This window comes from Paenibacillus farraposensis (assembly GCF_020736845.1).
GTDB classification, from domain to species: Bacteria; Bacillota; Bacilli; order Paenibacillales; family Paenibacillaceae; genus Paenibacillus; species Paenibacillus farraposensis.
The window spans coordinates 116,194-173,823 of the sequence record NZ_JAFFQR010000079.1 but is presented as its reverse complement, the minus strand read 5'-3'; the positions used below and the strand labels follow the sequence as shown (position 1 = coordinate 173,823).

General features: G+C 49.3%; 55 protein-coding genes, 4 pseudogenes and 1 riboswitch (1 of these 60 only partly in view). Of the genes and pseudogenes, 17 read left to right on the top strand and 42 right to left on the bottom strand.

Going from position 1 to position 57,630, the window contains the following annotated elements; all coding sequences use genetic code 11:
• Positions 1 to 410: 410 nt before the first annotated feature.
• The 15 genes and pseudogenes from JO375_RS13470 to JO375_RS13400 all read right to left on the bottom strand — a co-directional run bounded on the left by JO375_RS13470 (position 411) and on the right by JO375_RS13400 (position 13,529).
• Entirely contained in the window at positions 411 to 1,289 is an 879-nt protein-coding gene (locus JO375_RS13470; RefSeq protein ID WP_229524953.1) for a nucleotidyltransferase-like protein, read from the bottom strand.
• A 111-nt stretch (positions 1,290 to 1,400) separates the two neighbouring features.
• Positions 1,401 to 3,119, bottom strand: coding sequence for a glycosyl hydrolase family 18 protein (locus JO375_RS13465; RefSeq protein WP_229524952.1), 1,719 nt, complete (start codon positions 3,117 to 3,119; stop codon positions 1,401 to 1,403).
• A 154-nt stretch (positions 3,120 to 3,273) separates the two neighbouring features.
• Complete coding sequence (gene perR / locus JO375_RS13460) at positions 3,274 to 3,705, bottom strand: peroxide-responsive transcriptional repressor PerR (RefSeq protein ID WP_229524951.1); 432 nt, start codon at positions 3,703 to 3,705, stop codon at positions 3,274 to 3,276.
• Positions 3,706 to 3,810: 105 nt separating this feature from the next.
• Positions 3,811 to 5,211, bottom strand: a complete 1,401-nt coding sequence (locus JO375_RS13455; protein WP_229524950.1) for a DUF4097 family beta strand repeat-containing protein — start codon at positions 5,209 to 5,211, stop codon at positions 3,811 to 3,813.
• A 7-nt stretch (positions 5,212 to 5,218) separates the two neighbouring features.
• On the bottom strand, positions 5,219 to 5,848 hold the full coding sequence (locus tag JO375_RS13450) for a hypothetical protein (protein ID WP_229524949.1): 630 nt from the start codon (positions 5,846 to 5,848) through the stop codon (positions 5,219 to 5,221).
• Positions 5,849 to 5,954: 106 nt separating this feature from the next.
• Positions 5,955 to 6,667 (bottom strand): annotated as a pseudogene (locus JO375_RS13445) (MgtC/SapB family protein).
• Between the two features lie 44 nt (positions 6,668 to 6,711).
• On the bottom strand, positions 6,712 to 7,173 hold the full coding sequence (locus JO375_RS13440) for a GNAT family N-acetyltransferase (RefSeq protein WP_229524948.1): 462 nt from the start codon (positions 7,171 to 7,173) through the stop codon (positions 6,712 to 6,714).
• Between the two features lie 131 nt (positions 7,174 to 7,304).
• Positions 7,305 to 8,750 carry an Asp-tRNA(Asn)/Glu-tRNA(Gln) amidotransferase subunit GatB gene (gatB, locus tag JO375_RS13435; RefSeq protein ID WP_229524947.1) on the bottom strand — a complete coding sequence of 482 codons (1,446 nt, stop codon included), beginning with the start codon at positions 8,748 to 8,750 and terminating at the stop codon, positions 7,305 to 7,307.
• A 26-nt stretch (positions 8,751 to 8,776) separates the two neighbouring features.
• The gene (gatA, locus tag JO375_RS13430; RefSeq protein ID WP_229524946.1) at positions 8,777 to 10,234 is read right to left on the bottom strand and encodes an Asp-tRNA(Asn)/Glu-tRNA(Gln) amidotransferase subunit GatA; all 1,458 of its coding nucleotides are present in this window, start codon (positions 10,232 to 10,234) and stop codon (positions 8,777 to 8,779) included.
• A gap of 27 nt (positions 10,235 to 10,261) precedes the next feature.
• Positions 10,262 to 10,549 carry an Asp-tRNA(Asn)/Glu-tRNA(Gln) amidotransferase subunit GatC gene (gene gatC, locus JO375_RS13425; protein WP_229524945.1) on the bottom strand — a complete coding sequence of 96 codons (288 nt, stop codon included), beginning with the start codon at positions 10,547 to 10,549 and terminating at the stop codon, positions 10,262 to 10,264.
• A gap of 245 nt (positions 10,550 to 10,794) precedes the next feature.
• Positions 10,795 to 11,181 carry an ATPase gene (locus tag JO375_RS13420; RefSeq protein WP_229524944.1) on the bottom strand — a complete coding sequence of 129 codons (387 nt, stop codon included), beginning with the start codon at positions 11,179 to 11,181 and terminating at the stop codon, positions 10,795 to 10,797.
• Between the two features lie 79 nt (positions 11,182 to 11,260).
• Complete coding sequence (locus JO375_RS13415; RefSeq protein ID WP_229524943.1) at positions 11,261 to 11,470, bottom strand: hypothetical protein; 210 nt, start codon at positions 11,468 to 11,470, stop codon at positions 11,261 to 11,263.
• A 240-nt stretch (positions 11,471 to 11,710) separates the two neighbouring features.
• A complete protein-coding gene (locus JO375_RS13410) occupies positions 11,711 to 12,340 on the bottom strand; it encodes an MBL fold metallo-hydrolase (RefSeq protein WP_229524962.1) in 630 nt (209 codons plus the stop codon).
• A gap of 3 nt (positions 12,341 to 12,343) precedes the next feature.
• Positions 12,344 to 12,913, bottom strand: coding sequence for a thioredoxin family protein (locus JO375_RS13405; RefSeq protein ID WP_229524942.1), 570 nt, complete (start codon positions 12,911 to 12,913; stop codon positions 12,344 to 12,346).
• Position 12,914: 1 nt separating this feature from the next.
• A complete protein-coding gene (locus JO375_RS13400) occupies positions 12,915 to 13,529 on the bottom strand; it encodes a DedA family protein (RefSeq protein ID WP_229524941.1) in 615 nt (204 codons plus the stop codon).
• 166 nt (positions 13,530 to 13,695) lie between these two features.
• Here JO375_RS13400 and JO375_RS13395 point away from each other — a divergent pair, with 166 nt between their 5' ends.
• On the top strand, positions 13,696 to 14,019 hold the full coding sequence (locus JO375_RS13395; protein WP_229524940.1) for a dehydrogenase: 324 nt from the start codon (positions 13,696 to 13,698) through the stop codon (positions 14,017 to 14,019).
• Between the two features lie 123 nt (positions 14,020 to 14,142).
• Here JO375_RS13395 and JO375_RS13390 read toward each other — a convergent pair whose 3' ends face one another.
• The gene (locus JO375_RS13390; RefSeq protein WP_229524939.1) at positions 14,143 to 15,357 is read right to left on the bottom strand and encodes a class I SAM-dependent methyltransferase; all 1,215 of its coding nucleotides are present in this window, start codon (positions 15,355 to 15,357) and stop codon (positions 14,143 to 14,145) included.
• Positions 15,344 to 16,000, bottom strand: coding sequence for a DUF6483 family protein (locus tag JO375_RS13385; RefSeq protein ID WP_229524938.1), 657 nt, complete (start codon positions 15,998 to 16,000; stop codon positions 15,344 to 15,346). The genes JO375_RS13390 and JO375_RS13385 overlap by 14 nt, the downstream gene beginning before the upstream one ends.
• Positions 16,001 to 16,269: 269 nt before the next feature.
• On the opposite strand from JO375_RS13385, the gene JO375_RS13380 reads away from it, so the two are divergent.
• Positions 16,270 to 16,836 (top strand): pyridoxamine 5'-phosphate oxidase family protein, encoded by a 567-nt coding sequence (locus JO375_RS13380; protein ID WP_229524937.1) that lies wholly within the window; start codon positions 16,270 to 16,272, stop codon positions 16,834 to 16,836.
• Between the two features lie 154 nt (positions 16,837 to 16,990).
• On the opposite strand, the pseudogene JO375_RS13375 reads toward JO375_RS13380, so the two are convergent.
• Positions 16,991 to 17,200, bottom strand: a pseudogene (locus tag JO375_RS13375) (alpha/beta fold hydrolase); the annotation flags it as partial.
• A 46-nt stretch (positions 17,201 to 17,246) separates the two neighbouring features.
• Positions 17,247 to 17,837, bottom strand: a complete 591-nt coding sequence (yyaC, locus tag JO375_RS13370) for a spore protease YyaC (protein ID WP_229524935.1) — start codon at positions 17,835 to 17,837, stop codon at positions 17,247 to 17,249.
• 120 nt (positions 17,838 to 17,957) lie between these two features.
• On the opposite strand from yyaC, the gene JO375_RS13365 reads away from it, so the two are divergent.
• A complete protein-coding gene (locus JO375_RS13365) occupies positions 17,958 to 18,185 on the top strand; it encodes a DUF1128 domain-containing protein (protein WP_229524934.1) in 228 nt (75 codons plus the stop codon).
• Positions 18,186 to 18,619: 434 nt separating this feature from the next.
• Positions 18,620 to 18,757: a hypothetical protein gene (locus JO375_RS13360; RefSeq protein WP_229524933.1), complete on the top strand. Its 138-nt coding sequence runs from the start codon at positions 18,620 to 18,622 to the stop codon at positions 18,755 to 18,757.
• Positions 18,758 to 18,857: 100 nt separating this feature from the next.
• Here the strand turns inward: JO375_RS13360 and JO375_RS13355 are convergent.
• The 5 genes and pseudogenes from JO375_RS13355 to JO375_RS13335 all read right to left on the bottom strand — a co-directional run.
• Positions 18,858 to 19,397: pseudogene (locus tag JO375_RS13355) on the bottom strand (sigma-70 family RNA polymerase sigma factor); the annotation flags it as partial.
• 38 nt (positions 19,398 to 19,435) lie between these two features.
• A pseudogene (locus JO375_RS13350) lies at positions 19,436 to 19,623 on the bottom strand (ATP-binding protein); the annotation flags it as partial.
• A gap of 66 nt (positions 19,624 to 19,689) precedes the next feature.
• Positions 19,690 to 20,211 (bottom strand): DUF948 domain-containing protein, encoded by a 522-nt coding sequence (locus JO375_RS13345; protein ID WP_229524932.1) that lies wholly within the window; start codon positions 20,209 to 20,211, stop codon positions 19,690 to 19,692.
• A gap of 300 nt (positions 20,212 to 20,511) precedes the next feature.
• A complete protein-coding gene (locus JO375_RS13340; protein ID WP_229524931.1) occupies positions 20,512 to 21,684 on the bottom strand; it encodes a C40 family peptidase in 1,173 nt (390 codons plus the stop codon).
• 190 nt (positions 21,685 to 21,874) lie between these two features.
• A complete protein-coding gene (locus JO375_RS13335; protein WP_229524930.1) occupies positions 21,875 to 22,744 on the bottom strand; it encodes a cation diffusion facilitator family transporter in 870 nt (289 codons plus the stop codon).
• Positions 22,745 to 23,163: 419 nt separating this feature from the next.
• Between JO375_RS13335 and JO375_RS13330 the strand changes: the two genes are divergently transcribed.
• A complete protein-coding gene (locus tag JO375_RS13330; protein WP_229524929.1) occupies positions 23,164 to 23,349 on the top strand; it encodes a hypothetical protein in 186 nt (61 codons plus the stop codon).
• A 189-nt stretch (positions 23,350 to 23,538) separates the two neighbouring features.
• Here JO375_RS13330 and JO375_RS13325 read toward each other — a convergent pair whose 3' ends face one another.
• Positions 23,539 to 25,167, bottom strand: coding sequence for an ABC-F family ATP-binding cassette domain-containing protein (locus tag JO375_RS13325; protein WP_229524928.1), 1,629 nt, complete (start codon positions 25,165 to 25,167; stop codon positions 23,539 to 23,541).
• Positions 25,168 to 25,464: 297 nt separating this feature from the next.
• Between JO375_RS13325 and JO375_RS24550 the strand changes: the two genes are divergently transcribed.
• Positions 25,465 to 25,596 (top strand): antibiotic biosynthesis monooxygenase family protein, encoded by a 132-nt coding sequence (locus JO375_RS24550; protein WP_267497694.1) that lies wholly within the window; start codon positions 25,465 to 25,467, stop codon positions 25,594 to 25,596.
• Between the two features lie 96 nt (positions 25,597 to 25,692).
• Here JO375_RS24550 and JO375_RS13320 read toward each other — a convergent pair whose 3' ends face one another.
• From JO375_RS13320 to JO375_RS13310, 4 genes are all read right to left on the bottom strand, one after another.
• Positions 25,693 to 26,706 carry an MBL fold metallo-hydrolase gene (locus tag JO375_RS13320; RefSeq protein WP_229524927.1) on the bottom strand — a complete coding sequence of 338 codons (1,014 nt, stop codon included), beginning with the start codon at positions 26,704 to 26,706 and terminating at the stop codon, positions 25,693 to 25,695.
• Between the two features lie 205 nt (positions 26,707 to 26,911).
• Positions 26,912 to 27,022, bottom strand: a complete 111-nt coding sequence (cydS, locus tag JO375_RS25040; protein ID WP_377529959.1) for a cytochrome bd oxidase small subunit CydS — start codon at positions 27,020 to 27,022, stop codon at positions 26,912 to 26,914.
• A 6-nt stretch (positions 27,023 to 27,028) separates the two neighbouring features.
• Positions 27,029 to 28,060 (bottom strand): cytochrome d ubiquinol oxidase subunit II, encoded by a 1,032-nt coding sequence (locus tag JO375_RS13315; protein ID WP_229524926.1) that lies wholly within the window; start codon positions 28,058 to 28,060, stop codon positions 27,029 to 27,031.
• The gene (locus JO375_RS13310; protein WP_229524925.1) at positions 28,057 to 29,403 is read right to left on the bottom strand and encodes a cytochrome ubiquinol oxidase subunit I; all 1,347 of its coding nucleotides are present in this window, start codon (positions 29,401 to 29,403) and stop codon (positions 28,057 to 28,059) included. Before JO375_RS13310 ends, JO375_RS13315 begins: the two co-directional genes overlap by 4 nt.
• A gap of 386 nt (positions 29,404 to 29,789) precedes the next feature.
• Here JO375_RS13310 and JO375_RS13305 point away from each other — a divergent pair, with 386 nt between their 5' ends.
• The 4 genes from JO375_RS13305 to JO375_RS13290 all read left to right on the top strand — a co-directional run bounded on the left by JO375_RS13305 (position 29,790) and on the right by JO375_RS13290 (position 34,863).
• Positions 29,790 to 30,344: a MarR family winged helix-turn-helix transcriptional regulator gene (locus tag JO375_RS13305; protein WP_229524924.1), complete on the top strand. Its 555-nt coding sequence runs from the start codon at positions 29,790 to 29,792 to the stop codon at positions 30,342 to 30,344.
• An 86-nt stretch (positions 30,345 to 30,430) separates the two neighbouring features.
• Entirely contained in the window at positions 30,431 to 31,663 is a 1,233-nt protein-coding gene (locus tag JO375_RS13300) for an MFS transporter (RefSeq protein WP_229524923.1), read from the top strand.
• A gap of 139 nt (positions 31,664 to 31,802) precedes the next feature.
• On the top strand, positions 31,803 to 32,936 hold the full coding sequence (locus JO375_RS13295) for a virulence factor (RefSeq protein WP_229524922.1): 1,134 nt from the start codon (positions 31,803 to 31,805) through the stop codon (positions 32,934 to 32,936).
• Positions 32,937 to 33,057: 121 nt separating this feature from the next.
• A riboswitch (Lysine riboswitch) is annotated at positions 33,058 to 33,260 on the top strand.
• Between the two features lie 133 nt (positions 33,261 to 33,393).
• Complete coding sequence (locus JO375_RS13290; RefSeq protein ID WP_322098734.1) at positions 33,394 to 34,863, top strand: amino acid permease; 1,470 nt, start codon at positions 33,394 to 33,396, stop codon at positions 34,861 to 34,863.
• A 108-nt stretch (positions 34,864 to 34,971) separates the two neighbouring features.
• Here JO375_RS13290 and JO375_RS13285 read toward each other — a convergent pair whose 3' ends face one another.
• Both JO375_RS13285 and JO375_RS13280 read right to left on the bottom strand, forming a co-directional pair.
• Positions 34,972 to 36,348: an MFS transporter gene (locus JO375_RS13285; protein WP_229524921.1), complete on the bottom strand. Its 1,377-nt coding sequence runs from the start codon at positions 36,346 to 36,348 to the stop codon at positions 34,972 to 34,974.
• 47 nt (positions 36,349 to 36,395) lie between these two features.
• On the bottom strand, positions 36,396 to 37,523 hold the full coding sequence (locus JO375_RS13280) for a transglutaminase domain-containing protein (RefSeq protein WP_229524920.1): 1,128 nt from the start codon (positions 37,521 to 37,523) through the stop codon (positions 36,396 to 36,398).
• Positions 37,524 to 37,837: 314 nt separating this feature from the next.
• Between JO375_RS13280 and JO375_RS13275 the strand changes: the two genes are divergently transcribed.
• From JO375_RS13275 to JO375_RS13265, 3 genes are read left to right on the top strand one after another with little or no spacing between them, the layout of a single operon-like run.
• Positions 37,838 to 38,050, top strand: a complete 213-nt coding sequence (locus JO375_RS13275) for a FeoA family protein (protein WP_229524919.1) — start codon at positions 37,838 to 37,840, stop codon at positions 38,048 to 38,050.
• A complete protein-coding gene (gene feoB, locus JO375_RS13270; protein ID WP_229524918.1) occupies positions 38,041 to 40,050 on the top strand; it encodes a ferrous iron transport protein B in 2,010 nt (669 codons plus the stop codon). Before JO375_RS13275 ends, feoB begins: the two co-directional genes overlap by 10 nt.
• Before the next feature lie 36 nt (positions 40,051 to 40,086).
• A complete protein-coding gene (locus tag JO375_RS13265; RefSeq protein ID WP_229524917.1) occupies positions 40,087 to 40,263 on the top strand; it encodes a FeoB-associated Cys-rich membrane protein in 177 nt (58 codons plus the stop codon).
• Between the two features lie 87 nt (positions 40,264 to 40,350).
• Here the strand turns inward: JO375_RS13265 and xylB are convergent, their stop codons facing one another.
• Positions 40,351 to 41,874, bottom strand: a complete 1,524-nt coding sequence (gene xylB / locus JO375_RS13260; RefSeq protein WP_229524916.1) for a xylulokinase — start codon at positions 41,872 to 41,874, stop codon at positions 40,351 to 40,353.
• A 62-nt stretch (positions 41,875 to 41,936) separates the two neighbouring features.
• The gene (gene xylA, locus JO375_RS13255; RefSeq protein ID WP_229524915.1) at positions 41,937 to 43,253 is read right to left on the bottom strand and encodes a xylose isomerase; all 1,317 of its coding nucleotides are present in this window, start codon (positions 43,251 to 43,253) and stop codon (positions 41,937 to 41,939) included.
• A gap of 147 nt (positions 43,254 to 43,400) precedes the next feature.
• On the opposite strand from xylA, the gene JO375_RS13250 reads away from it, so the two are divergent.
• The gene (locus tag JO375_RS13250; RefSeq protein ID WP_229524914.1) at positions 43,401 to 44,573 is read left to right on the top strand and encodes an ROK family transcriptional regulator; all 1,173 of its coding nucleotides are present in this window, start codon (positions 43,401 to 43,403) and stop codon (positions 44,571 to 44,573) included.
• A gap of 222 nt (positions 44,574 to 44,795) precedes the next feature.
• Here the strand turns inward: JO375_RS13250 and JO375_RS13245 are convergent, their stop codons facing one another.
• Together JO375_RS13245 and trxB are read right to left on the bottom strand one after the other, a co-directional pair.
• On the bottom strand, positions 44,796 to 45,026 hold the full coding sequence (locus JO375_RS13245; protein ID WP_229524913.1) for a glutaredoxin family protein: 231 nt from the start codon (positions 45,024 to 45,026) through the stop codon (positions 44,796 to 44,798).
• A gap of 59 nt (positions 45,027 to 45,085) precedes the next feature.
• Positions 45,086 to 46,027, bottom strand: coding sequence for a thioredoxin-disulfide reductase (trxB, locus tag JO375_RS13240; protein WP_229524912.1), 942 nt, complete (start codon positions 46,025 to 46,027; stop codon positions 45,086 to 45,088).
• Positions 46,028 to 46,307: 280 nt separating this feature from the next.
• On the opposite strand from trxB, the gene JO375_RS13235 reads away from it, so the two are divergent.
• The gene (locus JO375_RS13235; RefSeq protein WP_229524911.1) at positions 46,308 to 47,039 is read left to right on the top strand and encodes a ZIP family metal transporter; all 732 of its coding nucleotides are present in this window, start codon (positions 46,308 to 46,310) and stop codon (positions 47,037 to 47,039) included.
• Positions 47,040 to 47,119: 80 nt separating this feature from the next.
• On the opposite strand, the gene JO375_RS13230 is transcribed toward JO375_RS13235, so the two are convergent.
• A complete protein-coding gene (locus JO375_RS13230; RefSeq protein WP_229524910.1) occupies positions 47,120 to 47,596 on the bottom strand; it encodes a hypothetical protein in 477 nt (158 codons plus the stop codon).
• 12 nt (positions 47,597 to 47,608) lie between these two features.
• Complete coding sequence (locus JO375_RS13225; protein WP_229524909.1) at positions 47,609 to 48,163, bottom strand: NAD(P)H-dependent oxidoreductase; 555 nt, start codon at positions 48,161 to 48,163, stop codon at positions 47,609 to 47,611.
• Positions 48,164 to 48,287: 124 nt separating this feature from the next.
• Between JO375_RS13225 and JO375_RS13220 the strand changes: the two genes are divergently transcribed.
• Both JO375_RS13220 and JO375_RS13215 read left to right on the top strand, forming a co-directional pair.
• Complete coding sequence (locus JO375_RS13220; RefSeq protein WP_229524908.1) at positions 48,288 to 48,929, top strand: HlyD family efflux transporter periplasmic adaptor subunit; 642 nt, start codon at positions 48,288 to 48,290, stop codon at positions 48,927 to 48,929.
• 9 nt (positions 48,930 to 48,938) lie between these two features.
• Positions 48,939 to 50,462, top strand: a complete 1,524-nt coding sequence (locus JO375_RS13215; protein ID WP_229524907.1) for a DHA2 family efflux MFS transporter permease subunit — start codon at positions 48,939 to 48,941, stop codon at positions 50,460 to 50,462.
• 149 nt (positions 50,463 to 50,611) lie between these two features.
• On the opposite strand, the gene JO375_RS13210 is transcribed toward JO375_RS13215, so the two are convergent.
• The 5 genes from JO375_RS13210 to JO375_RS13190 form a co-directional block, all read right to left on the bottom strand.
• Positions 50,612 to 52,594 (bottom strand): heavy metal translocating P-type ATPase, encoded by a 1,983-nt coding sequence (locus JO375_RS13210; RefSeq protein ID WP_229524960.1) that lies wholly within the window; start codon positions 52,592 to 52,594, stop codon positions 50,612 to 50,614.
• Between the two features lie 316 nt (positions 52,595 to 52,910).
• Positions 52,911 to 54,191: a PEP-utilizing protein gene (locus JO375_RS13205; RefSeq protein ID WP_377529946.1), complete on the bottom strand. Its 1,281-nt coding sequence runs from the start codon at positions 54,189 to 54,191 to the stop codon at positions 52,911 to 52,913.
• 328 nt (positions 54,192 to 54,519) lie between these two features.
• On the bottom strand, positions 54,520 to 56,877 hold the full coding sequence (locus JO375_RS13200; protein WP_229524905.1) for a heavy metal translocating P-type ATPase: 2,358 nt from the start codon (positions 56,875 to 56,877) through the stop codon (positions 54,520 to 54,522).
• 186 nt (positions 56,878 to 57,063) lie between these two features.
• A complete protein-coding gene (locus tag JO375_RS13195) occupies positions 57,064 to 57,432 on the bottom strand; it encodes an ArsR/SmtB family transcription factor (RefSeq protein ID WP_229524904.1) in 369 nt (122 codons plus the stop codon).
• A 154-nt stretch (positions 57,433 to 57,586) separates the two neighbouring features.
• A protein-coding gene (locus tag JO375_RS13190; RefSeq protein WP_229524903.1) for an NADH:flavin oxidoreductase crosses the window boundary here: on the bottom strand, positions 57,587 to 57,630 show its 3' portion. 1,078 nt of this gene lie beyond the right edge of the window; the window shows 44 of its 1,122 coding nt (coding positions 1,079–1,122); the start codon falls outside the window, past its right edge — the gene reads right to left on this strand; its stop codon occupies positions 57,587 to 57,589.

The following is a 57,630-nucleotide window of genomic DNA, read 5'->3' as shown; positions in this document are numbered from 1 at the left end:
TATAAATCTCATATTGGATTTTGCGAACAAAATCCGTACTCACTCGTTGTTCAGTTTTCAAAGATCAAACATTCATTAACGTCTTGCTTTTGCTCTTACTTTGTTTCACCACCGCGTTTCAGCGGCGACTTAAATAATATAACACATAACCTCATTTTTCGTCAAGCATTTTTTCAAATTAATTTTTTAGGTTAATTTTTCGCTTGATGCAACATGTTTATCCTGTTGTAAACAATTATAAATTATTCATGCCGCTTAATGGGGCGAGTTATAACTTAACATATCATTTATATACTCGTCAACCAAAATTAAAATGTATATCATTTAAACTACGTGTAACTTTATCTATATATAAAAAGAAAGAAAAGTCAGCTTGATGACCTTTCTTTCTGACATTCTACTCTTGCCCATTAAATAAGGGAATAACGCAATTCACGATTATGTCCGCGGTCCTTAAAATCCCCAGCGGCTGATTCTTTAATAAGTGAACGGTACACCAGTTTGCGGAGCACGACGGTAAGATCCAGTTGAAGATTTTTTAGCTCAGGATGATTCATGAGTTCATCTATTGACCAAGGCTCCTGTCTGCTTCCTAATATACGAAAAAGCAGGGAAGAGCACTCTTCCATTTTTGACATGACTGAAAATTCGCAAGCAAGCAGTACCAGTTCAATCCGCTGCTCCATCGTTTCCGTACTTAGTGTAAGCTCGTTATACAGCTTATAGACCGTCCGATCCAATGGCTGTACCTGATACCATAAATGTACCTTCGGATAAATACCCCGCTCAATAAGTTCAATCGACGTCCAATGATCTAACGCCTTTAAGACTCTTTGATACGCGTCAATGGTTCGACCTTCCCGCATCGCCCTTTTTCCATGAACGTAATTGACCAGAAAGCGGGAAAACTCGTGAAACCTTTTCTGCTCCCGTAATGGATCATTAAATTCAACAATTTCCTGTTTTAGAAGACGGACTCTGTCATCCCGCTCCCAAACGATACGGCCTTCCAGCAAGTAATCTATAACGTTGGCTTGTTCACCAACGATAATCCAGCCCTTCAGACAATCAAGTGTTGCATATAATACCTGACATCTTAATCCATTCATAAGTAAATGCTGTATAAACCGGGCAGGTTTTTGGTCTTCTCCGATAATTAGAATGAGTTCATCAAAGTCGTACAACATCTCTCCGAGAAAATACTCTCCAGGCTTCCTGTACGAAATAGCTCCTATTGAATCTTGCTGCAACAATTCATTATACATCAGGCTTAATTTGGTTTGCTGCACTTCTCCCTCCATATCTGCAAAGCGGCTTAGGTTCAACCGCTAAATTTGGATATACGTGAACACTTCTACATAAAGAAGCAACTTCCTTCTTCAATTGTATAATTTTTATGCTTAATTATTTATTTTTTTTAAAGTTTCCCATGCGCTTGCAGCTGCGAAGTTCCGATTCCATACACCTATCCCTCCAAGTTTCAGGGATTTGGCAAGTTCCACTCTGGCCATCAGGGATACCCGATCCTCCAGCCAAATCTTTTTGGCCACACCGTCTTCAGTGTATTCCACATAGTTTTGGCCTTCGGAAGCTCTGAATCGGGGCTTTAACTTAAATTTCTCTATTATGGCCGCTGCTGACTCCATGCCAAGTGATTTGGAGGTAACCTTTGTTTTCCCTTTTTCAGGAGTCTCGGACCATACGCGGGTATATAAAGGAATCCCTAGCACTACTTTTTGTGGCGGGACCTCGTCCTCCTGCAGAATTTGCTTCATTGACGTTTCCACCCACGGCAGCGAGGCGACAGAACCTGCCTCTGGACTGGCAGCCCAATGTTCATCATATGCCATCACCATGAGGTAATCCGTAATATTCCCCAACGATTTTCGATCCAAAAAAGCAGACCACATCTCACTTTGAGATTTGGGCGTAACATCAACGGACAATATTAAATCATGCGCTCGAGCCATGGGCTTAAGCTCTCGCAAAAATTGAGTGACATTAGGCCCGTCCTTTGTATGAACATTCTCAAAATCAATGTTAATACCGTCCAGATCATATTCCTGGGCAAACGAAATCATCTGATCCACAATCGATTTGCGCCGTTCGAAGGTGGATAGTGCTTCTGTCGTTATTTCGGGATTAAAGCTGTTGCTCAGCAAGCCCCATACCTCCATCCCCTTGCGATGCGCCCAGCGGACATAAGCCGGATCTGCCTTGCTTTCAACGGTACCCTCGTAATCAACAACACTGAACCAAGTAGGACTTACCGCATTAACCCCGGGCATAGGATCAAATTTAGAAGGATCAGGCTTACGATTGTACACAGCCTCCCAAGCGAGGTTAACCGGTCTACCTTTCCAATGCTTCTCGGAGATGGACAAGTTGTCCTTAACTGAAGGCACCGCAAGCTCTCCCGACGCTAAAACATTATCCGCTTTAACGTATCCTGCATAGCCATTATCCAATTGAACAAAATACCAATCACCCTGTTTGGACCAAATGCGCACCTTTGTCTGCTGAGGCATATCTGTCAAAATAAAAGATAGGGTCGAGGCTTCTTCGCGTAATGCAATTTTAGCATCCTGTTGCCCATCCTTCTTTTCAATGGTTCCCAGCTTAACCTTCTCCCCGGCCCTCATTAGGATAACTGCACCTGTCACCGGATCTTCGTGAACGGACACACCATACACTTCACGGACGGCTTGTATAGGGATGTACACCTCTCCATTAATCACCTGAGGGGTAGCGGAGAGCGTATAGGCTTGGCCGTTCAGTTCTCCTTGCGCCTTCGCAACGCTCATATGGAGCAAGTATTGTTTTGTCGCCAAAATGATGGTTTGGCTGTCATCCTCATACCGAACTGTAGAATCAATTTGACTTTGCACCAATTTAAGCGGTATCAGCATGTTCTTGCCAGCATTCTGGGCTTCATAGCCGGTTAACTTGCCCTGGATAAAAACAGGACGCACACTGCCCTGCCAATCGGGTTTCTCATGCAAGGGATTACCATACCTTACGACAGTAATTGCGCAGATGATCGCTGCGAGCAATAGCAAGCCTGCCGTCCCTTTGAAGCGCGAACGCTTACGGCGGCGTCTGGAATGATTTCTGGCCAATATTGAACCTCCATTATAGAATCTTCGATTACTCTAAAAAGTGCTTTAAACAAAAAAACGCGGTAAATCCCCGCTAATGGGGAATTCCTCACGTTTCCAATCCCTTACAATATATGCATAGCTCATCAAAAAAAAACTTCTGCTCTTTGCTTCGTTACGAATGTTTGTGATTACAATCTTTGCATACTCCGTATAACTCCATTCGATGTCCACTTACCTCAAAGCCTGTCTCCAACGCGGCATGGCGTTCCACATCAGTCAAATACGGATAACTAAAATCTTCAATCTTCCCGCATTTTTCGCAAATGATATGATAGTGCTCTGAAACATTAGCATCGTAGCGACTGGCGTTATCTCCGTAGGTCAACTCATGTACCATACCCGCTTCTATAAACATCTTCAAGTTATTATAAACCGTAGCCACACTCATGCTTGGAAACTTGGACTCGAGTGCGCGATATATTTCATCTGCAGTCGGATGTCCCATAGATTCCATCAAATAGTTCAATATGGCATGGCGCTGGGGTGTTATGCGTACACCTGTCTTCTTCAGAAGTTCCAAAGCATGCTGGACGCCTGCTGCCATATATGTCCACCGCCTTATCCCTTACTTACGATCCTCCATGTATAAATCATCTATTTAACGCCATTTTAGACCTAATCATATTGTACGGTCTATCCAAGTTTCTTGTCAACGCGCCGCAGCATCGACAGATGTTTCTGTGGAGACGGCTGCAACGGGAGCTTTCGTTTCATCGAGAGAGCTTTTAATTAAATTAGGCACTGTCGGTTGCCCGGATTCATTCAAGTCAGGCAAAGACGGCATCTGCAACTTATTAATCATCAAATTACTGTTGCCCTCTACGTTGATCGTGTATTTTCCAGTCCCGTTTTGGCCTGAAATCCTTTTGCTTTCTATCTTAAAAGGAAAGTCGGTCTGGAGGTTGCCATAACTGCTAGAACCCTCTAACTGGAAATCTCCATTCGACGGAAGCCCCAATACAATATCACCAACAGCACTGTATATTTGCCAATCTCCGCCTACCTGCCTGCTATGCACCTTGATCGTACCATTAAGCGAATTGGCATTGAGCTTGGCTGTAAAGTCCAATGCATTGATGTTCCCATTTTGAGTATCGGCTGTGATATCCCCTTTTGTGCGTGCGAGCCCAATATCGCCTACCGCCGTGTACAGTGCTACGGCACCATCAATATCTCCCGTCTGCATGTCGCCGCGGTTTGTTCTCATATCCACGTCTCCGGTAATCCGATGCAATTTGACCTGACCGTTCAGGGTCGTCCCTTTGACGTTGCCGATAGCATCATTGACGATGAGATTCCCGTTGCCGGTCTCAAGCCGGATGCTGTTGATGGCATCTACTCCGTTCAGAGTAATATTCCCGTTAGACGTTCTGATCTGCAAATTGAACCGCCGGTCCTCCGGTACTGTAATCAGCATATTCATACGGGGTTGACGTTTGCTAGATGCTCCATATGACTGTACCTCCGGACGAATCTGAATGATCTTGCCGTCGGTAGAAGTCAGGGAAGAAGCCTGGGCAATCTTGTCCGCTTGGGCAGCAGGCGCTTGGTCCACCCACAAAGTCCCACGAACCTCTACGTTGGATACAGGCCGCCTGATCAGCGTTATATCCCCATTAACCGAATCCACCACCAAATCAGACGTCTGCATGGTTACGGGCACCAGCACACCACCCATATCATATCGATTCTCTTTGGCCTGGCTAAAATCCATAGAGGCTGACGTCAGGTTAAGACTGACCCTGTTCCACAGGTACATATAATGATTTTGCTGGGTCACAATAAAAACGGAAATGGCCACTACCAAAGCAGACATGATTCCTTTCAGATCAGGTCTGAAACGCCGACCATTGTCGGACTTTCCTTTTTTGCGGTACACACCAAAAAAAATAAGATACTCCAGTCCCCAAAGCACGAAAATTACGGGCCACCACACCAGAAGCTGAAGCATATATTCTGTATTTTGGAACACATCTACGATAAGCAGAACACCTACAGCTATCAACAAAAGAGAAGCAGTGTAGCGCCCGACTCTTATTTTGCGGTGCACGCCAGCTTCACCCTCTTTCCTTCAACTTTTTCCGCTTTATGGACAGGACCATTTCCCGCAGAAAAATACATAAACCCATCAGTATTAACAAAATGGCCAGCGTCAGGAATCCATAATCCTCAAAGAAAATGCCCAGCCAGCGAGGCTTCATGCGGAACAGAATCATAAGTCCGCTACCTGCAACCAGCAGTACAGCAAAAGCCAAGCCTCTCTCCCATTCATAAAAAGGACTGCTTTGGTGACCTCTAGCATCCATTCGTGAATAACGATCCGGCTTGCGGCGGTAATGAACCATGTAATCCGCTGATTGTAAAACGTCGTACACATTGTAAAAATACAAAACAGGGATGAACAATCCCAGCAAAATAAGCAACGGGATGTTGATCATCAAACCGTCAGAGGAAACATACAGCATCGCAAAAATATCCAGCAGGAGCAATACAATAAATGTAAGTCCCCTAATAAACAAGCCCAAAAATAGATGCCCCAGCCCAGGTAACAATACGGCTATGATAATGGCAATCCCTTTGCGAAATTTGGCGTATTGTATACGCCTACCCCGTGGGGACTGTTCCCGGTGCTTTGGCTCTTGCAGTCGCCCGGCCTCTTCAGACGGCAACGGTTGTTCCGAGTTCATGCCATCCTCCCCTTTGAATTCATACATACTCCGTTGAAAAAGACTTTGATGGTTAAATAGTACCCCAATCAGATTCAAGGGTAACTGAAAAAAATGGGGAACCCCCTCATTCTACGGAAACTGCCGCTACATCTTCCCACTGTCGCAACTCAGCCGCAATACGTACTGGATCAAAATCACTGCTGGACAATACTTCCAGAAAAATCTCTATAGTTTGCCGATTTGAGTGCACTTCATGAAGAGGAACATGCTCATGTTCTTTAATCGTTATTTTGCGTATTTCAATTTTTCCTTGCTCTAAATAAGCCGAAATTTGCTCCAGCAATCCATGAGAGGACAATCCGGTCAATGTAATCAGGTGACGTTCGCGTCCACGCATATACAGCAGTTCGACTTATTAAATACCCTTAAATTTAAAAGCACAAGCACTGTCGCTGCAATAGACGGAAAATAAAAGCCCGCTCCAACACCAAGGCCAATCGCTGCCACGACCCAAATGGAAGCGGCTGTTGTTAAGCCGGTGATGGCTTTGCCAGTAAACAAGATTGTCCCTGCGCCCAAAAAGCCTACGCCAGTAATCACCGCTGCAGCCAAACGGGCTGGACCTACGCGGACATTGGCTTCTTTAATAAAATCAACAAAACCATAAATGGAGAGCAGCATAATCAGTGTTGAACCCAGGCTGACCATAATGTGGGTTCTCAAACCGGCAGCGTGATTGGAGCGTTCACGTTCAAAGCCAATAAATCCACCGAGAAGCATGGATAGTAAAAGCCGTAAAATGATATGTGAATCATCGATAATCCACGGATTATTCACTCAAATCCCTCCTCCCGGTTATGTCGTACTCCCCTCTATCAACATCATTTCACGTTATGGAAATGGTAGGTGGTTAATTCCACGCCCGGGGCGACCTCAGCCGCCGACACAGGACGAAAGCCGTGCTTTTGATAGAGTGCTGTTGCGGGAGCATTCAAAGTTCCTGTGGAAACGATAAACAGCGATATATTACGGTATTCATTCAAAACATGCTTCATCAAGGAGTCGGCAATTCCCTTGCGAAAATGGCCGGGATGAACCATCATACGTGTGAGGGTAAGCGAATCAGGCGACTCCGCCTTCACAGCCAGCGCTCCTAACAGTTCGCCGTCCTCCATCCACCCGTAAAAGGACTCTCCACAGCTTTTTAGCGTATCAAATGTATCCATCAGGGGCGGAATTTCAGCAAATCCAATTCGTTCCGCTTCCAGCCTGTAGGCAACGTGCTGAAGACGCCATATTTGGCCCACGATATCGTCGTCTTTCAATGAACATATAGTGACCATCCTGTTTTCCTCCTAAAGAAAACTCGTAATATGCATCACGCTTCAAAACCTCGTTCCTGTCCAACCGTTCCCAGCCTCTATGCAAAAAGGGACCTGTCCAAAAAGACAAGCCCTCTGTCAAATCTATGCCATTAGCGGTTTAACACTTCAGTCAGCAATTTATTGGCGAGGCCAGGGTTGGCTTTCCCCTTGCTCTCCTTCATCACTTGACCGACCAGGAAGCCGATGGCCTTTTGCTTGCCGGCTTTGTAGTCCTCAACCGATTGCGGGTTGGCTGCTACAACCTGTTCAACGATTGTCATGACCGCGCCCTCATCACTGATTTGCACAAGCCCTTTTTCTTCAACAATTTGCTGAGGCAGCTTATCACTCTCCAGCATTTCCTTGAAGACCGTTTTAGCAATTTTGCTGTTGATCGTTCCCTTTTCCAGCAGTCCGATCATTTCGCCCAGGCCTCGCCCTGTCAACTTAACCTGGGACAGTTCCACACTCGCGCTGTTCAAATAGCCCAGCAAATCCCCCATAATCCAGTTGGATACCGCTTTGGCATCCTTGGTGTATTGAAGGCTATCCTCGAACAAGTCAGCGAGTGGCTTGGAGGACGTAATTACTTGTGCATCATACTCAGGCAATCCATATTCCGAAGTGTAGCGAGCTTTACGCTGGTCAGGCAGTTCAGGAATCGATGCACGAATGCGCTCTTTCCATTCCTCATCGATATACAATGTAACGAGATCCGGGTCCGGGAAATAACGATAGTCATGCGCCTCTTCCTTGCCGCGCATGGACAGCGTTTTGCCTTGAGCCTCATCCCAGCGGCGAGTCTCCTGTACAATGGTTCCGCCTTCCTCCAACGTTTGCTCCTGCCGGAACTGCTCATACTCTAGTCCGCGCTGTACGCCGCGAAAAGAGTTCATGTTTTTCAGCTCCGCTTTGGTTCCCAGCTCTTGTTGTCCACGTGGACGAAGGCTGATATTAGCGTCACAGCGAAGCGAGCCTTCCTCCATCTTCACATCGGATACTTCACAATACTGCATGATGGCGCGTATTTTTTCCAAATAAGCCTTCGCTTCTTCCGGCGAAGAGATGTCCGGCTCCGACACGATTTCGACCAATGGCGTACCGACCCGGTTAAAATCAACCAACGACGCATAGCCGCCATCCACATGGGTTAATTTACCGGCGTCCTCTTCCAAATGCAGTCGGGTAATGCCAATACGCTTGGTCTCACCGTTCACCTCGATATCAATCCAGCCGTTCTCGCCAATCGGCTGATCGTATTGCGAGATTTGGTAAGCCTTCGGCGAATCGGGATAAAAGTAATTTTTGCGGTCAAATTTGCTCACGTCAGCAATGGTGCAATTGAGCGCCATCGCTGCTTTCATCGCATAATCGACAGCCTGCCGGTTCAATACCGGCAACACGCCTGGATGTCCAAGACATACTGGACATGTATGTGAGTTTGGCGGCGCTCCGAAGGATGTAGAGCATCCACAAAATATTTTAGACTTCGTATGCAATTCCACATGGACTTCAAGTCCAATGACCGTCTCATATTTGGATGTAGTTGTAGACATGAATAGTTTCCCTCCTTTTCGCTAAATTACAGCTGCGGACGCTGCTTGTGAAATTCGGTATGTTGTTCAAATGCATGCGCTACACGCAGCACTGAAGACTCGTCAAAAGCTTTGCCGATGATTTGCAGTCCAACCGGAAGTCCATCTGCAAGCCCACAAGGAATACTAATGGCTGGCACCCCTGCCAAGCTCACCGGAACCGTTAAAATATCATTCAAATACATTGTCAATGGATCACCCACCTGTGAACCGATTTTGAAAGCTGTTGTCGGCGCGGTAGGTCCGATAATGACATCATATTGCTCAAATACGCGGTCAAAATCCTGTTTAATCAGTGTACGCACCTTTTGAGCCTTCAGGTAGTAGGCATCATAGTAGCCGGAACTGAGTGCATAGGTTCCAAGCATAATCCGACGCTTCACCTCAGGGCCGAAGCCCTGCGTACGGGACTGATGATACAGATCCAGCAGGTTGTCCGGATTGTCAGAACGCACACCATAGCGAACGCCGTCAAAACGGGCCAGGTTCGATGACGCCTCGGACGAAGCCAGCAGATAGTATGTAGCTACCGCATATTCCGTGTGCGGCAAAGATACCTCTTCCCATACCGCGCCCAGTCCTTCCAGCGTTTTCAAGGCATCGAGCACTTTTTCCTTGACCTGCGGATCGACGCCCTCACCAAGATATTCTTTAGGGACAGCAATGCGAAGTCCTTTTACATCCCCTGTCAAAGCGTTCAAATAATCAGGAACGTCAACCTTTGCAGAAGTGGAGTCCTTCTGATCGTAGCCTGCAATCGCCTGCAGGACAAACGCCGAATCCTCGACATTTTTGGTAATCGGTCCAATTTGATCCAGAGAGGAAGCAAAGGCCACCAGGCCATAACGTGATACCAGACCGTAGGTTGGCTTCAAACCAACTACGCCGCAATAAGAAGCGGGCTGACGAATGGAACCGCCAGTATCAGAGCCAAGGGTAAAATAAGCCTCGCCCGCTGCTACAGCCGCTGCCGAGCCGCCACTGGAACCGCCAGGTACACGTTCCAGATCCCACGGGTTACGTGCCGGGAAAAAGCTGGAGTTCTCGTTAGAGCCGCCCATGGCGAATTCATCCATGTTCATTTTACCGAGCGTCACGGTTTGTGCTGCTCTTAATTTGTCGACAACCGTGGCATTATACACCGGATTAAAATTTTTCAAAAACTGACTTCCGCATGTTGTGAGCAGCCCTTCTGTCACGATATTATCCTTAATACCAACCGGCAGGCCAAACAACAGCCCGCGTTCCTGTCCCGAAACCAACTGATCATCCAGTTGACGTGCGGATGCACGGGCCTGCTCCTCGTCAACGGTAATGTAAGCCTTGATCTTCTCTTCCCGCGCATCAATCATCTCCAGAGCGTGTCCCACCAAATCACTCACAGAAATTTCCTTTTGATGCAGCTTGTTATGTATTTCCGGCAATGTATTATTGAACAAGCTCAATTCGCATCCTCCTTTCAAATGTACACTCTATTCCAAAACAGCAGGAACTTTAAACTGTCCGTCTTCTTCTTCAGGCGCATTGCGCATAACCTGCTCCTGTGTCAAACTGTCGCGAACTTCGTCGTCCCGCATGACATTGCTGACGTGCAGTACGTGAGTGGTCGGTTTTACCTGCTCCGTATCAAGCTCGTTCAGCTTCTCCGCATAATGGAGAATTGCGTTCAATTGCCCTGCCATCGTTTCTTCCTCGGCTGCGGTCAGATTCAACCGCGACAGCCTGGCTACGTGACGGACATCCTCCGTTGAAATGTTCATACAAAAACCTCCTCATGTGTATTAAAAAATATTGCACCGAACTTGAAATAACGCTTTTAATTATAGGATAGAACCTTTTACAATTCAATCTTTGACGCGGTACAGAAGCAAACTGTAGGTCAATGAGGTCAATACCGCTAAAGAGATATAAAAAAAGCACCTCTCGGTGCCTTTCGAGAAAACTATAGGAACAAAAGATCGTGCTGTTCTATATTCTTAAAAAGAGTTGGCAGCAGCAGCCCCCCTTATATCCAAGCACGCAAATTAACTTGTTTGATAAAATCAGCCTGTGACAACAACTCTGCCGCGATTTCTTCTTCCTCAGCCTCTATCGAATCAAGACCGCCGTTCATAACATGCTTGAACAGCTCCTCATTATGAGTAGCAAGGGCGTAATCTATCAGCGCTTCGCGCTCAATCCGCTCGGCTTCCAGCTTAAGAATATTTTCTTCCAGCTCGATGTCCCCGGATGGTACAAAAAAGTTGCGATTCACCTTCGGGACGCGAATGATATAGTCAAAAGCATTGTCCGCATTACGGTCGTAAGCAATGATATAACCGTGTTCGCCCACAGGAAGATTCTGCTCAAAAGCATCCGCGACGATCATAATTCTAGCTCCTAAATGATGCATCGATAGCCCCCCGTTTGTCTGAACTTATCTGCTAAGTCTACTAAAAAAAAGGTAGCTTGTCTATATCATCTATGTATCTTCAAAATCGGCCGTCTCCACGCTCCAGTCTGCGTTCTTTTAGCCTGGTATGCCATTTTTGTGTAAGGGCGCAGGCCGGCCTTGTTGCCTGCTTCCAGGTTATGATCCTCGGCTCGGAGCCTATTACGAAAGCTTCATCTTCTATTATTTTTGAATAACGGAGGCTGTCTCCATTTTCACGTTGCAGTTTATATTTATATTTTCTCTTCATTATTGCTCCCTCCTTGTAATCTAACGGCCTCATGTCATTTTATCCTCTTCATAGGCAAAAAAAGAACGCAAACCGGGATTCATCCACAGCTTGCGTGCTTCGCGAGTTTAGTATGTAACTTCAATAAATTTATGTTAACAAAAATAAAAACCTTTGTCTAGACATAGTTTTTAATTTGTTGTCGAAGAGGGGCAAAAGCTGTCGGGTCTCGGTTCTGCCCCATTAATGTATCCATACCTTTTACCGGATGTATGGATTATTGGCTTTTTCATAACCGATAGATGTTTTCGGTCCATGACCGGAATACACAGTAACGTCATCTCCAAGCAGGAACAATTTGTTTTGAATAGAATCGTACAAATCCCGTTCCCGGCCACCAGGCAGGTCCGTGCGTCCGACACCCTGACGGAATAGTACATCCCCGGAGAAGAGGTCCTTGCCACACAAAAAGCTCACGCTGCCAGGTGAGTGCCCCGGCGTATGAAGCACCTTGAATGTGTGCCCGATCAGGTCCAGTTGCTGGCCTTCCGCCAAATCATATTCGGCAGGTGCCGTCGAGATCGGTGGGGACACCTCCGGCCACATCAAGGAGCCGTTCAGCTTAGGCGTTGTGAGCCAATCCTGCTCCAAGGGATGCAGGTAAACCGGGCACCCTTTGGCATTGCGAATCTCCTCTACGCCGCCGATATGGTCAAAATGGGCATGCGTCAGCAAAATCGCCTCAATGGCGAGCGGTTCAATCGCTCTCAGCAGTGGCCCCGGATTCATCCCCGGATCAATAATAACGGCACGCTGCGGATCATCCCCTTGAAGCAAATAGGCATTCGTTTGGAGTTGTCCGAGATTAAAGCTGCGAATAGATAACGTCATCATTTAAAATCCCGAGATCAGCTCGCGCAATTCCTGAACAATTACAGGATGAGCCTCGGTTCCCTCCCCATATTTTTCAGCCATCTGTTTGCGGGCCACCGCAATTTTTTCTTGATAATCATCCGCTTCCCGATCCGGATTTTCACGTTTGAACTCGATCATAATTTGTTGGACATGGGCAGGACGTGGTCCCCAGTGACCCAGTACGTGCCCTCCTGTATCGGCAAAAATCACAATCGGTACTGCACGTCCGCCCATGGTCAGGAAGTCGTCCATCAACGCCTGGTGATTTTCCAGAATCAATACTTCGGTTGGAATGCCGCTATTCTCCAGTGCACGGAATACAACCGGCACATTGCGTACCACATCGCCGCACCAGTCGGCAGCCAAAATAAGCACACGCAGATCATCCCGATGGTTCAAGCTGTCAAAAAACTCCTGATCCTCTTTACGGCTCCATACAAACTGATCGTACCAGGAGCGGAAAGCTTCCTTGTTCTTCTCCATTCCCTCCATAAACTGCTCGGGGCTCAAGCCCGTACCAAAATACTGCGATACATTCGTTTGGCTCATGTCATGCACTCCCTTTTTTGTTTTTGGCAATAATCCATTTGATGACAAAATAAATGATCAAGAGCGCCAGGGCAACCAGCAGAATCGGTTTGACGTAAGGTGCAGCCACTTCATCGATTTGCTCCCACTTGTCTCCCAGCACCATACCTAAATAAATAAACAGAACAGACCAGGGTATAATCGCCAGCGTCGTCAAAATAATAAAGCGCCATACGTTCATTCGAGCGAGGCCGGCAGGGATTGAGATCGCGTGACGCACAACAGGGATAAAGCGAGCTGTGAAAATGACCCCTGTACCGTATTTGTTGAACCAAGCCTCAGCGTGGTCCACATGACTCTTTTTGATAAGTATGTATTTGCCGTACTTATCCAATACCGGCCTGCCGCCATAACGTCCAATCCAATAAATAAACAGCTGAGCCAGCACCCCGCCAGTGGTTCCAAACAAGACCGCACCTAAAAAATTAATATGACCCGAAGACACCAAAAAACCACCGTACGCGAGCACAATTTCACTCGGAATGACTTCAACCATCAGCCCAAGCATAATCCCGAAATATCCAAGACTACGGATGATCTCAAACAAATAATTAATGATACTAGATATGTAATCCATCTCTCTGCCAACTCCCCGCCTTTTTCGCTCTATTTCTATCAGCTTATCACAGCTTCTATCAGTTTATCACAGCGGCTGAACAAGTCGCCACTTCACTCATGCAGGGGCGCCAGTGACCCCTGACCTTCTGTCCGCATAAGCTGAACAAGAGAGGAGGGGGTACGATATGCCTCCCGGCAAATTCCCCAAACATGACAATCCACAATCCCGTTTGCCAACCGCCCGTGGAATTCGGCGCGCCTGCAGCAAGGAGCTGTACCGCGCCCGCAAGCGTTTGCCCGTCCACATTACTCCCGAACTGGTCAAGCAGGGTGAGGAGCTATACTGTCGCAAGGTTGTAGGACACCTGATCTGGATAGCAGATAACCGAAGCAACCGCAAGCTGTTATGCGACTGGTGGGACGAAGATGTCAGCGAGGAACTCGCGGCATTATGGAATGTGGATCGCGGCACCCTGTGCGCCGCATTTAGAAGCGCCTATGGCGGATAGAAGCTTTGCAGCTATAAAACTTATGGAGCAATGGGAACACCTGTAATGGCAAATAGTAAATCGTAAACTGTAAGCTACAAAAAAAGTGGAGCCCCAATGTGTGGCCCCACTTTTACTATATTTCTAACGGTGTGTCTTCGTCTTCCCTGCACCCTCGGGAAGCAAATCCGCACAAGCATGCTCCAAATAAGGATCGGCATGAATAAAATCGCGAAATGCCGTATATTCACGCCATAGGGCTGACCTCTCTCCCGTCTGGCCTTTGACGGCACGAATCAAAATATTTTTAGGTGTGTGCTCCATGTCGATAAATTCCAGCAGCTGTGTCCGATACCCCATCATATCCAGCAGCTTGGCCCGGATTCCATCTGTGGCCAGCGCAGAAAAACGCTCCTTCAAAATACCGTGGGAAAGCAGTGGTTCCAGCACCGGATTTTGCAGCTGGCCAAACAGCTCATGCTGACAGCACGGAACCGACAAGATGACGGACGCTCCCCAGCGCACGGCCTTCTCCAGCGCCGCATCCGTTGCTGTATCACAGGCATGCAAGGTAACGACCATATCCACCTGCTCCAGTTCGTTATAGTCCGCGATATCACCGACCATGAACTCCAGCTGGCGGTATTGCAGCTTTTGAGCCAGAAGGTTACAGGTTTCAATGACATCTGCCTTCAAGTCCAGACCGACGATCTGTAAAGGTCTCTTTTGCTGAATAGCTAAATAATGATACAAGGCAAAGGTCAAATACGATTTGCCACAGCCAAAATCGACAATCGTCAAAGGACGTCCTACGGGCAGGTTAGGCAGTACATCCTGCACCATTTCAAGGAAACGGTTGATTTGGCGGAACTTATCGTACTTGCGGGCCAGCACCTTACCGTCCTCATTCATAATCCCCAATTCAATCAGGAACGGGATGCGCTCCCCTTCTTCCAGCACGTATTGCTTTCTGCGATTATGAGACAGGTCGGCTTTACTTTTACTCGGTGATTTGGTCAAAATGGATACTTTATATTTTTTGCTGATCAACACCTGATAGTCCGCATTTTTGGCACATAAAAGCCCTTGCCGGAACGTATCCTCAAACAGCGCCGTCATGCGCTCATAGGCTTCGTCAGGGGTCAGATTCTCATGAATAACTTTGTTGCTGTAATGAAAAGCAAACTGGTAATGCAGCTTGTTTTTCAATTCCACAGGCTTGATGTGCACTTTAGTAAAAGAAGTCTCCTCCCGTTTGCGCAGCTGGCTTAGCGTCGCCGTTATCAGAGAGCCTCCTGTGGTCAATTTGTATATAAGCTCACGCAGTGAATCCAAAAGGTACATCTCACTTTCTTCCATGTAATTGGGTAATCTCAGCCAAACCCTCGGTGACTTCCTGGCGTGAAATTCCACCCCGCTCCAGTTCCGAATCGGTCTTGTCCAGCAGTTGACGGTAAAATGACTCTGCTTCCGATCGCAGCTCCGGCTGCTCCCATGCCAGCCCGAACCAAACATCGGCGGCTTTGTCCAGCCCGCCCTCCCGCTCATAATAAGCAGCCAGCAGCTTGCCAGTTTCAGAGGGCAGCTCGTATTCCTGCAACAAATTAACGATACACGCAATCCGTTCAGGCAGATCCTGCAGTTCACGAGCCGCACCTTGTGAATCGCTGTATAAATATAGATGGAGGGACTTCATCAAAATCCGGATTCCCTCATCCGTTCTGCCGGTTTCCCTGTAAATTACAGCTTCCTCTTCCAAAATACGAGCGACCTGCTGAAGCTTGTCTGCTTCAATTCCAGGACCCAGGCGGAAGAGTTCAATAATTTGTTCCGGCGGCAATCGTCTAAGCAAATCTGAACGCAGACGAAACTGCTTATTGAGCAGATCATCTAGTTGATTCAGCGCTTCGACGTGTTTATTTTCACGTCTTAGTCCGAGTACGGTTGCTACGGCGGTTGTCAATTCTTCCATCATGCTGAGCAAGTAATCTTTTCTTAGCAAGCCGTTCCCTTCCTTTCATCCCGATGTCTAGACAAGCAGAACCCTGTTCCTTCTGATTGTATGACATCCTTGTCCAAAAGCCAAATACCACCCATACGGCAATCGCAAAAATAATGGTTGATCCTCTGTCGGCATTATGTTATTTTTGTTTCATATGAAACAAAAATAAATCGATATAATAAGCTACTAACCCACACTTATATCTTAATATTTATTTTCCATTGAAACAAAATATTCGATTATCATCTACCAGGAAAGGATGATTAAGCATGGCTAATCGATTTAGCTCAATATTACCGGAATATCAAGAATTTATACAGCGGCAGCACGTTTTCTTTGTAGGATCAGCACCGCTATCCCAGGAGGGACACGTCAATCTTTCCCCCAAGGGTTATGATTCCTTTCGCATTCTGTCGGATCAGAAGGTAGCCTATCTCGACTTGGCGGGAAGCACCAACGAGACAAGCGCCCACATTGTAGAGAATGGACGGGTAACCCTCATGTTCTGTGCATTTGAGGGCGCGCCTAGTGTATTAAAGCTCTACGGAACTGGCAAAGTCGTGCTGCCTGATACCCATCAATGGGATGAGCTGTACCCGCTTTTCAATCCGCTCCCCGGAGCTAGACAAATCATTGTTGTGGACGTTCACATGGTGCAGAATTCATGTGGTTTTGCGGTTCCCTTTATGACATACACGAGCGAACGTAAAAAGCTGAAGGAAGTCGCGATTCAGATGGGGGAAGAAGCGCTTAAAAAGTATGCTTATGAGAAAAATTTGGAGAGTATTGACGGGTTGCCGACAGCGTTTGCCTTGAACAAAAGCAAAATGGATTAGATGTTTTACACGCTATCCAGCGGGACACAACAAACCTGAAAGAAATAAAATATACCGGATGAGTAGAGTGTCACACCGAAAACAACGGGCTGCACAAAAAAAACGGATACCCTCTGATTATGGTGTCAGAGAGTTCCGGTTATTGCATTTTTCTTCAAGCTTGCTTCTTCAAATTTTGTTCCAAAAATGACGAAATGGCACCCGCTAATAATTTCGGTGCTTCGAACAGGCTCATGTGCCCAGCCTTCGGTATAGTAACCTGAGTTACCCCCGTACGATCCGATGTAAACATCCGGGCTGGAGGGACGGCCTGATCCTGCTCACCCGCTACTAAAAGGACGGGCAAAGCGGAAGCCGACAGTACTCATGTGAACCCTTCCCTCTCGATGTATATATTATTAAGCAGACCATCAATATCTGAAACGATACCCCCTTGGGGAATCCTGCTTATCCGAGCTTAGGCCAAATTGAGAAGCCGCTGTGTTAGCAATATGCGCAGCCATCGTCATGACGAGGTGAAGCGACGTCATTTGCAAGGTCCAATAGGGCTTGGGACTGCGCTCGTTCACAATCGCTGCGACGCTATAATGTCCGACAGATGGAAGAGCCAGTCCAACGGATCGGGCCGGAGTCAGCGGCTCACGGGCAACAAGATACATCCCTGTCGAGCCCTGCTGTCCAAGACAAGCGTCTATGGCGATGACATGATGGTCCTGAGGAATGCGCTGCAGATACGGAACCAGATGTTCCGCGTCACACGGCTCTGTCATTGTGCCAATCACGTGTGGAAATCCCTGCTCCTTGAGCATGGTGCCAACCAGCGGTCCCAGCGAGTCACCCGACGATCGATCCGTACCGATACAAACAAAGGTTAATTGATCTATAGCATGCTGATCATGAATTTCCCGAAAGAACCGGGCGAGCCCTTCACGGTCTGTTTTCTCTACATGATCTGTTAAGGGGGAGCGACCGGGTGCGGAAGCTCGATTATGCAAAGACACCGTTGTCCATCCTCCTTGGTTCAGTTGTTTATCGGTATTCCGGCTTTCAGTACATTCTACAACAAAAACATGATACAATACAGGCAACTTCCCCTGTTATGAAAGGATGGAACATAAACAATGGATTTGTCTGTACCGTCTCATGCCAACATTGAGCATATGATCGAAGGTATTAAAACCAAGCTGCGTATGGCGAGTGGAGCGGCGATGCAAGCCTCCGCTTTTTCGCTGGAGCAATATGAGGACATCCATGATGTCTACGAAATGGTGATAAACAAGCCTAACCTGAGTATTTCAGAGGTTGAAGCCGTTGTCTCTGAGCTGGGCAGATTGCGTAAGCCCTCCTGATCAGGCCTGTACGGCAGGCTGCTTGATTGACTAACGACCTGCCCTTTCGGAGTAACACAGATCACGATCATGCGCGGTCCTCGTAAATAAAGCTCGTATTTCTGTTCGCATTAACAGTTGCGCAGCGGAAATACGAGCTTTATTTTTTGGGTCAAGCAGCCTGCACCTCCATGGTTCACTTTCCTACGACACTGCGGGTGGCTATCTTGCAGGAATCATATGTCTGATATTTAACGTTCCTGTCGTCTACTGGCAAGCGTGCCAGCAGTTTTCCCCTCCTTCATCCACTCCACGGCTATAAACGAACCCGGGATTGATTTTTGTTTCATTCAAGGTCAAGGGCGTTTATATACGAAGTAAGCAAAACAAAGCAGTACTCGAAGCTAGAGCTGCCTAATATATATATTTTTTCTCATTAAGGGGAGTGATACGACATGAGCAACATGGATCAACAAAATACGGCAGGTCATACTTCAAGCTTTGCAAAGAGGCTATTCATCGGAGGTTTAATCGGTGCTGCGGTAGCCCAGGCAGCGAAGGATACGGAAAAACAATTAAATGCCACATCCTGATAGCCCAGCGTTCTGTGCACAACAGGAATAGATGCCAAACATCGAACAGCCAGCATGCAAGAAGCTGGTGTTTTTGCAAGCCATACATTCCGCTGTTTTCTCATAAGATCGAGGAATTGGACATCATCTGCTTTAGCTTTTCAGTTGCTCGCTTCTGGATGCGGGAAACGCTCATTTGCGATACGCCCAAGGTTTGCGCAATCGCACGTTGAGATTGACCGTCCTGAAATGCGAGAAGGAGCACTTTCTGTTCCTGCTCTTTCAGTTGGCTTATAGCCTGCTGCAAATCCATCCGTTTTTCAACTGTGTCATAATCATCGGCATCCGAGCTAATCAGCTCACCTAATGTAGCTGCGCTCTCTTCCTGGGATAAAGAGTCTAGTGAAACATAATGACAGCACTCGCGGCCCGCAAGCACCTCAATCGTTTCTTCCATGGTCAAATCCAAATATTCCGCAATCTCGTTCACGTTCGGTGAACGCTCCATTATGACGGTCAGTTCGTCGATGGCATGCTGAACGAGCGCTCCCTTTTCCTTAATGCGGCGGGGAACCTGAATATACCATGATTTGTCACGCAAATAATTTTTCATATGTCCAAGCATGCTTTTCATCGCATACGGTTCAAAGGGGATACCCAAACGGCTCATACTTGCGGATCATGTTACTTCCACGACTCCCCCTCATGACTGTATGCATACAGGACCGAGTTATTACAGGCTTCCGATACTACACTTTCATGTCTTCAATATCCTCATAAGAAAATCCCATTTTTGCGGCAATACCGTATAAATTTAATCTTACAATATCAACAAAATCAGCAGTTGCGGGCAAAGAAAGGGAATGAGTAACGCAACCACCTTTAATAAAGTCTTCAACATAAACCTCACCCTTTCAATGAAATTTCCTTTAGTTTACGGTTCAGCCACCGGGCTACTGGCGCAATTTCTGCCACAAGTTGGCGGCGATGTCCATATAATCCAACCACTTTTTAGCTGATTTCGCCGCAGGCTCCTCGCAGGTCGCATTGTAGCCCTGAACCGTTCGCTTTGTTGCGGTTAAAGGCGCGTTCGGTGCCACTGATCTGACCGCATTGTCGGTTCTGGACGCCTGATCCCCAGCATCATGCGATTTTTGCAGGCGGGTCATTAACGCAGTAGAAGCCTGCTTGGCCGCCAGTGTTACTTCACTGAGCACTTCACCCAGGTTTTTAACGGATTCCATTATAGGCCCCACTTGCTTTAGTTTATGGTCAACGTCTGCTGTGATGTCACTCGCATGCCGAACCGTTTGCTTGACTTCATAACTCAGTTCATCAACTGTTTTTTGTACATCCTGCAAGGTTTGCGTCACCTTATCCAAAGAACCTTGTGCTGCTTTGAGTGTTTTAATAAGAAAAATGACGAGAACAGCAAATGCGATAGCAATAATAAAAATGCTGACCTGTGTTAACATGACGTAACCTCTCTTTCATCCTTCACGATGATGTTCATGATTACTGCATAGTTACCCTTAACGTCCTGACACGAAACAGCGTCCAAACCTGTCTTTTCCCGCTTCAGACGCTATGTTCTACGGAATAGAAAGCACGCCTCATTATATACAAAAAAAGGAGGATACAGAACATGCTGAAATGGTATTATGGGAGAGAAACAGGCTTCATCGAGCTAAAATGAAAAAAGGATGCTCCCACCCTTATCACAGGGGCGTGGAACATCCTTTTATTGATGGAGCTTTTATACCATTAGCTTTGTTTTATTGGACCACGCTGCCTCCAAACAGGAAACGGTCCTGCCAGGCTTTGCCGAAATCCGTCACTTTCACACCACCAGCCGCTACAGAAAACGTATGAAGAAGCTTATTGCCTCCCAAATATACAGCAACGTGTGTGATCGTTTGAGAGGAATTATCCAGGGACGTGTACGTCTCGGAAGATGCATTATAATTCGTAAAGAAGAGCAGATCGCCACGCTTGAGCGTAGTCATGTCAGTATTCGGCTGACTGTGCTGTTTGATCCACTCACCCTGTGAACGAGAATCTGCCGGAAGCTGGATACCTGCAGCCTCACGGAAAATTTGCCGGGTAAATGCCGAGCAATCAAAAGTAGTCGTACTATTACGGTCAGAACCATATTCATATGGGGTTCCAAGATAAGTCATGCCTGTGTTAATAACCTGTTCTATTGCAGCCGCTGCGTCGCCGGAAGGCAAGCCAATTACTGACGAAGTTGACGTTGCAGCAGGTACAACAGTAGTTTTAGGAGCAGGTGCCTCTGAATCATTCACAGGCTGCTGTACGACAACACCCTCGCCAATGCGAATATATTGCGGAGACGAGCTGACATAGCCTACCACACCATCAGCAGTGGTAACCTTGAACCAATAAGCGCTGTTGGGATCGGTAATTGTGACGACATCCCCTGTATTCAAATAGCCCAAAATCTCGGAAGAAGTGGATGCCCCCGCCCGCAAACGAACAGACGTTTGAATCGTAGCTTTCGTTTGACCGGCCGAACTATTCACTGAGACCGGGGTTCCTTTAGTCAAAGCACTGCTTTTATTAGATTCCGCGGCTTCCGGTTTACGGCTGTCAGTCGGGATGACAGTAGCAGCAGCGCTGGTGGCAGCGCTAACTTTTATGTACTTGTCTGAGCTGCTCGTATATCCGGTTACTCCATTAGAAGTCTTGATCTTATACCAATAGCTGTTTGTTTTCTCTAATACCGTTACAGCCTCTCCCTGCTTCATAAAACTGACTACATCCCCCGTCGTCGAAGGATTGGCTCTGAGCTTTACAGCCGATTGAATAACCGCCTTCTGTCCTGTGGATGCTGTCGATGCCGCTGCATCAACCTGACCCGGGGCCACATGAATTGCTGCTAATAGCGCGGCTGACGTCATGAGCATTCCCATCACGCGTATTCTCAATGTTGCACCTCCTGGCTGTTTTTATGAATTTGAAGAGCATGTCAATTCCGACCCATACAGCCGGACATGCCTTCATTATAGTAAAATCAGCAGGAAGGGAGATATAATCCAAATGTCACAAAAGAGAAGGTATAAACCATATCGACTTAGGTCTAAAGTCTCTTTTAACACTAACTATTAAATACTTTAGCTATAATTTGGGTTCAACATGGACATGGACGTGCATCGTATTATGAACCTCTTGCAGGCGTTCCTCAATCCGGTCACTGATCCGATGTCCTTCAATCAAGCTAAGCTGCGGATTCACCTCAATCACCACATCCACCAGTGCATGATTACCGTGTACCCGCGCCTTTACGTCTCGAATCCCCTCGACTCCAGATATGCAGGCAATTGTACTCCGCAAGTCAGACAGCTCCTGCTCATCAAATCCATCCGTCAAGCTATGTGTAGAATCTTTAAAGATATCCCATGCGGTCTTGCAGATCATAACCCCTACCGCGATCGCCGCCACGGTATCCAGCCACGGCAGTCCGAATTGTGCGCCGATAATACCAACCGCTGCTCCGACACTAACAAGCGCATCTGACAGATTATCCTTAGCGGCCGCCAGTAAAGCCTTATTATTAATTTGCCGGGCCAGTCTGTTATTGTACAGGTACACTCCCAGCATAATAACTGCACAAATCACAGCCACCCCGGCGGAGGTGATATCCGGTGTCTGTTTTCCGCCCTTAAAGATGCTTCCGATACCATCAATAAGTACCTGAAGACCGACGACAGCCATAATAAAGGATGCCAGCAGCGCTGCAATCGTTTCTGCACGGAAATGTCCGTAGGCATGATCAGAGTCCGGCGGTTTTTGGGATATTCTCAGGCCAATCAGCACGGCAACCGATACCACAATATCGGTGACATTGTTAAAGCCATCGGCCATCAACGCGCTGGAGACAAAGATATAGCCACTAATCAGCTTGAATCCAGACAGCAAAAGGTAAGCGCCAATGCTCACCCACGCCCCTCGTTCACCTTTTCGTATTTCCTCATAAACATTTACCACAACGGGGGACACTCCTTCAAAATAGAATTCCTAGCAGAGCGATCCTTCCAGCGCACCTGCCTCTCGCTTCTTGGAAAACAAGCGGTCTAGCTGCTCTGAACAAGAACAATCCGCCTTGGGGGAACTGTTATTTTCAGGATAGCAGACGACCTTTGTGTGGGTCTACAGAAACAGTCTTTCCTCCCCGCATCGCTGTAGGAACAACGAAAAAGTATTGCCGAACCCCATTCCTGTAGAGGCTGCAAAACATTTTTTCACTCGTGCAAAAAGGGGCTTTTCCCCTCCCGCTTTTTCCTGTTCATGTGCTATTATTGTTGTCCTTGTCCCTTCTTTTAAAAACGTATAAAATGAGAGCACAGCCGCATTGTTCTTCAATCAGCAGGATTGACATGAATTCGGCGGCAACAGGAGGAATTATTATGAGCGATGCTAATGAACCACGTAAAATTAATCTTGCAGATGCCATTCGCGAAAAGCTGGCGCAAAAAAAACAGCAGTCCGGTGCTTCTCAGCAGGGCGGCTTTCAAAGCAATTCCGCCAAAGCACTGAAAAGCCAAAATACGAAGAAGCCGAACAACCAACGTCGTCGTACAGGCGGCTCATAAGCTACCCACCCCATCCATCGGCTATTAAAGCACCGGGGGCCTGACGTGGCCAATCTGGTCTCATTAACGGGATCAAGTAAGCCATTGGGAATGTACAGACGAAAAAAAGAGGAGCCTCCCCAGCCATATTCATGGCCTCAAGGAGCTCCTCTTTTGTCTATCTATGATTGAACCAACTAGGCTAGCATATTAACCGATTTCTACCGGATACATACGCTCACGCAGCTTCGCAATTTCTTCATTTTCCAGGTATTCGTCATAGCTCATCGTACGGTCGATTACACCATTCGGAGTAATTTCGACGATGCGGTTCGCAATGGTTTGAATGAACTGATGGTCATGGGAAGTGAACAGAACAGTCCCGTCAAAGTCGATCAGACCGTTATTCAGCGCTGTGATCGATTCCAGATCCAAGTGGTTGGTTGGCTCTTCCAGCAGCAGCACATTGGCACCGTTCAGCATCATTTTGGCCAGCATACAGCGAACCTTTTCGCCCCCGGACAGCACACTTGCTTTCTTAAGCGCTTCTTCGCCTGAGAAAAGCATACGTCCCAGGAAGCCGCGCAGGAAGGTTTCATCCTGATCCTTCGAATATTGACGCAGCCACTCTACCAGATTCAAATCCACGTTATCAAAATAGGTGGAGTTATCTTTCGGGAAATAAGCCTGGCTGGTTGTAATCCCCCAGGAAAACTCTCCGTTGTCTGCTTCGATCTCACCCATCAAAATTTGGAAGAGCGTCGTTTTAGGCAGACCGTTCGGACCCACAAACGCGATTTTATCGCCTTTGTTCACCACAAGGTTGAACTGATTCAGCACCTGCTCGCCTTCAACAGATTTACTGATGCTGTCTATGGTCAGCAGTTGTTTGCCCGCTTCACGTTCAGGCTTGAAGTTAATGAACGGATATTTACGGTTCGATGGACGGATATCATCGAGCGTAATTTTATCCAGCTGCTTTTTACGCGAGGTTGCCTGCTTGGACTTGGAAGCATTCGCGGAAAAGCGCTGAATAAAGGCTTGCAGTTCCTTGATCTTCTCTTCCTTCTTCTTATTGGCATCACGAGCCAGCGTAAGCGCAAGCTGGCTGGACTCATACCAGAAGTCGTAGTTACCGACGTACATCTGAATTTTGCCAAAATCAATATCCGCAATATGCGTACATACCTTGTTCAGGAAGTGACGATCATGGGATACGACAATGACGGTGCCTTCATAGTCCATGAGGAAGTTTTCCAGCCATTGGATGGATTCGAGATCCAAATGGTTCGTAGGCTCGTCGAGCAGCAAATTGTTCGGACGGCCAAACAACGCCTGTGCCAAGAGAACGCGTACCTTTTCGTTACCGCTCATCTCAGACATTTTTTTGTCATGCAGGTCACGCGGAATTCCGAGACCGATCAACAATGCAGCCGCATCCGGCTCGGCATCCCAGCCATTCAGCTCTGCAAATTCGCCTTCCAGCTCACCAGCCCGCAAGCCGTCCGCTTCGGAAAACTCTGCTTTAGCATACAGCGCATCCTTTTCCTTCATGATCTCATACAGGCGCGTATGGCCCATAATAACAGTTTCCAGAACAGGAAATTCATCGTATTCATAATGGTTCTGCTTGAGCACTGCCATCCGTTCGCCCGGTGTCATGTGGACCTCGCCTGAATTGGCTTCGATTTCACCGGAAAGAATCTTCAAAAAAGTGGATTTGCCCGCGCCGTTCGCCCCAATCAGGCCGTAGCAGTTCCCGGGAGTAAATTTAATATTTACATCTTCAAAAAGTGGGCGTTTACCATAACGAAGCGTTACGCCGCTTGTACTGATCATATAAGCATACCATCCTTATCATTAGTAAAGTGCTAAACACAAAATTACCGACGGCAATAGTATAACATACAAAAGATCGGAATCGAACCGTAGTATCAGTAGAATAGTCCTGAACCTTTCCCAATATCTTATAACCAAAATAAAAAAATGCTTCTGTCTCCACGCTTGTCACCTGACAAACACATGGACCAGAACCATTCTCTTGTTTTCAAATGCGATGAGAAGCCACCAGGACAAACGCGTTCTTCGGTTTCAGCATTCATATTTCGTGTGCTTGTAACTGTCAGGAAACACCACATGTTGACTGAAAACACGCAGGATGATGAGGAAGCAACGATCAGCACACGCTGGAAGGGGAATGAAAACTTCGAAGCCTGGGCCAAAAGCGAAGCGTTCCGCGAATCGCATAGCAAGACGGAAGCCGTATAAGCCTGAGGCACAGCCTGACATGCCAAAAGCGACTCTACAGACACGTTATTTGTCCACAGGGTCGCTTCTTGCATGAATAGTGTGGGCTATGGCCCCTCAGATGGTCACTGGGGAACGACGCTTCATTCTCAGCGTCTCTCCATGTCCCAATACATGGATGCGTTCCTTCGCGATTCCCAGACGCTCACGCTCCGCCTCAAGACGATCCAGCGCCTCTTTCGGTGTATCATCCGCCAGCTTAAAGGCTCCGTAGTGCATCGGGATCATCTGGTCCGCGCCGCAATCCACAAATCCTCGCAATGCCTCCTCCGGAGTCACATGCTGTGAGGTCATAAACCATTCCGGCTCATATGCCCCAATCGGCATAAAGGTCAGGTCAATGGCGAAGCGCTCGCCAATCTCCTTAAAACCACGGAAATACCCGGTGTCTCCTACAAAATACAATGTCGGTGCATCCGCTGGGCCTGAATCTGTATGAGAATCGACGTGCGCAGCAGAAGATGTGGCAGAGCCGGTTACCTGCTGTTCACTTTGCAGTACATATCCACCCCAATGTGAGGTGTTGGTATCGAATGGCGTACGCCGTGTCCAGTGCTGTGCCGGAACAAATGTAATCCGCACTCCGCCTATCGTAAAATGCTCCCACCATTGCAGCTCAAGACAGTTGCGAAAGCCTTTGCGGACCATTTTCGACTTTAAGCCCGAGGGTACGAGCACAAGCGTGTCTGCACGATATAGTTTGCGCAACGATTGTATATGCAAGTGATCATAATGGGAATGAGACAGCAGAATAATGTCCAGCGGCGGTACATCCTGAATGCGAATGCCGGGCGGAGCCAGCCTTTTGTCAAACGCCATACGTCCGGCCCATACCGGATCAGTGATGATATTCAATCCAAGATACTGAATAAAAAAGGTGGAATGGCCCACCCAGGTAGCTGTCGTGATGTCTCGATTGCGGTGCAAAAATTCCAGCTCCGGGGGATGGTTTGGAACAACAAACGTATAATCCTTTGTTTTGCTGCGCCGCTCCTGTCGCCATTGCCTGAAATCCTTGAGTGTTTTATCGGTATTGACATGATCCATATTGTTAAAACGAACTTTAGACATGATGTAACTCCCTCCCTGAAGGACCGTCGTTCTCCCACATATCCAAACGGTTTCACTCCTCTATATATTGTCATACAAATATGAGAGCCAGATGATACAATCCGATGGTTTATGTAAAGTATAAAACAATCCCCACAGTAACGGAAATTCCAGCCAATGCAAAAAGGACCCTCCTCACATTCAGGAAGGCCCCTCACCGCAGCTGCTAGTCCTGTGGATTTTTAAAGCGTGCCGAATAGATAAACAGAAACACAATCGCCGCTACAATAATGATAGGCGATTCGTACATAATCGTAAAATGCTCAAAAGCAGCCACGCTAGCTCACCCTTTCTTCCCTGCCTGTCCTCGCACATATTTTGCATCGAACAGAAACAGTCTCAATATCAGAATCAGCGAAGGAACCAATACCAGCAGCCCTGCAATAAACGCTGTAATCAATGCATACGCCATCGCAGCGTTGGTGAAGCCCCCATGCACATTAATGTAGGGATACAAAACATACGGAAGATGCGAGCGACCATAGCCATACCAGGCAAATGCAAATTGCAGCATCACCAGGATGAATGAGGTTCCCAAATGGCGCCGCTGCCATACCAGATAAACAGCTCCCATAAAGCATATGAAGGATGCGACAAACATCCAGGCTATACTCAGCATATTGGCAAAATGCTCCGGATTTTGTCTATTAATCTGAAAAAAAGCGAGCAAACTCGCTACAATCGTAGGACCGCTCCAGAGCAGTGCGTATCCTCGCACGATTTCGAAAGCGATCTGGTCTCCCGCCCTTTTGGCATAATAGGACAAAAACATCGCCGATATATACAGCACGCTGACCAGCGCCAGAATAATAACCGCCCACGTATAGGGATTGATCAATAACTGGCCCCAGCGCAGATAAACACCTGTGCTGTTTTCTTCAATAATGCCGCCTTCCGAAATGGCGAGAACTGTGGACAGTGCCGCTGGAATCAGCAGCCCTGTAGCACCGTACAACGCCATGTAGGCGATATTATTTTTACCGGAATGCCCGTACGTATTGTACGCATAATACACTCCCCGGATCGCGAGCAGCACAATCGCAATGCTGCCGGGAACGAGTAACGCCGTCCCATAGTAATAAGCCGCATCCGGGAAGAACCCGTTCAATCCCACCACGAAAAAGATGAGAAATACATTCGTTACCTCCCACACCGGAGACAGATACCGTTGAATGATATTGTGGATTTTGTTCTGGTGGCCTGTCAGCACACTGTAAAAGCTGAAAAAACCCGCACCAAAATCAATAGATGCCACAATCAAATATCCGAACAGGAAGGTCCACAAAATGGCGATACCGACAATTTCATAGCTCACTTGCTTTCAGCCCCTTCCAGGCCCAATTGCTTCATCTCTTCTACCGCATCCTTATTACGGAACAGCTTGCTGAGTACCTTAATGGCCGAGAAGCACAGCACCAGATACAAAATCACAAACAACACCAGCATCCACCCGACACTGGTAGAGGTAGTTGCCGCCTCGGACACCTTCATGTATCCGCGTAAGATCCACGGCTGCCTGCCGACCTCCGCGAACATCCAGCCCAGTTCAATGGCGACCATAGCCATCGGACCGACCAAAATGAGCGCTAACAGCAGCCATCTGGGGTAGGGCTTGCGACCTGGCAAACGCTTTCGGATCAGATACAGGAGCGGAATGACCAGAATCAGCACCCCGGTGGTGATTTTGAGATCAAACATATAATGAATAGACAGCGGCGGGCGCTCATCTGCGGGATAATCATTTAATCCTTTAACCTCCGTACTAGGCAGATTCCCGGCCAGTACACTCAGCGCGTAAGGTACTTTCAGGGCATATTTGATATCACCGTTTTCATCCATATAGCCGCCATATACGAAGGGCGCGTGTGTCATCGTATCAAAATGCCACTCGGCAGCAGCCAGCTTTTCCGGCTGGTATTTCGCTAAAAACTTACCGGAAGCGTCTCCGATCATGACTGTACTGATGGCAAACACAATCGTACAGGTAGCCGTCAGCTTCAGCGCTTTTTTGAAATACGCGTGATTACGCCCCCGCAGCATACTGTAAGCAGCCAATCCCATCAGCAACCCGGCGCTCAATGTATACGAGGAAGCCAGTACATGTGAAACTTTGGTCGGCGTGGCCGGATTCAGCATGGCTTCAATGGGATGAATATCTGTCATGACTCCATTTCTGAGTGTAAAGCCTTGCGGCTGGTTCATGAACGAGTTCACAGTCGTGATAAAAACCGCTGATGCAGATGAGGCAATCGCTACCGGGATAAGCAGCATCAGGTGAAAATATTTGCTTTTAAACCGGTCCCAGGTATACAGGTAGGTCCCCAGGAATATCGCCTCGATAAAGAAGGCAAACGTCTCCAAAAACAAGGGCAACGCAATCGCTTGTCCAGCCACCCGCATAAAGGTAGGCCAGAGCAGGCTGAGCTGCAGACCAATCGAAGTGCCTGTAACGACACCTACGGCAACGCTGATGACAAACCCCCGCGCCCACCGTCGGGCCAACAAAGTATAATGCGGATCACCGGTTCGCAGCCCGCGCCATTCTGCAAGTGCAATCATTAAAGGTATGCCGACGCCGATGGATGCAAATACAATATGTACAAACAGGGTAATTCCGGTCAACATCCGGCTTAACAATACAGGGTCCAGTGAAGACAAATAGATCTCACTCCTTCATTTTACATTTCAGGATTTTTACAAAATCCTCATTTAAAAAAGGGAAAACATCATGAATCGCGCTCTTGATTACCGGCTAAGGGGTCAAGCGAGCTATGCTTTTAATTACGGCATATAGCATAATAGCCGCAATCACAATACATACAATGATGAGCGTTCTTTCCTGCTTGCGGAACATCCGAACGCCTCCTTCACTTATCTTTTGTTGCATTTTGGTAACCTACTCTCAGTTTGGTTCACTCAGCCGATTTTTAACCCTGCTTTAGTGCTGATTGCAGCCGTATTTCTTTTTAGCTATTGAATTATGGCTGCTAATCCGTTATATTCAAAATAGTTAGATAACCTAATTATATGAAAAGAGTGAGTATATGCCGCCAAAACCGTATAAGCGAGACACCGTTCAGCATCCTCTTCCCCGTTTGGGCCCTGAACCTTACCTGGAGTTGTTGGATCAAACTGCCCTGCCGGAAACAGACCGGCATCTTGCCCGCCTTGGCTTATTTTTGCTGTGGACAGGTGATAATGTGCTCGACGCAGTTGATCTGAATTTGTCCGCATATGGACTGACTGAGAGCAAGCTGGATTTGTTATTGCTGTTAACCCTACACCAGTCCCAAAACCAGATAAGCCCCTCCATGATTGCCGACCGTCTTGGCATTCGGCGCGCATCCGTGACGTCGCTTCTGGACTGGACAGAGCAAAGGGGATGGATTATCAGGGAGCATTCTCCTACGGACCGACGCAAAATTCATGTACGTATTACAGAAGAAGGTTCCCTTGTTGTACAGCAGGTCCTCCCTGTATTTTGGTCTTCCTGCGCTTCCCTGACGAGCATTTTGGAGCCCGAGGAGCAAGCTGTTTTTTCACGGATCATAGAGAAGCTTCACCATCATTTGGAGAACAAATTGGGAGTGGGTCGATAATTTTTTTTGAAGATATAATTAGGTTAACTAATAATTTTAATTGTTTGGATTTACAGATAGCTATTTTATTATGAAGGAGTGTTATAGTGAATAAATTGCAAACAAAATCTGCCGTTCTACCGAAAGAAAACGCAGCTCTGCCTTATATGTGGATGATCGTTATTCTAAGCTGGTCGGCCGTGGTCGTTATGTCCAGCCTGTATGTAACGGTGCCGCTGCTCCCTCTTTTTGCCGATGTATTCGGAAAAACGCCTGCCGAAGCAGCCCTGCCAGGCAGTATTTTTTCCCTGGGGTTTGCGGCGGGTTGCCTTGTCTACGGGAGGTTGTCCGACCGGTTAGGAAGAAAGCAGGTCATTGCTGCCGGACTACTCGCACTAATGGTCATATCCCTATGTCTTGGCTCAGCCAGCCAGTATTCTGTACTCGTAACACTGCGCCTGTTTCAGGGATTAGCAGCAGCCACCTTTTCGCCAGTCGCTCTGGCTTACGCCGTAGATATGTTCCCGGCCGAAAAACGGGTTACAGCTATCGGCTTTATCAGTACCGGGTTTCTGGTAGCAGGTATTTCCGGGCAGGTATTTAGTATGGTGGTCAGTGAGCATCTGGGCTGGCATAGGGTATTTCTGATGCTCGGCGTACTCTACGCCCTAACCTTCCTGATCGTCTTGTTTTTTCTGCCAAAAGCCCCCGCGGCTCAAGGACGTGTGCACATCTTTGCCGCCTTCAGCCAGTTAGGTACTGTTCTGCGCTCCTACCCTTTATGGTTAAGCTACGCGGTCGCTTTTGTTCTCTTGATGTCCTTTGTAAGCATGTACACCGTCCTGGGCAGCTATCTGGGCGGGCCTGAATTTGGTCTGAACAGCACACAGATGCTTTATGTAAGATCCGCCGGCATTATCGGAATGCTCGTGTCGCCATTTGCCGGCAAGCTGGCCCAAAAGCTTGGTGTGCAGCTTATATTGCGTGCAGCCCTTGCTCTCTCGATTCTCAGTCTGGCGCTGATGGGGATGGTGCACTCTCTTGTGGCTATCATCGTGCTGAGCGTATGCTTTGTAAGCGGCATTGCCCTGAGCGTGCCTTCGCTTATTGCAATTGTTGGTCAGCTCGGAGGTTCGGCTAGGGCTATAGCCGTCTCACTGTATACCTTTATACTGTTCGCGGGTACCAGCCTGGCCCCCATGCTTTCAATCCGTCTGATGGGGAAGGGCGGAAATCAGACAGCTACGTTTTTGCTGCTGGCAGCTGTTCTGTCAGTGGGCTTTATCGCTGCCCTATTTATTCGCCGTAAGCAGAATCATGCCCTAAAACGAAGTGTATAAAACCACGCGATTAATGTGATATATGTCATTGCGTTTTCCTTGGAATTACAAACTATCTCTTGGGAGACATTCGTAGAATGAGGTACAATACAGATATGCTATATATCGAGAACTTTTGAACAGGAGGCTGTACCGAGCTATGAAGATAACATCTATCGAGCCGACTCCCAGTCCGAACACCATGATGCTGCATCTGGATGAGCGGCTGGAAGCAGGCATCCGCAGAACATATACACGTGACAATGAACGCTCCGCTCCCCCGTTTATCCGGCGTATGCTGGCGATTGAAGGGGTCAAAAGCGTGTTTCACACGACAGACTTTGTAGCCCTGGACCGCAAAGGAAATGCGGATTGGTCTGCCATTTTGGGTCAAGTCCGGGACCAGTTAGGCGAGGAAGGCGCGGACGCCAATTGGGATTTGCCGGAGGAAACCTCCGGGGAAGCGTTTGGCGAAGCACAGGTTTTTGTGCAATTTTTCCGCGGCATTCCGATGCAGATTCGGGTTAAGGACGGGCAGAAGGAGGAACGGATTTCTTTGTCCGACCGTTTTGTGCAGGCCGTTACCCGCGTAGCGAGTGCAACGCTGATCAAGGAGCGCAAGCTGAGTGATTACGGCGTTCGTTACGGTGAACTGCCGGATATTGCGCGCGAAGTCGAGCAGGAGCTGGAGGCAGCCTTCCCGCAAGACCGGCTGGAGCAAATCATCCAGCAAGCGATTGCCCACGGCAAAGACAACAGCGAATTCGTGGAAGAACGCCGCGAATGGAGCGAGGCCGAGCTGGAGCAGGCCCTTCGACACGAGGATTGGCGCACGCGTTACGCTGCGCTGGATCGGCTGGAGCCGACCCCCGAGCACCTGCCACTCATCCGGCAAGCGCTGCATGATGACAAAATGCAGCTGCGGCGACTGGGTGTCGTCTATCTGGGCGATATTCGCTCACCGGAGGCGATGGAGCTGCTGGCCGAGGCGCTGCGCGATCCTTCAGCCACGGTGCGCCGGACCGCTGGCGATACGCTGTCAGACATCGGTGATCCGGCTGCTACCGGTGCGATGATTGGAGCGCTGTCGGACAGCAGCAAGCTGGTGCGCTGGCGCGCGGCCCGTTTCTTATACGAGGTCGGAACCGAGGAGGCGCGTGACGCGCTGGAGAAGGCTGTCGATGACCCCGAATTCGAGGTCAGTCTGCAGGCTAAAATGGCGCTGGAGCGCATCGAATCAGGCGAGCAAGCCGCAGGAACTGTATGGCAGCAGATGGCCAAGCGCAACGCTTGATTTCATGCTTTACAGCGGCAAATTCAAAAAATTGTCGATTGTCAGATGATGTACAGGTACGATATACTGTAGTCTGCTATACAATAAATATCATGTCATACACCTCATCAACCATGTTTTATGATGAGGTAGAGGTCGCGGATGTAATCAGTACACCGGAAGAGACGATAAGAGCCGTCTATGATTCCAGTGGAAAGGTGCACCCGCCGAAGTATACGGAGCTGACTCTTTGCAAATACTCCGGATGCTGGGGCTGCTGACCGAAAGGAGCAGAACTGTCACGCGATGTCCTGACTCAGACACGTGTGTTGAGCTATCTTGTTATAGAAGAAGGTATGGTGCGGAATGCATAGACAAGACCGCAGGCGTATTACCTGCGGTTTTTTGATTTTTTACTCCCCCTCCTTCTGGCTCTTGCCCTGACATGAAATATAATTTCATGAAGGAGTGTATGAACGTGCAACACAAAGCAACACCCGACGCAACCTTGCGCAAAAGTCTCAAGGCCCGGCATATGACGATGATCGGCCTCGGGGGCTCCATCGGAACAGGCCTGTTCCTGGCCAGCGGAGGCGCAGTTTCCGAAGCCGGACCCGGTGGTGCCCTGCTGGCTTATGCCGCAGTCGGCCTCATGGTTTACTTCCTGATGACCAGCCTTGGTGAGTTGGCTACATTTATGCCTGAATCCGGCTCTTTTAATACCTACGCAGGCCGCTTCGTCGATCCGGCCTTCGGCTTCGCCATGGGCTGGAACTTCTGGTACAACTGGGCGGTAACGATTGCCGCCGAGCTGGCAGCAGCAACGGTGCTGATCAAATACTGGTTCCCGGAAAGCCACTCCGCCTGGTGGAGTCTGTTATTTCTGGCCGTGATCTTTACTTTGAACGCGCTGACGGTCAAAGGCTACGGTGAGTCCGAATACTGGTTCGCCATGATTAAAATTGTGACTGTCGTGATCTTTTTGGCCGTAGGTGTGCTGATGATCTTCGGCATTATGGGCGGCCCGGCGATTGGTTTCGCCAACTTCACGGTCGGGGACGCTCCGTTCCATGGCGGCTTTTTTGCTATATTGGGTGTATTCATGGCTGCAGGCTTTTCCTTTCAGGGAACCGAGCTGATCGGGGTAGCCGCTGGAGAAAGCGAAAATCCGCGTGAAAACGTGCCGCGTGCCATTCGTCAAATCTTTTGGCGCATCCTGTTCTTTTATATTCTGGCGATTCTCGTCATTGGATTGATCATTCCATATACGAATCCAAACCTGTTGCGGGGAGAAATCAGTGACATTGGGGTCAGCCCGTTCACGCTTGTGTTTGAAAAAGCAGGACTTGCGATTGCTGCTTCTGTCATGAACGCCGTTATTTTGACTTCCGTATTATCGGCAGGCAACTCGGGGATGTATGCGGCGACACGCGTGCTGTTTGCTCTGGCGCGTGAAGGCAAAGCTCCCCGCTTCCTCGGACACGTCAATTCGCGCGGCATTCCGATGAACGCCTTGCTGATCACGACTGCGGTCGGTATGCTGGCCTTTCTCGCCTCCCTGTACGGAGATGGTGTCGTCTACAACTGGCTGCTGAATGCCTCCGGAATGTGCGGATTTATTACGTGGGTCGGTATTGCGGTCAGTCATTATCGTTTCCGCCGTGCCTTTACTGCGCAGGGTCACAGTCTGAGTGAGCTCCCATATCAGGCACGCTGGTTCCCGTTTGGGCCGCTGTTCGCGTTTGCTCTGTGTATCATCGTGATCATCGGTCAAGGTACGCATGCCTTCAGCGGACAGGAAATTGACTGGAAAACGATGATTGCGACGTACTTGAGTATACCGATGTTCCTGATGCTATGGTTTGGCTACAAATGGATCAAGCGCACGAAAGTCGTTCCATTAAAAGAATGTGATTTGAGCTCAGAGGCATCTTCGAATATAAAATAGTAAAAAAGCCCGTCTCCGCTTATCAGGGGAATGCACGCTGCCACTTGCGGTCCTAAAACCGTTCAGCCGCATGTTCCCTATCGATGCCCGGAGACGGGCTTTTTGCTTTTATTTGGAGGCAGAAGCTCCTGCAGCCGTCATGGATGCAGCGAAAGCACGCCGGCTGAAGATGCCGTATATCACAGCAATCAGTGTCAACAGTGCAGAGAACAAGTACAAATTAACGATGCCCAGATGGTCTGCAATCCAGCCCATTAAGAGCAGCGAAATGCAAAAGGTCAGGCTGGTCAATGTAGCCTGGGCCGACAGCACCTTGGGCAAATCATGCACAGATACGCTCATTTGCATCATCGTACGGCGGGATACGACGGACATTTCCGCAGGCAATCCCATCAACAGAACGATGAGCAGCGTCAGCGGCGGTAATGTGTTCAGAGCATACCAGGCTGTCAGCAGGCAGTAACCAGCCATCCCTGCAAGCATGGCAGGTAACAGTCTGCGCTGCAAATGCTTAATGCAGGCGAGGACAACGAAGCCTCCGCCAATCGCTCCTGCAAAATACGATGCGTTGATGTACCCCCACCATGCCTCGCTTTTGTGCAGAACCTGCTGGGCGAAAGCAAGCGTGAACGCGCCGACCCACACGGAGCCCCCCAGCAGGTCAATCATATCCATGAAAATAAGCACTTTGAGCCTGCGACTGGCTCCGATAAGGACCCAGCCCTCACGCAGTATTTCCTTTTTACGCTTCACAGGCAATACCGGGTTATCCGACTCCGGGCCGTGCAGCATTTCTTCCAGCTGTACCGGAGGCAAATCATGATGCCCTAGCCCCGGCTCAGACACAGCTTCGGACGCCAAGTCCTCCCCGTCTCGTACCCGTGTCCCGGGCTGCAGCAAGTAATGGGCCCTGCCCTCTAACGGATCCCGGATCAAGCTGGTGAAAATCAAGGCTACCAAATACAGTCCGCCAGCCACCAGCAGCGTCTTTCCAGGGCCCAGCATGGCCACGAGCACGCCACTAAGCCCCCATCCCGCCAATTGCACCGTCTGATCGCTGACCGATACAAGGCTGTTCGCCCGCATCAGCCCTTCTCCGGATGCCAGACGAGGAATCAGCGCATTCCGTGCAGGTGTAGTCCATCCGTCCAGAAAGGACATGGCTGCCACCATCATAAACACAATCACCCATTTCGGCTCCGTGCCTGCTGACCACAGGTGGCCCAGCAAAACAGCAAAGAAAGCCAGCTGCCCGAGCTGGGAAACGAATAAAATAAAAGGCAGCTGGAAGCGGGCCAAAATCAGCGGCGCCAAAAAGCCGCTGATCATCTGTGCTCCCATTCGCAGCAGCGGAACGAGAACGGAGGAAAAGATTGAATCCGTCTCATGAAACACAAGAGATACAAGTGCCATAATATAAAGAATGTCGGCCGCATTTGACATGGTCTGCGTGCCAAGTAAGTAGGTAAAGGAACGCTTGTGCATATCAATAAAATACTCCTTTAGTCGTGCAGCTTTCTACTGCAAGATGATTAGGTCCATTTCAACGTTACACGAAGATTCCCGGTACTCCCCAGATTCGTAATCTGATAGGAAATGGACTTCAAACCGAGCTGGTACAATGGCTGTAGATCTTCCTTCAGGCTTCGCTCTGTTCCCTGGTATCCGAAGGTGAGCGTCGTCCCGCCCTTATTGATAGACGTGCTAACCTGCTCCTTGATATCAGCCGATGATTTAACCAGACCCTTGCCATCTTGGAGCGGATATTCCAGGTTATTGTACAGCTTTTGATACACAGCGGTCTTCGGCCCGCCCGCAGTGATCAATGCGGATAAAGTCTGACGATACGATGTGTTCGCCTGAGGGTACGGTTTGACCCATGAGTGGTCCCGGCGCATTTCCGTATCAGTCAGCAGATAATAGGAGGTGCTGACTTCGTTCCCGCGATCCGGTGTCGGGTCATCCCAGGTCGTATCCATGTGATACCAGTGGCCGTCCAGCAAAACAAGATTCCAGGCATGCAGCTGACCTCCTCCTCTTCCTTCTACAATCCGGTTCGTAATCCCTGCACGCTCCAGCATTTTGTAGGCCAGCAGGGAATAGCCCTGGCAGACGGTGCTCCCGGTTTTCAGACCATCATAGGCTGTGTACTTCTCCTGGGTCTCATCATATTTCAGCCGAACTACGATCCAGTCATGGATGGCCTTCACCTTCTCATGATCGGTCATCCCTTTCGCAATGATATCCTTCAGCACGGATTGAACGGTGCTGTCCACATAGGCCGTCTGTTCCTTCGTCTCGCGGTAGCTCAAACGAATCGTAACCTCAGCGGACGTGGTGGTGCCTGTATAGCTGAATGCGTAACTCTTGATCGTATAATTCACATACGGATCGCTCTCCATGGCCTGTTGAATGGCCTTCTCCAGCTGCTGTTTGAGACCGTTCACCCGCCCTTGATATGTAAAGGTCAACGTTTCACTCCGCGTATCCATAGCCTGCAAAAGCTTATTCTGAAGCTGCTGTGACGATACGGGTGAAGCCGGTTTGACCGACGCCGCATATACGTTGTTGCCCCATTCCACAGCCTGCGGCAGCAACACAGCCAGCGCTGCACCCGCAACCAGACATTTTACAAGCCGAACCCCGATTTTTCTATTCATACAGAGCGCTCCTGCCCTTCTCTACATAATTATAAACAGCTCTATCTTACCATAAAAACAGTTGCCCCAAACGCTCTAGTTTTGTCGGTTGTAGACGAGTAAAGGCCCGCCCGGCGGCAGATTGTGACATCGTATGTGCTTATTTAACAGGCCGGACAACGGATATTCATGGTCGTCCACAGCAAATTTTATCATAGCCACAAAGTACTTTTTATGATATGGTACTGGCATCGGAATTAAATGATATTGATTCTCATTCTACATTAGAAAGGCTGAGCACCATGCCAGAACATCTCTCTCTCCTTCGTGTTCCAATGGGCCAGACTGTGCGCTTGCAGTCCCTTGCCTCTCTCCATCCCTCATTGCGCCGACGCTTGACGGATATGGGTATTGACGAAGGTTCTATCATACGGTTAAAAAAAATAAGTTTATTAGGCGGTCCTGTCATCATTGAATGCAACGGTCAATTGGTCGGCCTCCGTCAAAATCAGGTGAAGCAATTGGAGGTCGTCCCAACATGGACATGATCGCTTTGTTCGGCAATCCCAACACGGGAAAAACCTCATTATTCAACAAGCTGACTCGCACGTATGCAGAGGTAGGCAACTGGTCCGGGGTCACAGTGGAAAAGAAAACAGGACTCCTGCGTGACAAGTCTGCTGTTTTGGTAGATTTGCCGGGCGCCTATTCCCTGCTTCCTCTTTCACTGGATGAGGGGGTTGCCACCCGTTATTTGCTGGAAGAACCGCCTGCGGCTCTGATTAACATCGTAGATGCCTCCCAGCTCCAGCGAAATCTGTATCTGACTGTACAGCTGCTAGAGTATGGCCGCCCGCTGGTGCTCGGCCTAAACATGACCGACGTAGCTGATGCCACAGGTCTTCGTATAAACAAACAATTGCTGGCTGAACAATTGAACGTCCCAATTATTCCTATGGTTGCACGCACAGGCAGCGGGAGCAAACAGATGCTTGCCACTCTCCGGGAGGTACGTCGTACATCCAACACTTTTCAATTGGACTACGGCCCTGCCGTTGAAGCCGCGATTGCCGATATTTGTAGCTTGCTAAAGGATGCACCCGTACCGCAGCTCCAGTGGGCCGCACTGCAATGTCTGGAAAACAATCCTGTCGTCCTGGAATGGATGACGAGTGAGGTGCAGCGTGAGAAGGTAACCGCACGTATCCAACGTTGCGAAGAAGAGCTTCTCAGTGAAGGTCGCACAGCCACCCCTGCCCAGCATATCCGTTCTGTACGTGCAGCATGGATTGCTGAGCTGTGCGGCAAGGCAATCGATACCTCCAGCCTCAAGCCGCACAGTCTGACGGATAAACTGGACGCGCTGCTAACCCATCGGTATCTGGGGATTCCGATCTTTTTGCTGCTGATGTACATCACCTTCAAGTTCACCTTCGATTGGGCGGGTACGGTCCTTTCAGATATGATGGACGGATTCTTTTCAGGGGCACTCAGCAATTGGATTTCTGAAGTGCTGGTGCAATGGAATGCGTCTGCCTTTACACAAAGTCTGGTCGTGGATGGCATCGTGGCAGGCGTCGGAGGCGTGCTCGTTTTTCTGCCGCAGATCGCTATTTTATTCCTGATCATCTCGATAATTGAAGACTCCGGATATATGGCACGGGTCACAATATTAATGGACCGCCTGATGCAAGCCGTTGGCTTGAACGGGAAAAGCTTCATTCCGTTTATCATCGGATTTGGCTGCAATGTTCCGGCGATTATGGCGGCACGCACCATTGAACAGCCGAGAGAACGCCTCATTACAACGCTGCTGGTGCCCTTCATGTCATGTTCAGCCCGCCTGCCGGTATATGCGTTGTTTGCGGGCGTATTTTTCCCGACACATGCGGCAAGCGTCATCATGCTGATGTACGTACTGGGAATCACCGTGTCGCTTATACTGGCTAAAATTTTTTCCAAGGTGTCCATTCTGTCGGGTGAGCCTTCCCTCTTCATTGTAGAGCTCCCACCGTATCGGGTGCCGCAAGCTCTCACTCTGTTTCGCAGTACATGGGAAAAGGTCAAGGGCTTCGTCCGTAAAGCCGGAACGATTATTCTTGCCGGTTCCGTTGGCATCTGGCTACTGTCCAATTACGGACCACACGGCTTCGGTGCTGAAATGGACGACAGCCTGCTGGCCACGATTGGAGGATGGTTTGCACCGATCTTGGCCCCTCTCGGTTTTGGCACCTGGCAAGCAGGCGCGTCCCTGCTCACAGGCTTTATGGCCAAGGAGGTTATCGTATCGACAATGAATATCATTTACCATGTTCCCGATATGCAGGGACTGGAGCTGCAGGTTAGCCATGCCTTTACGCCGCTTGCTTCCTTTAGCTTTATGGCATTCATTCTGTTGTATGTGCCTTGTTTGGCGACGGTAGCGGTCATTCGCAAAGAGACCCTTTCCTGGCGCTGGACTGCATTTTCTATCATCTATCCTTTGACTGTAGCATATATCATCACCGTTTTGATTTATCAGGGCGGCAAATTGCTAGGCTGGAGTTAAATTAGACTTTATGAACAATAAAAGGAAGTGGATTCCATGATCAATGTGATTATATTGTTGTTGATCCTCGGTTATAGCGCATGGGTGCTGGTACGCTTTTTTCGAAAAAGCCGCCAAGGCGCCTGTCCCGGATGCTCATCAAGCAAGTCATGTTCGGGCTGTACCGTGAGTGCTGTAAAAGAAGACCATACCAACATCAAGAGTAATGTCTAATTCAAACTTATCCTTCCATTAAAAAAAGCGTCTGCGGGTTTATCTGACTCACAGGCGCTTTTCCTATGTTTTCGAACTTACAGGTACTCAGCGATATTTCGCCAAATGTTCATTGAGCTCCCGCGTGTGCGGGTAAACTTCACGATACAGTCCATACAAACCTTCATACCGAGCCACATGCTCCGGGTTCGGTGAATATCTCGCAGCCTCGCGCAGAAATACTTCAGCACACGCTTGCAGCGATGCAAACCAGCCGCTGCCGTATGCAGCCAGCATGGCTGCTCCCAGGGCAGGTCCCTGCTCACTCTCCAGCTTGATGATATCGGCATTGAAAATATCGGCCTGCATTTGCAGCCACGCCTCGCTGCGCGCACCACCGCCGATGGAAATGACCTCTTTCACCGTTTTGCCTGTTCCTCTGAGAATATCAATTGATTCCTTGAGCGAAAACGTAATTCCCTCCAGCACCGCCCGTGTAAAATGCGCAAGCCCATGCCCCGCATCCATCCCGATAAAGCTGCCCCGGATGTTCGCATCCGGATGAGGGGTGCGTTCGCCGACGATATAAGGCGTAAACAGCAGTCCACGGCTGCCTGGCTCCACAGAGCCGACATCCTCCAGCAGCGCATCAAAAGAAAGCCCCGGCGTAAAGGTTTCCTTAAACCAGGTTAAGCTGTACCCGGCCGCAAGTGTAACTCCCATGATATAATAAGCATCCTGCTCACTATGATTAAAAAAATGCGCCCGGCCCTGCACATCAATATCCTTGCGCTCCTCATAGGAAAGCACAACGCCAGAGGTGCCGATGCTGCACATGGTACGGCCTTCGCTCAAAATGCCTGCACCAATCGCTCCACATGCGTTGTCTGCGCCCCCCGCATACACCTTGGTTCCAGGCGAAAGTCCGCTCTGCTCCGCAATCTCCGGCAGCAGTGTACCTGTCTGGTCAAAAGATTCCACCAGCGGCGGGAATAACGATAACGGCAATTCAAACGCAGCGGCGATCTCCTGGCTCCACTGCTTTTGGGCGACATCCAGCAGCAGCGTACCGGCTGCATCTGAATACTCCATCGCCAGCTGCCCGGTCAGACGGTACCGCACATAATCCTTCGGCAGCATAAAATGGGCTGCACGCGCCAGCACGTCCGGCTCATGCTCCAGCACCCACAGCAGCTTGGGCAGCGTGAAGCCCTCGAGCGAGCGATTGCGTGCGATGCGCAGCAGCTCCGGTCCGAGCTGTTCTTCAATACGGCGACATTGTGCCGTTGTGCGCGTGTCATTCCACAGAATAGCCGGACGAAGCACTTGGCCTTCCTTGTCGGTCAACACAAGCCCGTGCATCTGTCCCGAAAAGCTAATGCCGTCCACGGCATCTGCACCGCCAATTCCGGCCTTTTCCACGAGCTGCTTCAGCGACGCCAGCGTTCCGCTGACCCAATCCTCAGGATGCTGTTCACTATACCCTGCCTTCGGCTGATAGAGTGGATAAGACTGGGAAGCCTCATAAGCCACTTGTCCCTTGCGGTTGACCAGTACTGTTTTGACTGCGCTGGTCCCTAGATCGACGCCGATGACATACCGCTCCCGCTTCTGTTGTATCTCTTTCTGCATCGATGTTCCTCCTTCCCTGCTACCATGTATCCATGATTTGATCTATAGATTAGATTATGCTATTAATCCGCTGTAATATATTGATTTAATGTCGCCTTCAAATATTCCTGACGACCGGACACGTTTTTGCGTGGTGCTTCATTCGCCAGTGCATATTCAGCCAGCGAGGCAAGCGTTGCTTTGCCGGATACGATGTCTGCGCCGATGCCTTCTTTAAAGCTGATGTAGCGCTGCTCGATAAAATCATCAAACACATGATCCTCGATCAGCTTGGCGGCGATCTTCAAGCCTTTTGCATACGTATCCATCCCTGCAATGTGTGCGAGGAACAAATCTTCCGGCTCAAATGAAGCTCTGCGGACCTTGGCATCAAAATTGATGCCTCCACGGCCCAGGCCTTTGTTTTGCAGCACTTCATACATGGTCAGGGTCGCATCATACAGGTCTACCGGGAATTCGTCTGTGTCCCAGCCCAGCATCAAATCTCCCTGGTTCGCATCCAGCGAGCCCAGCATACCGTTAATCCGGGCCACACGCAGCTCATGATCAAAGGTATGACCCGCCAGCGTCGCATGGTTAGCTTCCAGATTAAGCTTGAAATGCTGATCCAGATCGTATCTTTGCAGGAAGGCAATCGTCGTCGCCGCATCAAAATCATACTGATGCTTGGTTGGCTCCTTCGGTTTAGGCTCGATCAGGAACTGAGCATCAAAGCCAATTTCACGCGCATAGTCGACAGCCATATGGAACATTCGGCCCAGGTTATCCTGCTCCAGCTTCATATCTGTATTGAGCAGTGTTTCGTAGCCTTCACGGCCACCCCAGAACACATAGTTGTCTGCGCCCAAACGCTTCCCTATTTCCAGGCCCTTCTTGATCTGGGCGGCTGCATGCGCGTATACGTCCGCATTGCAGGCTGACGCAGCTCCATGCACATAACGAGGATGGCTAAACATGTTTGCCGTGTTCCACAGCAGCTTTTTCCCCGTAGCCTTCATATGCTCCTCGATCATATCCACGATCGTATCCAGATTGCTGTAAAACTCCTTCAGGGACGCGCCTTCCGGGGCGATATCCACATCGTGGAAAGCAAAATAAGGCAGGTTCAGCTTATCCAGCAGCTCAAAAGCAGCTTCCACACGAGCCTTCGCCAAATCCATGCCTCTAAACTTGGACCACGAACGTTGCGCAGTCTCTACCCCGAACGGATCGGAGCCGCCTGCAACGAGGGTATGCCAATATGCCATGCTAAAACGCAAATGCTCTTCCATCGTTTTCCCGGACACAACTTCTTTAGGATTATAAAATTTAAATGCAAAAGGATTATTGGATTGCTTGCCCTCAAAATGAATTTTGGATACTTGCTCGAAATAAGCCATCAATAAGTTCCTCCTTTGTAGCAATCGTTATAGTAACCGTTTACAAAAAAGATTCTAGCACAGCCAAAAGACTTTGTCTATTGGTTAAACTAAGTTTGCTTTTATGATATAATATCGGGAATTACACCAACAGGAAGTGAAAAGGTCATGAATGTCACTGGCGATCAGGCGCTGGTCAAAAAACTGAATAAATCCATTGTGCTCGAGCGTATCCGCCTCCATGCCCCATTATCCCGGGCACAATTATCAAGCCAGACCGGGTTAAACAAGGCTACCATCTCCAACCTGGTAGCTGAGTTAATCGCCGAGGGGCTTGTATATGAAACGGGATTAGGCGAGTCCAGTGGCGGACGCAAGCCTTTGATGCTGCTGTTTAACAGCCGCGCTGGCTTTGTAATCGGTATCGAGGTCAGCGTGCAGTATATCCAGGGCGCTCTAACTGATTTGGCAGGCGCTATTGAAACCGAGCTTACCCTCCCTCTGTCACAGCATGATCCGGCCTTTGTCATGGAACAGATCCTAAAGCTGATTCGGCAGCTCATGCAGGCCGCTCCTCCCTCCCCTCACGATATCGTCGGCATTGGGCTGGGCGTGCCGGGTATGGTGGATGAATCGGGAACTGTTCTGTTCGCGCCCAATCTGGGCTGGGGCGAGGTTCCACTGCGGCAGCAGCTTGAGACAGAGCTTGGCCTGCCCGTCGTGGTGGATAACGAGGCCAACGCCGGCGCGCAGGGCGAGCTGTACTATGGTATGGACGGCGAACATCGGCAGCTGGTGCGGGATCTGGTCTACATCAGCGCAGGCTCCGGGATTGGGGCCGGGATTATGATTGACGGCAAGCCGTATCAAGGGGCCTGGGGATACGCTGGCGAGACCGGTCATATGACCATTGACTGGAATGGGCGTTCCTGCTCCTGTGGCAGCCGGGGCTGCTGGGAGCTGTACGCCTCGGAAAAGGCATATACAGCGCCCGCCCTCGCTCTGCCCGCGTACCGTACAGCCGAATTGCTGCCGTTTGCCCGGCATGGTGACGCCAATACGTTAAGCGTCTTTCAGGATATCGGGCAATATTTGGGTGTGGGCATTGCCAATATTGTGAACAGCCTGAACCCGGAAATGCTCATTATCGGCGGCCCGCTGGCGGAAGCCAGACCATGGCTGGAGCAGCGTATGCGTGAGGCGATTGACCAGCGTGCCCTGCCATATCATCGCCGGCAGCTGCAAATCCGTTTTTCCACGCTTGGCAGCCGTTCGACCATGCTGGGCGCAGCCTATGCAGCCACAGCCCCTTTTCTCGGGCGTGTACGGGTATCTATGTAAAAAAGACGTACAGGAACACTAACGTTCCTATACACCCTTTTATTTTTACAGACCATTATTGGCGATACCAACCCCAATCACTTGTTTTCAAGATAAGGATTTTTAACGCCGCCAATCGCATTGCCGCTGATTTTTGCCTAATGAACAGGCCCTCGCGCTGTATGAACTGGCGAGGGCCCTATTTTAACCAAATGACAATTTGTCTGTCTCGCTTAAGCAGAATTAAGCGTTCAACACTTTTTCAAACTTGGTTTTGTTCATGCCGGAAATACGCTCTTCCCCGATCAGAGTCAAGGGAACGGCACGAATGCCCATATTCCAAACCTCTTGAGCGAAAGCTTCATTGGTTTCGATATTGCGTTCTTCGAACTCCACGCCTTTATCAGTCAAATAGCTTTTGACTTGACGGCAATGCGGGCAATTTGTAGATGTGTATACAATTGCTTTTTTCATGAATATCACCTCATTAAATATGGTTCTAAACATTATATTATTCATATTTGCTCGCAATATTACAAAGCCAGCGCGCTGTGCTCCAGACTTTCGATATACTTCTCGCTGTCCATAGCGGCCATGCAGCCGCTGCCTGCTGCTGTAATCGCTTGTCTGTAGCGTGTATCCTGTACGTCTCCGCAAGCGAATATGCCAGGTACGTTCGTCTCGGAAGTACCAGGGTTCACCATAATATAACCGTTCGCATCGGTTGTAATTTGGCCCTCAAGGAAGCCTGTGTTTGGATGGTGTCCTATTGCTACGAACACGCCGTTAACCGTAATGATTTTCTCTTCGCCTGTTGCATTGTTCAGTACTTTCAAGCCGGTTACCCCGTTCTCGTCAGCAATCACTTCCACAGGAGTATGGTTGAGCGCCCACTCAATTTTACTGTTCGCACGGGCACGATCCTGCATAATTTTGGAGGCACGCAGTTCGTCACGACGATGTACAAGCGTTACTTTCGAGGCAAAGCGTGTCAGGAAGCCCGCTTCCTCCAGCGCTGAATCCCCACCGCCAATGACCACAATTTCTTTGCCGCGAAAAAAGAATCCGTCACAGGTTGCACAGGTGCTCACGCCACGGCCGATATTCTCCTGCTCGCCAGGAATCCCGAGGTATTTCGCACTCGCGCCTGTGGAGATGATCAGTGTATCAGTAACCAGCTCACCCAAGCCTTCTACATCCAGTGTAAACGGACGAGCGGTTGTGTCTACCTTGTTTACCCAGCCTGTGCGGAATTCAGCGCCAAAACGCTCCGCCTGCTTACGCATATTATCCATCAACTCTGGACCCATGATTCCTTCAGGAAATCCAGGGAAGTTTTCGACTTCAGTAGTCGTGGTTAATTGTCCGCCTGGCTGTGGTCCTTCAATCACCAGCGGGTTCATGTTGGCACGTGCCAGATAAATCGCAGCAGTCAAACCGGCAGGGCCGGTACCTATAATAATAGACTTGTACATATCTTGGTTCCTCCTAAAATAGCATAGTATTATATAGCAAGTTTTCGGTACCGGGTGCTGGTCTGACGCATATACTCTAAAAGCAGTTCTGTCAGCAGCTTACTCAAGAGCCCGACACCCGGATGTTATAAAAACAGCTCACTTGTTTTAATCGCTTTCTATGACTTAGACTGATTCTAAATCTTAATTTTATTATGCGGAAAGAGCTGTAAACAGTCAAATGAAGTTTTCATGAAGCGATGCTTGCAGATCAATCAGGTATAGAGGAGTTATTCCGGATATGAGTGACATTTTTATAGGCAGTCTTATTTCCGCCCTGTCCACTGGACTCGGAGCCGTGCCCATATTATTTATGCGCAATGTTACGCATCGGCTTCGCGATGTTCTGCTTGCTTATGCTGCAGGAATCATGACCTCTGCATCTGTGTATAACCTGATTCCCGAGGCTATTCACCATTCCAATTGGTTTGTGCTGTCGGCGGGCATCCTGCTCGGCTGTCTTGTATTATTGGTAATGGAAATGTATATCCCCCATGCCGATCTGGAGAACCCCGACGCCAAGACCTTTCAACTGGAGTCCAAATCCTTTCTCATTATTGCAGCGATTACATTACATAATTTGCCAGAGGGGCTTTCTGTCGGAGTCAGCTATGCGAGTGAGTCCCCAAATCTCGGCAATCTGATCGCCTTTTCCATCGGCCTGCAAAATGCCCCGGAAGGCTTTATCGTAGCCTTGTTTCTCGTGAATCAAAACATCGGCCGCTTCAAAGCTCTGGGCATTGCCACCCTCACCGGCGCTGTGGAAATCTTTACGAGTCTGATCGGTTTTTATTTGAGCAGTTGGGTTAACGGACTGGTGCCTTATGGCCTTGCTTTTGCCGCCGGAGCTATGATGTTTATCGTCTACAAGGAGCTGATTCCCGAGAGTCACGGGGACGGCAACCAGCGGATTGCTACATTTTCTTTTATTCTCGGCTTGATGACCATGATCGGGCTAACCGAATGGCTATAGCCGACAGCACAAAAAGGCTGCTCTCTGCCTGTAATCCAGACAGAAAAGCAGCCTTTTGGCACGTTCAATGAACGTATCTATCATTTGTTCCGATTCATGGAGCGCAGTGCTTCACGGTACTGCTCGTCCTCGCTTTTGGGAGTCTCATTTGCTTCATGGGCCTTTGGGGAGCGCTCATCCTGGTCATCGCCCTTTCCGGCAAATCCACGTAAAGCAGCCCGATAATCCAGATCCCCATAATCCTGACCACCGTGTATTCCTTGGTGATCTCCACGTGCCCTTGCCGGCTTTATATCCACATGAGTATCGGGCGCCTTGTTCCGCTCTTCAGCCTGAGGTTCCCCTGCATTAACGACCGTATGTTGCCTATCTCGCACATGATCAGGCAGCTCCAGAGCCTTATGCTCCACCTGCACAGGATAAGGACGCTCGCTTCTTCGCCGGGAATCCTCACCCGATTTGCGGGCCTTGGGCGGGGACTTACGTGCCATTTTCGTATTAAATACCAACAAAAAGATAAAGGCAACCACAGCTACTGCGATAAAAGCAATGGTCATGGGGGCAGCCTCCTATTCTCTTGCAGCGCTACGGTAACGTCCCGCCATCTCTGCGACCCGTTTGCCCAAAGAGCGGCCTAGTGCAAGATCATCACCCGAAGGAAAATTGGGGGGCCCATTCGGGTCTGTCTCCACCGGACATGTAACCCCTACACCATAGTAGGAGCCATAGAGTGCATTCTCCGCAATACTGGCGGGCAGCCCTACAATAATCATGCCTTGATGGAGCATCGGGGTGATCAAATTCAAAAGTGTTGATTCCAGGCCGCCATGAACCGTAGCAGTTGTGCAAAACACAGCGCCGATCTTATCCACCATCTTGCCCTGCGCCCACAAATATCCGAGCTTGTCAATCCAGTTTTTGAGTCCGCTGCTGATCGTACCAAAATGGCCCGGACATCCCCATATGATCGCGTCTACACTCCCCAGCTCTTTTACATCTGCCTCATTCACATGCTTTAGCATCACTTCCGTATGCTCCAGACGTGCGCCTTCCGCGATAGAACGAGCAAGACGCTCGGTATGCCCATTTTCACTGTCATATACAATCATGATTCTGGTCGTCATTGTGCGCATCATCCTTTGTCTGCAAAATCATCCTTGCCGCATGCGCTTTTATCCTTTCCCAGAATCCATCTGAATATTATGAAACGTATAGCGCATACTTTAAAAATCCAAGAACTAGGGAGGCATGAACATGAATTCACGCGCCATATTAGTCAACCTGCTAGTTATTATCATTATTCTGGCAGGAGGCGGAGCCGCCGCTTATTACTACAACCAATCCGCCAGCTACATAAAAACCGACAATGCCCAAGTGAGCGGACAAGCAGTGACCGTTGCCTCTCCAGGGGCGGGAAAGCTCACAGGCTGGAATGCCGAGGTTGGCAAAACCTACACCGCCGGAAGCGTCCTCGGCACGGTAGAGGGAGGCGGAAGCCGGATTAGCCTGACCATACCAACTGACGGCACCATCGTACAGCAATCGGCAGTGAACAATTCGATTGTTGGGGCTGGTACGCCTCTGGCAAAGGCTTTTGATCTCAACAATTTATGGATTACTGCCAATATAGACGAAACGGCTGTAAAGGATCTTCAGGTAGGACAATCAGTGGACGTATATATTGATGCATACCCGGATACGTCCTTGACCGGCAAGCTTGATAAGATCGGTCTGGCGACAGCTGCGACCTTTTCACTGCTGCCCACTTCCAACACGACGGCCAACTATACCAAGGTGACGCAGGTTGTGCCTGTTCAAATATCTATTCAAGGCTATAAAGGGCTGGGTATTATCCCGGGGATGAGTGCAACCATCAGAGTTCACAAGTAGGAGGATGTCATGGATCAAAAAATGTCCGTCGGGCGCATTCTGTCCGTACTGTTGCTGGGCGCCTTCATTTCTATTTTAAACCAAACGCTGCTTAACGTGGCTATTCCACACCTGATGAATGATTTTAATGTGTCTGCTACTACCGTTCAGTGGCTTTCCACCGGGTATATGCTGACCAACGGAATTCTGATTCCCATCACCGCTTTTTTGATTGAATCCTTCGGAACACGCGCGCTATTTATCTCCGCGATGGGGCTGTTCACCACCGGATCGGTCGTCTGCGCTGCCAGCACCGGCTTTGCACCTATGCTGATTGGACGTGTCATTCAGGCTAGCGGAGCGGGCATTATTATGCCTTTAGTCATGAACGTGTTCCTTACGGTGTTCCCTCCAGAGAAACGGGGGGCCGCTATGGGTACGATGGGGATCGCCATGATGTTTGCCCCAGCGGTCGGACCGACCTTATCCGGCTGGATCGTAGAGCATTATAGCTGGAGACTGCTATTTTTGCTGGTTATTCCGCTCGCGGTCATCGATATCCTGTTCGCCGTACGGTGGCTTAAAAATGTGTCCAAGCTGACGAAGCCGCATTTTGACCTGATGGGAACCATTTTCTCCACGCTGGGCTTCGGCCTGCTGTTGTACGGCTTTAGTTCCGCCGGAGACAAGGGATGGAGCAGCAATACTGTCATACTCTCACTGGCTGTCGGGGTTGTATTTATTGTATTTTTCGTTGTACGCGAGCTAAACATGTTAGAGCCCATGCTGGAATTCCGGGTGTTTAAGTATGACATTTTCACGGTATCTACGCTGGTGGGGGCTACCGTCAATATGACGATGTTCGGCGGGATGCTGCTTCTGCCGATTTATTTACAAAATATACGCGGTTTTACACCACTGCAGTCCGGTCTGCTGCTGTTGCCGGGCGCATTGCTGATGGGGGTGATGTCTCCGATCTCAGGGGCGATTTTCGATCGTATGGGCGCGAGGCCGTTGGCCATTGTCGGACTGATCATTACAGCCGTGACAACATGGGAATTCAGCCTGCTGACTGATGCCACCACCTACGGACACATTATGCTCATTTATACGATTCGCAGCTTTGGCATGTCGTTGCTGATGATGTCCGTACAGACGGAAGGACTTAACCAGTTGCCTCCTCATCTTGGCAGCCACGGTACAGCCATGTCCAATACGGCGAGGCAAATTGCCGGCTCCATCGGTACCGCCTGGCTCATTACCGTAATGAGCAGCCGGACTACGATTCACTTGGCGGACTATGCGAATGTAGCTACCACAGCCAATGCCTCGGTTACGGAAGGGATGGCACAACTGGGACAAACCCTCGCGCAAGCGGCTGGCGTTTCGCCGGAAACCGGCTCTGCGCTGGCACTACAGCAGGTATACCGAAGTGCTGTTACGGAATCGACGATCCATGGCATCAATGATGCCTTCATCATCGCTACAGGAATTGCGTTAGCGGGACTCCTCTTCTCCCTGTTCTTGCGGCGCTCCACACCGCGTCGAAGATAGGCGTTCGGTACTGGTGAGCTAGATACATGAAATGGACTTACTTTGTGCACAAGATAGGCTGGCACTGCAAAAAAAGGAGCATTCGCCCTCCTGAACTTTAAAGGGATGAATGCTCTTGTCTGTTTTGTAAGTTTGTGATTGGATTACGCTTATGACCGCAACAAGCGCAAGCCGTTTAAAATAACGAGCAATGTGCTGCCTTCATGGCCAATGACACCGAATGGCAGAGCGATATCTTGCGCAAAATTGCTGATGACCAGCAGGAGAATGACACTTACGGCGAAAAGCATGTTCTGCTTGACTACCCGCTGCGCCTTGCGGGCCAGAGCTATCGTCGGAGCGATTTCCTCGATCCCGTCGTTCATCAGCACGACATCCGCCACCTCCAGCGCTGCCCCGCTGCCGTTCATTCCCATGCCCAGCCCGACGGTTGCTGCCGTCAATGCGGGAGCATCATTCACACCGTCGCCGACCATGACGACATGTCCGTGCTGCTTCCGCAGCATGCGAATGTGGCTGACTTTGTCCTCCGGCAGCAGGCCGGCATACACGGCGTCAACTCCCGCCTGTTTCGCGATTACAGCAGCCGTCTCCGGCCGGTCTCCGGTTAGCATGACGACCCGGATACCCTGCACTTGCAGGCGTTTCACGGCCTCCTGCGCCTGTGGACGCAGCTCGTCACGCAGCGCCAGCATTCCGGCAATCCGCTCATCCGCCAGAATGATGGATACAGTTTTGCCCTCGGCCTCGAGGCGGGCCCGCAGCTCTATCCATTTGGTGTCTGCCAGAGTGCCTGATCCATCCAGCATATCTGTACGACCGATTTTCCACTTCACTCCGCCGATGATGCCCTCCATTCCCCATCCGGTGATTGCTTGCACTTGATCGGCGGCAAGAAGCTCCTTTTGGCCCAGCTCAGCTTCAGCTTTGGCTACAATCGCACGGGCCAGCGGATGCAAGGAATAGCTTTCGATCGTTGCAACAACGTGCAAAAGCGCGTCGGCATCGTAGTCTGCGGCAGCAATCCAGTCAGTTACGACAGGCGATCCCATCGTTAGCGTGCCTGTTTTGTCAAAAGCGACCACAGCGGTCAATGCCATATTTTCCACGTGCGCGCCGCCTTTAAACAGGATGCCCCGGCGGGCACGGTTGGAAATGGCCGACAGCATCACCGGCATAATCGATGACACGAGGGCGCATGGTGAAGCCACGACGAGGAACACCATTGCCTTGTAAAATGCCGCTGCCCACGTCCAGCCTAATGCAATGGGCGCACCTGCAATGACGATCAATGTGACAACCACCACAATTCGGGCATACACGGACTCAAACGTTTTGATAAACCGCTGGGAATCGGGAACTTCGGTCTGGGCTTCTTCGACCATGCGAATGATTTTCGAAAATAAAGTATTTTCCGAGGACTGGCTTACCTCTACGTACAACACGCCTTCCCCATTAATGGTACCCGCATATACCTCGTCACCCGCTACCTTATTCACCGGCAGGGATTCACCGGTAATGGATGCCTGATTCACTGCCGAAACGCCCTTGGAAATTCGGCCGTCCGCCGGAATCAGTTCACCCGGCTTCACCAGAAGCAGATCTCCCGGCAGCAGCTGCTCAATGCCGACGGTTTCGGTCCCTTCGCGTGACAAACGCAAGGCCGTCTCCGGCTTCAACGCCATGAGCTCGGAAATATCCTTGCTGCTGCGCTCAGTGGTATAGCTCTCCAGCGCCCCGCTGAGTGCAAAAATGAATATCAGCATGGCTCCTTCATTCCAATAGCCAATCGTCGCAGCCCCCAGGGATGCTGCAATCATGAGCAGATTAACATCCAGATCACGCTCACGGATCAGGGTTTCTATCCCTTCCCTGGCCTTGGACCATCCCCCAAGGGCATAGGACACCACATACAGGATGACCGATAACCATTGCGACCAATTCGAAATGCCCCATGCCATCAGCATCAGCATTCCGCTGCCTAGAGCAGCCTGCATCTCCTTGTTTTTTAGCATGCTTTTCAGTTGAAACTGCGGTTTGCGATTTGGACCAGGCCGCCCGCTCCCGCTGCTTTTTGAACGTATCTGAGCAGAAGCAGATAAGGTCTCTTGAAGTTGTTGAACAGCTTGCATCATGTCACTTTCCTTTCCGTATTTGTTCTTTGTACCTGCACCTCATTGAGAATGATATCCATTGTTAAGGTCCCTAAAATAGCACATGCTGCTTCGGAAAGCCCGAAGCAGCATGTTTAGTAATGAGAATGATAATCATTTTTGCATTAATACAATTATTTTGGCTGAATGAAACTTTTGTTTTATTATATATCCTCTTTTTCTGATTGTAAACCCGCAAAGCCCCAAATTAAAAAGGCGCCCACGTAGACAACGCAGGCACCCTTTGATTTTACAGCAGTCCGCATTTGAATTTTGTTACCCTCGAGCTTTGGCACTACTGTGGAAATTGCTGTGCGTGTTTGTGCAAAGCGTCCGATGAATGCTGCTCCGAGTGCTGCAGAATTCCATAACGCGCAGTTCCTATGCGTGCAGCCGGAACGGCTTCATCCGGACAGATGATTCCCGTCAGCTCGTTTCCCCAGATTGCAGCCCCCTCCAGAGTCGGATGAATTTCATCTAACGCCAGCCAAATCGGAAGCTCAGGCTTTACACCCCGAATAGCCTCTGTTATGTCTGTGAGCGCAGCAGCCCCGTTCCTGTGTTCATTCGCACAAGCCGGATATAACCGCTCCTTGGCCTCACGGTTAGCGGATACAATCGAAGCGACCTCCAAAATTATCGTATCAGCAAAGCGTGCCATATCCACCGCTTGAGACGCCTGCTTGATCTGCTGTGCGTTCACTTCCGGCATATGATTGACACTGGCGTGCTCCCCGGAATGTCCATGCTGTCCATTCCGTGGTTGGCTTTCGTCAGTCGTCATGGACATGCCTATCGTCAACAAAACGCCTACCCGATACGGAATACAGCGCAGACGTCCACATAAGGTTTGCTCCGCAACACTGTCAATCCAGTCCCGGGTTGCCCGGAATTGGTTAACGTCAGCCGGATTGCGCACCAAAATCTCCAGACGAGGCTCTCCTCCCTGGCGAATGCTTCGCAATGCCGCACGCAGCAATGCTTCCAATTGCATATCCTGCAGGCTGCCGATGCCCACTGCGTTGGTCTGTTCGATCAGGGCTATACTGAGCGGCAAGCCGTTCAAAAACTCGAACAAGCCTTCATACTCCGTTTCCAACAGGCCAATGATTCTGCGGGACAAATGTTCACACAAGCCAGACGCCCTATTAAACGTTTTGTACGTGTCTGATGCACAGGAGCCCGGAATAGGGATGGAGTTGGGCTTCCCCTTAGGGACAGGATTCATCTGTCCAGACTCTGCAGCATCCAGATAGGCATAGCATAGTTCCGCAATACGACTGGACGTCTGCGACAAGGGGCCGTGCAAAAGGCTGTAGCCGTCGAAGCTTTCTATATTCGGGAGAGATGCCGGCCTGGTGCTTAAACGATTCGTACGTTCAGGAGCATCCCCATAAATGCGTATCGGTGTATGACTATATTCATCGCTCCATTTTAACAGTGTATCTATCGCTTTCCTGCTATCGGTGTTATCCTTATTCAGCATTATTTCCTCAAGCAACTCCGGTGTCACAGCCAGCAATGCCTCCTCCCGCCTGTTTTTATTGCCCAACAGTTCTGTGAAAACATACGTCATTTTAGCCTCCATGCTACTAATCCATCCTTTCCTCCGTCAGCAAGTTGGCACACACGAACTCGAGTACACCACCCATAAAGAGAGCGCTTACTATTACTCGTCAAACATCCCACACGGACCTTACTCGTAAAGTCCCTATCTTAACGTATTAGGCGCAGCCAGCATTTATACATTCTGTACATCGATCAGAAGTCATCATCAGAGACCTCTATTGCTGCTGACAACAAGCACCATTCAAAATGAGCCTGACCATAAAAATACACCCCGGATTTCACAAGATGTCATACATCCAGTGCTAGTCCGGGGTGCTCATTTATATTTGCAAGTTTTATTCGTAAGAGCGGGCCTTCAATACACGCATTACGTTCAATACGGCCAGCAGTGTTACACCTACATCGGAAAACACAGCTTCCCACATCGTAGCAATCCCAAACGCGCCGAGCGTGAGGAATATCACTTTGACACCTAACGCAAATATAATATTTTGCCATACGATACGACGTGTGCGCTTGGCGATATGAATCGCCGTAACCAATCTTGAGGGTTCATCGTTCATGATTACGATATCTGCTGCCTCAATCGCAGCATCCGAACCCAAACCGCCCATTGCTACACCTACGTCCGCCAGCGCCAGCACAGGGGTATCATTGATTCCGTCGCCCACGAATAAAACCTTGTCGCCTGTTTTCTTGCTTGCAGACAGCTGCTCTATCGCTTCGGCTTTATGCTGAGGCAACAGCTCTGACCGTACTTCATCCAGGCCCAGTTGGCGTCCTACGGCCTCTGCGACCGTCCGATTGTCACCCGTAAGCATAATGGTCTTCACTACACCCAACTTTTTCAGCGAAGCAATCGTCTTGGCCGCATCCTCCTTGACCTCATCCGAAATCAGAATACATCCGGCATACACGCTATCCACAGCTACGTGCACGACCGTTCCTTCATCCAGGTTTCCTGCCTGCTGCGCCGCGCTATAAGCAACATGCTCCCGCTCCATCAGCTTCGCATTCCCGGCCAACACCAGACGGCCATCAATCTGTGCCTGGATCCCGTGACCGGATATTTCACTATATTGCTGAACCCGTTCAGGTTGTAGCTCCTTGCCATAGGATTCACGCAGTGATGCCGCGATCGGATGCGTGGAGTGCAGCTCCGACAACGCAGCGGTTTCCAGCAGGCTTGCCTTCGTAAAACCATCGGCGGGATAAATCCCTGTCACGCGGAAGACCCCTTTGGTGAGCGTACCTGTTTTATCAAATACAGCGTATTTCACATCATTCAAAGCTTCAAGATAGTTCCCGCCCTTGATCAGGATACCTGAACGTGAAGCTGCTCCGATTCCGCCAAAGAAGCCGAGCGGAATGGATACCACCAATGCACATGGACAAGAGATAACGAGGAAAATGAGCGCACGATACACCCAATCTGCAAACTGCGCACCTGGTGCAACAAGCGGCGGAACGACCGCCAGCAGCAGCGCGACAATAACCACAACAGGGGTGTAGTATCTGGAAAACTTGGTGATAAACTTTTCAGTCGGCGCTTTTTTGGAGCTCGCGTTTTGTACAAGCTCCAAAATTTTGGAGACGGTAGATTCGCCAAATTCCTTGCTGACCTCCACAGTCAGAAGTCCGCTCGTATTCACGAATCCACTCAGCACGCTGCTTCCGGGCTCAACGGTACGAGGCACAGATTCACCTGTCAAAGCCGAGGTATCCACATGTGATTTACCGTCTACAACCTTACCGTCCAGCGGAATTTTCTCACCTGGCTTAATTACGATCAATTCACCTATGCGCACGTCCTCTGGCGAAACTCTCCGTACAGAGTCACCTGTCTTGAGGTTGGCATAGTCTGGTCGAATATTCATCAGATCACTGATGGATTTGCGCGAACGGTTGACGGCAATGCCTTGGAACAACTCCCCGATTTGATAAAAGAACATAACGGCTACGCCTTCGGGGTATTCTCCAATCGCAAATGCGCCAACCGTAGCCAGTGTCATCAGGAAGTACTCATCAAAGGCCATTCCCCGTACCAAACTGCGCGCAGCCTGCAGGACCACGTCACCGCCAACGATGATGTATGCCAGTAAGAACAGGACCAGCTTGCCCACACCTTCCACAGGCAACCACCAGGCAGCAGCCCCAATGACAGCCCCGGCCGCCAAGCGGACGATCATGCGGCGTGTACCTTCCGCACCGTGATCATGCGTATGCCCGGCGTGACTGTCATCTCCATGCGAATGAGCATGAGCCTGGCTGGAGCTATGATGATCACGATCACCATGTACATGTTCGCCATGGTCATGCCCGCTGTGCGCATGAGCTTCTTCGCCATGGGCTTCATGGCTATAGGTATGACCGCAAGCGCAATCTTCTGTGGCGCATACCTGGGTGATGTCAGCTTCATTTCGACTGTTTTCACGCGAGCGTCCCCGTGTATTTTTGACAATCATCCGAACATGAGGCTCCAGCTTGTGAACCTTTTGTTCCGTTTGGCGAAAAATCTCTTCTTTTTCGTCCGAGCTTGCGGTCATCGTCAACGTTTTGGTAACAAAATTAACCGAGCAATCCAGGACACCTTCTATTTTACTGACTCCATTTTCAATCTTTAGAGCGCAGTTGGCACAATCCAAGCCATCCAGGATCCATTCGTGACGTTCCGTTTTTTTCAGAGCATCCATATTTCGTGGCCTCCAATTACTATATATGAGCACTTGTTCATATATTATTTGTTAAGCCCATTATATTCAGAAGCAACAGCATAAGTCAATGATAATAGCCCATGTTCATAAAAAAAATCAAATTTACCGGACATACACCAAAAGAGCGCCAATTCCTTGGCGCCCTACTGACGTATAGCCAAAAAACTATTGATGTGAAATGTGCTGGTGGGTTTGCAAAAAAATCTGCTCCACATGGTTATCATCCAGCGAATAAAACACCGTCTTGCCTTCCTTGCGCCGTTTGACAATACGCAAGTTGCGCAAATAGCGAAGCTGGTGGGATACCGCAGATTGCCCCATGTTCAACACCTGAGTCAGATCATGAACGCACAGTTCTTTTTGAGCCAGTGCGTATATAAGCTTGATCCGTGTCGGATCGCCCAGCGCTTTGAACAACTCCGACATTTTGTATGCGATGGAATCCTCGACAAGGGAAGATTTTATGTGCTCCATTTCCTGGTCTGAACCGTGACAAGCCGGCTCGCAATCCAAAGCTTCCGTTTCAGAATTCATCCTTTTCACCCCGTGTATTTCGACTTGATGCTTCTATTATAGCAAATTCGTAGAATTTACGAATAGCTTATATTACAGCTTGTCCTGTAACCAAGCATTTTTCAAATCTGTATATCTGGCTATCCGCTCTCTATAACATTGCCTCGATTCATGCTTAATTCAGCGTTTTTAAAACTTCATCACTGTAAGGTGCCATTT

What these genes read in the sequence shown, in the direction of transcription:
- JO375_RS13285 (WP_229524921.1), bottom strand. Translation starts at nt 36,348, where the DNA reads ATGCACAAGCGTTCCTTTACCTACTTACTTGGCACGCAGACCATGTCA.
- JO375_RS13405 (WP_229524942.1), bottom strand. Translation starts at nt 12,913, where the DNA reads ATGAGCCAAACGAATGTATCGCAGTATTTTGGTACGGGCTTGAGCCCC.
- JO375_RS13390 (WP_229524939.1), bottom strand. Translation starts at nt 15,357, where the DNA reads ATGGAAGAAAGTGAGATGTACCTTTTGGATTCACTGCGTGAGCTTATA.
- gatC (WP_229524945.1), bottom strand. Translation starts at nt 10,549, where the DNA reads ATGAACATTTCAACGGAGGATGTCCGTCACGTAGCCAGGCTGTCGCGG.
- JO375_RS13200 (WP_229524905.1), bottom strand. Translation starts at nt 56,877, where the DNA reads ATGGATGCTCTGAAAAAAACGGAACGTCACGAATGGATCCTGGATGGC.
- JO375_RS13220 (WP_229524908.1), top strand. Translation starts at nt 48,288, where the DNA reads ATGAACATGAATTCACGCGCCATATTAGTCAACCTGCTAGTTATTATC.
- JO375_RS13205 (WP_377529946.1), bottom strand. Translation starts at nt 54,191, where the DNA reads ATGACGTATGTTTTCACAGAACTGTTGGGCAATAAAAACAGGCGGGAG.
- JO375_RS13275 (WP_229524919.1), top strand. Translation starts at nt 37,838, where the DNA reads ATGGGCCAGACTGTGCGCTTGCAGTCCCTTGCCTCTCTCCATCCCTCA.
- feoB (WP_229524918.1), top strand. Translation starts at nt 38,041, where the DNA reads ATGGACATGATCGCTTTGTTCGGCAATCCCAACACGGGAAAAACCTCA.
- JO375_RS13440 (WP_229524948.1), bottom strand. Translation starts at nt 7,173, where the DNA reads ATGGTCACTATATGTTCATTGAAAGACGACGATATCGTGGGCCAAATA.
- JO375_RS13280 (WP_229524920.1), bottom strand. Translation starts at nt 37,523, where the DNA reads ATGAATAGAAAAATCGGGGTTCGGCTTGTAAAATGTCTGGTTGCGGGT.
- JO375_RS13320 (WP_229524927.1), bottom strand. Translation starts at nt 26,706, where the DNA reads ATGTCTAAAGTTCGTTTTAACAATATGGATCATGTCAATACCGATAAA.
- xylA (WP_229524915.1), bottom strand. Translation starts at nt 43,253, where the DNA reads ATGGCTTATTTCGAGCAAGTATCCAAAATTCATTTTGAGGGCAAGCAA.
- JO375_RS13225 (WP_229524909.1), bottom strand. Translation starts at nt 48,163, where the DNA reads ATGACGACCAGAATCATGATTGTATATGACAGTGAAAATGGGCATACC.
- JO375_RS13305 (WP_229524924.1), top strand. Translation starts at nt 29,790, where the DNA reads ATGCCGCCAAAACCGTATAAGCGAGACACCGTTCAGCATCCTCTTCCC.
- trxB (WP_229524912.1), bottom strand. Translation starts at nt 46,027, where the DNA reads ATGTACAAGTCTATTATTATAGGTACCGGCCCTGCCGGTTTGACTGCT.
- JO375_RS13265 (WP_229524917.1), top strand. Translation starts at nt 40,087, where the DNA reads ATGATCAATGTGATTATATTGTTGTTGATCCTCGGTTATAGCGCATGG.
- JO375_RS13410 (WP_229524962.1), bottom strand. Translation starts at nt 12,340, where the DNA reads ATGACGTTATCTATTCGCAGCTTTAATCTCGGACAACTCCAAACGAAT.
- JO375_RS13420 (WP_229524944.1), bottom strand. Translation starts at nt 11,181, where the DNA reads ATGCATCATTTAGGAGCTAGAATTATGATCGTCGCGGATGCTTTTGAG.
- JO375_RS13210 (WP_229524960.1), bottom strand. Translation starts at nt 52,594, where the DNA reads ATGCAAGCTGTTCAACAACTTCAAGAGACCTTATCTGCTTCTGCTCAG.
- JO375_RS13395 (WP_229524940.1), top strand. Translation starts at nt 13,696, where the DNA reads ATGCCTCCCGGCAAATTCCCCAAACATGACAATCCACAATCCCGTTTG.
- JO375_RS13325 (WP_229524928.1), bottom strand. Translation starts at nt 25,167, where the DNA reads ATGATCAGTACAAGCGGCGTAACGCTTCGTTATGGTAAACGCCCACTT.
- JO375_RS13235 (WP_229524911.1), top strand. Translation starts at nt 46,308, where the DNA reads ATGAGTGACATTTTTATAGGCAGTCTTATTTCCGCCCTGTCCACTGGA.
- JO375_RS13250 (WP_229524914.1), top strand. Translation starts at nt 43,401, where the DNA reads ATGAATGTCACTGGCGATCAGGCGCTGGTCAAAAAACTGAATAAATCC.
- JO375_RS13415 (WP_229524943.1), bottom strand. Translation starts at nt 11,470, where the DNA reads ATGAAGAGAAAATATAAATATAAACTGCAACGTGAAAATGGAGACAGC.
- JO375_RS13380 (WP_229524937.1), top strand. Translation starts at nt 16,270, where the DNA reads ATGGCTAATCGATTTAGCTCAATATTACCGGAATATCAAGAATTTATA.
- JO375_RS13345 (WP_229524932.1), bottom strand. Translation starts at nt 20,211, where the DNA reads ATGTTAACACAGGTCAGCATTTTTATTATTGCTATCGCATTTGCTGTT.
- JO375_RS13230 (WP_229524910.1), bottom strand. Translation starts at nt 47,596, where the DNA reads ATGACCATTGCTTTTATCGCAGTAGCTGTGGTTGCCTTTATCTTTTTG.
- JO375_RS13450 (WP_229524949.1), bottom strand. Translation starts at nt 5,848, where the DNA reads ATGAACTCGGAACAACCGTTGCCGTCTGAAGAGGCCGGGCGACTGCAA.
- JO375_RS13365 (WP_229524934.1), top strand. Translation starts at nt 17,958, where the DNA reads ATGGATTTGTCTGTACCGTCTCATGCCAACATTGAGCATATGATCGAA.
- perR (WP_229524951.1), bottom strand. Translation starts at nt 3,705, where the DNA reads ATGGCAGCAGGCGTCCAGCATGCTTTGGAACTTCTGAAGAAGACAGGT.
- JO375_RS13215 (WP_229524907.1), top strand. Translation starts at nt 48,939, where the DNA reads ATGGATCAAAAAATGTCCGTCGGGCGCATTCTGTCCGTACTGTTGCTG.
- JO375_RS13400 (WP_229524941.1), bottom strand. Translation starts at nt 13,529, where the DNA reads ATGGATTACATATCTAGTATCATTAATTATTTGTTTGAGATCATCCGT.
- JO375_RS24550 (WP_267497694.1), top strand. Translation starts at nt 25,465, where the DNA reads ATGTTGACTGAAAACACGCAGGATGATGAGGAAGCAACGATCAGCACA.
- JO375_RS13360 (WP_229524933.1), top strand. Translation starts at nt 18,620, where the DNA reads ATGAGCAACATGGATCAACAAAATACGGCAGGTCATACTTCAAGCTTT.
- JO375_RS13195 (WP_229524904.1), bottom strand. Translation starts at nt 57,432, where the DNA reads ATGAATTCTGAAACGGAAGCTTTGGATTGCGAGCCGGCTTGTCACGGT.
- xylB (WP_229524916.1), bottom strand. Translation starts at nt 41,874, where the DNA reads ATGCAGAAAGAGATACAACAGAAGCGGGAGCGGTATGTCATCGGCGTC.
- JO375_RS13295 (WP_229524922.1), top strand. Translation starts at nt 31,803, where the DNA reads ATGAAGATAACATCTATCGAGCCGACTCCCAGTCCGAACACCATGATG.
- JO375_RS13330 (WP_229524929.1), top strand. Translation starts at nt 23,164, where the DNA reads ATGAGCGATGCTAATGAACCACGTAAAATTAATCTTGCAGATGCCATT.
- gatB (WP_229524947.1), bottom strand. Translation starts at nt 8,750, where the DNA reads ATGTCTACAACTACATCCAAATATGAGACGGTCATTGGACTTGAAGTC.
- JO375_RS13245 (WP_229524913.1), bottom strand. Translation starts at nt 45,026, where the DNA reads ATGAAAAAAGCAATTGTATACACATCTACAAATTGCCCGCATTGCCGT.